This window comes from Pseudomonas migulae NBRC 103157, assembly GCF_002091715.1.
GTDB classification, from domain to species: Bacteria; Pseudomonadota; Gammaproteobacteria; order Pseudomonadales; family Pseudomonadaceae; genus Aquipseudomonas; species Aquipseudomonas migulae_A.
The window spans coordinates 1-54,148 of sequence record NZ_BDAG01000004.1; the positions used below are offsets into that span (position 1 = coordinate 1).

The 54,148-nt window shown below is 57.7% G+C and carries 63 protein-coding genes, 2 tRNA genes and 1 pseudogene; 50 read left to right on the forward strand and 16 right to left on the reverse strand.

Going from position 1 to position 54,148, the window contains the following annotated elements:
• Positions 1 to 425 precede the first annotated feature (425 nt).
• Positions 426 to 866, reverse strand: coding sequence for a hypothetical protein (locus PMI01S_RS04575; protein ID WP_084318190.1), 441 nt, complete (start codon positions 864 to 866; stop codon positions 426 to 428).
• Here PMI01S_RS04575 and PMI01S_RS04580 point away from each other — a divergent pair.
• A complete protein-coding gene (locus PMI01S_RS04580; RefSeq protein ID WP_008024914.1) occupies positions 865 to 1,320 on the forward strand; it encodes a tRNA (cytidine(34)-2'-O)-methyltransferase in 456 nt (151 codons plus the stop codon). The two genes, PMI01S_RS04575 and PMI01S_RS04580, sit on opposite strands and share 2 nt — an antisense overlap.
• Before the next feature lie 131 nt (positions 1,321 to 1,451).
• On the opposite strand, the gene secB is transcribed toward PMI01S_RS04580, so the two are convergent.
• From secB to PMI01S_RS04595, 3 genes are read right to left on the reverse strand one after another with little or no spacing between them, the layout of a single operon-like run.
• Positions 1,452 to 1,943 (reverse strand): protein-export chaperone SecB, encoded by a 492-nt coding sequence (gene secB / locus PMI01S_RS04585; protein WP_017336062.1) that lies wholly within the window; start codon positions 1,941 to 1,943, stop codon positions 1,452 to 1,454.
• A gap of 41 nt (positions 1,944 to 1,984) precedes the next feature.
• Positions 1,985 to 2,239 carry a glutaredoxin 3 gene (gene grxC / locus PMI01S_RS04590; protein WP_010464569.1) on the reverse strand — a complete coding sequence of 85 codons (255 nt, stop codon included), beginning with the start codon at positions 2,237 to 2,239 and terminating at the stop codon, positions 1,985 to 1,987.
• Between the two features lies 1 nt (position 2,240).
• Positions 2,241 to 2,654: a rhodanese-like domain-containing protein gene (locus tag PMI01S_RS04595; protein ID WP_084318191.1), complete on the reverse strand. Its 414-nt coding sequence runs from the start codon at positions 2,652 to 2,654 to the stop codon at positions 2,241 to 2,243.
• Between the two features lie 153 nt (positions 2,655 to 2,807).
• Here PMI01S_RS04595 and gpmI point away from each other — a divergent pair, with 153 nt between their 5' ends.
• From gpmI to PMI01S_RS04615, 4 genes are all read left to right on the forward strand, one after another.
• The gene (gene gpmI / locus PMI01S_RS04600) at positions 2,808 to 4,337 is read left to right on the forward strand and encodes a 2,3-bisphosphoglycerate-independent phosphoglycerate mutase (RefSeq protein WP_084318192.1); all 1,530 of its coding nucleotides are present in this window, start codon (positions 2,808 to 2,810) and stop codon (positions 4,335 to 4,337) included.
• Positions 4,338 to 4,576: 239 nt separating this feature from the next.
• Positions 4,577 to 5,875 carry a murein hydrolase activator EnvC family protein gene (locus PMI01S_RS04605; RefSeq protein ID WP_084318193.1) on the forward strand — a complete coding sequence of 433 codons (1,299 nt, stop codon included), beginning with the start codon at positions 4,577 to 4,579 and terminating at the stop codon, positions 5,873 to 5,875.
• Positions 5,876 to 5,909: 34 nt separating this feature from the next.
• On the forward strand, positions 5,910 to 7,229 hold the full coding sequence (locus PMI01S_RS04610; protein ID WP_084318194.1) for a S41 family peptidase: 1,320 nt from the start codon (positions 5,910 to 5,912) through the stop codon (positions 7,227 to 7,229).
• Between the two features lies 1 nt (position 7,230).
• Positions 7,231 to 7,998 carry a divergent polysaccharide deacetylase family protein gene (locus PMI01S_RS04615; protein ID WP_084318195.1) on the forward strand — a complete coding sequence of 256 codons (768 nt, stop codon included), beginning with the start codon at positions 7,231 to 7,233 and terminating at the stop codon, positions 7,996 to 7,998.
• 134 nt (positions 7,999 to 8,132) lie between these two features.
• Here the strand turns inward: PMI01S_RS04615 and PMI01S_RS04620 are convergent, their stop codons facing one another.
• The 7 genes from PMI01S_RS04620 to PMI01S_RS04650 all read right to left on the reverse strand — a co-directional run bounded on the left by PMI01S_RS04620 (position 8,133) and on the right by PMI01S_RS04650 (position 13,942).
• Positions 8,133 to 8,888 carry a substrate-binding periplasmic protein gene (locus PMI01S_RS04620; RefSeq protein ID WP_084318196.1) on the reverse strand — a complete coding sequence of 252 codons (756 nt, stop codon included), beginning with the start codon at positions 8,886 to 8,888 and terminating at the stop codon, positions 8,133 to 8,135.
• A 78-nt stretch (positions 8,889 to 8,966) separates the two neighbouring features.
• Positions 8,967 to 9,737: an imidazole glycerol phosphate synthase subunit HisF gene (gene hisF / locus PMI01S_RS04625; RefSeq protein ID WP_084318197.1), complete on the reverse strand. Its 771-nt coding sequence runs from the start codon at positions 9,735 to 9,737 to the stop codon at positions 8,967 to 8,969.
• A gap of 9 nt (positions 9,738 to 9,746) precedes the next feature.
• The gene (gene hisA, locus PMI01S_RS04630) at positions 9,747 to 10,484 is read right to left on the reverse strand and encodes a 1-(5-phosphoribosyl)-5-[(5-phosphoribosylamino)methylideneamino]imidazole-4-carboxamide isomerase (RefSeq protein ID WP_017336056.1); all 738 of its coding nucleotides are present in this window, start codon (positions 10,482 to 10,484) and stop codon (positions 9,747 to 9,749) included.
• Between the two features lie 42 nt (positions 10,485 to 10,526).
• Entirely contained in the window at positions 10,527 to 10,781 is a 255-nt protein-coding gene (locus PMI01S_RS04635; RefSeq protein ID WP_084318198.1) for a DUF2164 domain-containing protein, read from the reverse strand.
• Positions 10,782 to 11,420, reverse strand: coding sequence for an imidazole glycerol phosphate synthase subunit HisH (hisH, locus tag PMI01S_RS04640; RefSeq protein ID WP_084318199.1), 639 nt, complete (start codon positions 11,418 to 11,420; stop codon positions 10,782 to 10,784).
• Positions 11,420 to 12,013 carry an imidazoleglycerol-phosphate dehydratase HisB gene (gene hisB, locus PMI01S_RS04645; RefSeq protein ID WP_003218037.1) on the reverse strand — a complete coding sequence of 198 codons (594 nt, stop codon included), beginning with the start codon at positions 12,011 to 12,013 and terminating at the stop codon, positions 11,420 to 11,422. The genes hisH and hisB overlap by 1 nt, the downstream gene beginning before the upstream one ends.
• Before the next feature lie 264 nt (positions 12,014 to 12,277).
• Positions 12,278 to 13,942: an OFA family MFS transporter gene (locus PMI01S_RS04650; RefSeq protein WP_084318200.1), complete on the reverse strand. Its 1,665-nt coding sequence runs from the start codon at positions 13,940 to 13,942 to the stop codon at positions 12,278 to 12,280.
• A 222-nt stretch (positions 13,943 to 14,164) separates the two neighbouring features.
• Between PMI01S_RS04650 and PMI01S_RS04655 the strand changes: the two genes are divergently transcribed.
• The 23 genes from PMI01S_RS04655 to PMI01S_RS30890 all read left to right on the forward strand — a co-directional run bounded on the left by PMI01S_RS04655 (position 14,165) and on the right by PMI01S_RS30890 (position 29,730).
• A complete protein-coding gene (locus PMI01S_RS04655; RefSeq protein ID WP_084318201.1) occupies positions 14,165 to 14,569 on the forward strand; it encodes an acetyl-CoA sensor PanZ family protein in 405 nt (134 codons plus the stop codon).
• A gap of 77 nt (positions 14,570 to 14,646) precedes the next feature.
• Positions 14,647 to 16,872: an AsmA family protein gene (locus PMI01S_RS04660; RefSeq protein ID WP_084318202.1), complete on the forward strand. Its 2,226-nt coding sequence runs from the start codon at positions 14,647 to 14,649 to the stop codon at positions 16,870 to 16,872.
• On the forward strand, positions 16,869 to 17,936 hold the full coding sequence (gene mutY / locus PMI01S_RS04665) for an A/G-specific adenine glycosylase (RefSeq protein ID WP_084318203.1): 1,068 nt from the start codon (positions 16,869 to 16,871) through the stop codon (positions 17,934 to 17,936). Before PMI01S_RS04660 ends, mutY begins: the two co-directional genes overlap by 4 nt.
• A complete protein-coding gene (locus PMI01S_RS04670) occupies positions 17,933 to 18,205 on the forward strand; it encodes an oxidative damage protection protein (RefSeq protein WP_008024947.1) in 273 nt (90 codons plus the stop codon). The genes mutY and PMI01S_RS04670 overlap by 4 nt, the downstream gene beginning before the upstream one ends.
• A 103-nt stretch (positions 18,206 to 18,308) precedes the next feature.
• A tRNA-Phe gene (locus tag PMI01S_RS04675) sits at positions 18,309 to 18,384 on the forward strand.
• A 209-nt stretch (positions 18,385 to 18,593) separates the two neighbouring features.
• Entirely contained in the window at positions 18,594 to 19,799 is a 1,206-nt protein-coding gene (locus PMI01S_RS04680) for a tyrosine-type recombinase/integrase (RefSeq protein ID WP_084318204.1), read from the forward strand.
• Between the two features lie 105 nt (positions 19,800 to 19,904).
• Positions 19,905 to 20,912 carry a hypothetical protein gene (locus PMI01S_RS04685; RefSeq protein WP_084318205.1) on the forward strand — a complete coding sequence of 336 codons (1,008 nt, stop codon included), beginning with the start codon at positions 19,905 to 19,907 and terminating at the stop codon, positions 20,910 to 20,912.
• Positions 20,913 to 21,081: 169 nt separating this feature from the next.
• Entirely contained in the window at positions 21,082 to 21,348 is a 267-nt protein-coding gene (locus PMI01S_RS04690; RefSeq protein WP_084318206.1) for an AlpA family phage regulatory protein, read from the forward strand.
• The gene (locus PMI01S_RS04695) at positions 21,349 to 21,720 is read left to right on the forward strand and encodes a hypothetical protein (RefSeq protein WP_084318207.1); all 372 of its coding nucleotides are present in this window, start codon (positions 21,349 to 21,351) and stop codon (positions 21,718 to 21,720) included.
• Entirely contained in the window at positions 21,717 to 22,190 is a 474-nt protein-coding gene (locus PMI01S_RS04700) for a Rha family transcriptional regulator (protein ID WP_084318208.1), read from the forward strand. The genes PMI01S_RS04695 and PMI01S_RS04700 overlap by 4 nt, the downstream gene beginning before the upstream one ends.
• 320 nt (positions 22,191 to 22,510) lie before the next feature.
• A complete protein-coding gene (locus tag PMI01S_RS31955) occupies positions 22,511 to 22,669 on the forward strand; it encodes a hypothetical protein (protein WP_235864388.1) in 159 nt (52 codons plus the stop codon).
• Entirely contained in the window at positions 22,666 to 22,965 is a 300-nt protein-coding gene (locus PMI01S_RS04705; protein WP_084318209.1) for a DUF3077 domain-containing protein, read from the forward strand. Before PMI01S_RS31955 ends, PMI01S_RS04705 begins: the two co-directional genes overlap by 4 nt.
• Entirely contained in the window at positions 22,962 to 23,177 is a 216-nt protein-coding gene (locus PMI01S_RS04710; protein ID WP_084318210.1) for a hypothetical protein, read from the forward strand. Before PMI01S_RS04705 ends, PMI01S_RS04710 begins: the two co-directional genes overlap by 4 nt.
• Positions 23,174 to 23,698 (forward strand): hypothetical protein, encoded by a 525-nt coding sequence (locus tag PMI01S_RS04715; RefSeq protein ID WP_084318211.1) that lies wholly within the window; start codon positions 23,174 to 23,176, stop codon positions 23,696 to 23,698. The genes PMI01S_RS04710 and PMI01S_RS04715 overlap by 4 nt, the downstream gene beginning before the upstream one ends.
• A gap of 20 nt (positions 23,699 to 23,718) precedes the next feature.
• The gene (locus PMI01S_RS04720; RefSeq protein ID WP_084318212.1) at positions 23,719 to 24,006 is read left to right on the forward strand and encodes a hypothetical protein; all 288 of its coding nucleotides are present in this window, start codon (positions 23,719 to 23,721) and stop codon (positions 24,004 to 24,006) included.
• On the forward strand, positions 23,999 to 24,220 hold the full coding sequence (locus PMI01S_RS04725) for a hypothetical protein (RefSeq protein WP_084318213.1): 222 nt from the start codon (positions 23,999 to 24,001) through the stop codon (positions 24,218 to 24,220). Before PMI01S_RS04720 ends, PMI01S_RS04725 begins: the two co-directional genes overlap by 8 nt.
• Positions 24,217 to 25,095 (forward strand): toprim domain-containing protein, encoded by an 879-nt coding sequence (locus PMI01S_RS04730; protein ID WP_084318214.1) that lies wholly within the window; start codon positions 24,217 to 24,219, stop codon positions 25,093 to 25,095. Before PMI01S_RS04725 ends, PMI01S_RS04730 begins: the two co-directional genes overlap by 4 nt.
• Positions 25,082 to 26,884 carry a DUF927 domain-containing protein gene (locus tag PMI01S_RS04735; protein WP_084318215.1) on the forward strand — a complete coding sequence of 601 codons (1,803 nt, stop codon included), beginning with the start codon at positions 25,082 to 25,084 and terminating at the stop codon, positions 26,882 to 26,884. Before PMI01S_RS04730 ends, PMI01S_RS04735 begins: the two co-directional genes overlap by 14 nt.
• A 336-nt stretch (positions 26,885 to 27,220) precedes the next feature.
• Positions 27,221 to 27,529, forward strand: a complete 309-nt coding sequence (locus PMI01S_RS04740) for a hypothetical protein (protein WP_084318216.1) — start codon at positions 27,221 to 27,223, stop codon at positions 27,527 to 27,529.
• A gap of 71 nt (positions 27,530 to 27,600) precedes the next feature.
• Positions 27,601 to 28,029: a hypothetical protein gene (locus PMI01S_RS04745; protein WP_235864389.1), complete on the forward strand. Its 429-nt coding sequence runs from the start codon at positions 27,601 to 27,603 to the stop codon at positions 28,027 to 28,029.
• A gap of 41 nt (positions 28,030 to 28,070) precedes the next feature.
• Positions 28,071 to 28,676, forward strand: coding sequence for a tail assembly protein (locus PMI01S_RS04750; RefSeq protein WP_084318217.1), 606 nt, complete (start codon positions 28,071 to 28,073; stop codon positions 28,674 to 28,676).
• A 62-nt stretch (positions 28,677 to 28,738) separates the two neighbouring features.
• On the forward strand, positions 28,739 to 29,167 hold the full coding sequence (locus PMI01S_RS04755; protein WP_084318218.1) for a hypothetical protein: 429 nt from the start codon (positions 28,739 to 28,741) through the stop codon (positions 29,165 to 29,167).
• 314 nt (positions 29,168 to 29,481) lie between these two features.
• Positions 29,482 to 29,730 (forward strand): hypothetical protein, encoded by a 249-nt coding sequence (locus PMI01S_RS30890; protein WP_139272944.1) that lies wholly within the window; start codon positions 29,482 to 29,484, stop codon positions 29,728 to 29,730.
• 226 nt (positions 29,731 to 29,956) lie between these two features.
• Here PMI01S_RS30890 and PMI01S_RS04760 read toward each other — a convergent pair whose 3' ends face one another.
• The gene (locus PMI01S_RS04760; RefSeq protein WP_084318219.1) at positions 29,957 to 30,157 is read right to left on the reverse strand and encodes a hypothetical protein; all 201 of its coding nucleotides are present in this window, start codon (positions 30,155 to 30,157) and stop codon (positions 29,957 to 29,959) included.
• A gap of 194 nt (positions 30,158 to 30,351) precedes the next feature.
• On the opposite strand from PMI01S_RS04760, the gene PMI01S_RS04765 reads away from it, so the two are divergent.
• The 7 genes from PMI01S_RS04765 (at position 30,352) to PMI01S_RS04800 (ending at position 34,271) form a co-directional block, all read left to right on the forward strand.
• The gene (locus PMI01S_RS04765; RefSeq protein ID WP_084318220.1) at positions 30,352 to 30,807 is read left to right on the forward strand and encodes a DUF2280 domain-containing protein; all 456 of its coding nucleotides are present in this window, start codon (positions 30,352 to 30,354) and stop codon (positions 30,805 to 30,807) included.
• Positions 30,808 to 30,914: 107 nt separating this feature from the next.
• Positions 30,915 to 31,133 carry a hypothetical protein gene (locus PMI01S_RS04770; RefSeq protein WP_084318221.1) on the forward strand — a complete coding sequence of 73 codons (219 nt, stop codon included), beginning with the start codon at positions 30,915 to 30,917 and terminating at the stop codon, positions 31,131 to 31,133.
• A 274-nt stretch (positions 31,134 to 31,407) separates the two neighbouring features.
• Positions 31,408 to 31,599: a helix-turn-helix transcriptional regulator gene (locus PMI01S_RS04780; RefSeq protein WP_084318223.1), complete on the forward strand. Its 192-nt coding sequence runs from the start codon at positions 31,408 to 31,410 to the stop codon at positions 31,597 to 31,599.
• 58 nt (positions 31,600 to 31,657) lie between these two features.
• Positions 31,658 to 31,873, forward strand: a complete 216-nt coding sequence (locus tag PMI01S_RS04785) for a helix-turn-helix transcriptional regulator (protein ID WP_084318224.1) — start codon at positions 31,658 to 31,660, stop codon at positions 31,871 to 31,873.
• A gap of 68 nt (positions 31,874 to 31,941) precedes the next feature.
• Positions 31,942 to 32,202 carry a helix-turn-helix transcriptional regulator gene (locus PMI01S_RS04790; RefSeq protein WP_084318225.1) on the forward strand — a complete coding sequence of 87 codons (261 nt, stop codon included), beginning with the start codon at positions 31,942 to 31,944 and terminating at the stop codon, positions 32,200 to 32,202.
• Between the two features lie 157 nt (positions 32,203 to 32,359).
• Positions 32,360 to 33,295 (forward strand): hypothetical protein, encoded by a 936-nt coding sequence (locus PMI01S_RS04795; protein ID WP_084318226.1) that lies wholly within the window; start codon positions 32,360 to 32,362, stop codon positions 33,293 to 33,295.
• A gap of 514 nt (positions 33,296 to 33,809) precedes the next feature.
• On the forward strand, positions 33,810 to 34,271 hold the full coding sequence (locus PMI01S_RS04800; RefSeq protein WP_084318227.1) for a DUF4234 domain-containing protein: 462 nt from the start codon (positions 33,810 to 33,812) through the stop codon (positions 34,269 to 34,271).
• A gap of 82 nt (positions 34,272 to 34,353) precedes the next feature.
• Here PMI01S_RS04800 and PMI01S_RS04805 read toward each other — a convergent pair whose 3' ends face one another.
• Positions 34,354 to 34,803 carry a hypothetical protein gene (locus PMI01S_RS04805; protein WP_084318228.1) on the reverse strand — a complete coding sequence of 150 codons (450 nt, stop codon included), beginning with the start codon at positions 34,801 to 34,803 and terminating at the stop codon, positions 34,354 to 34,356.
• A gap of 445 nt (positions 34,804 to 35,248) precedes the next feature.
• Here PMI01S_RS04805 and PMI01S_RS04810 point away from each other — a divergent pair, with 445 nt between their 5' ends.
• Genes PMI01S_RS04810 through PMI01S_RS04820 form a run of 3 tightly spaced genes read left to right on the forward strand, consistent with a single transcriptional unit; the run spans position 35,249 to position 37,125 of the window.
• A complete protein-coding gene (locus PMI01S_RS04810; protein ID WP_084318229.1) occupies positions 35,249 to 36,229 on the forward strand; it encodes an alpha/beta hydrolase family protein in 981 nt (326 codons plus the stop codon).
• 20 nt (positions 36,230 to 36,249) lie between these two features.
• Positions 36,250 to 36,666 carry a hypothetical protein gene (locus tag PMI01S_RS04815; protein WP_084318230.1) on the forward strand — a complete coding sequence of 139 codons (417 nt, stop codon included), beginning with the start codon at positions 36,250 to 36,252 and terminating at the stop codon, positions 36,664 to 36,666.
• Positions 36,667 to 36,672: 6 nt separating this feature from the next.
• Entirely contained in the window at positions 36,673 to 37,125 is a 453-nt protein-coding gene (locus tag PMI01S_RS04820) for a hypothetical protein (RefSeq protein ID WP_084318231.1), read from the forward strand.
• Between the two features lie 75 nt (positions 37,126 to 37,200).
• Here the strand turns inward: PMI01S_RS04820 and PMI01S_RS04825 are convergent, their stop codons facing one another.
• Positions 37,201 to 37,527: a hypothetical protein gene (locus PMI01S_RS04825; RefSeq protein WP_084318232.1), complete on the reverse strand. Its 327-nt coding sequence runs from the start codon at positions 37,525 to 37,527 to the stop codon at positions 37,201 to 37,203.
• 370 nt (positions 37,528 to 37,897) lie between these two features.
• Complete coding sequence (gabP, locus tag PMI01S_RS04830) at positions 37,898 to 39,289, reverse strand: GABA permease (RefSeq protein WP_084318233.1); 1,392 nt, start codon at positions 39,287 to 39,289, stop codon at positions 37,898 to 37,900.
• 554 nt (positions 39,290 to 39,843) lie between these two features.
• On the opposite strand from gabP, the gene PMI01S_RS04835 reads away from it, so the two are divergent.
• The 12 genes and pseudogenes from PMI01S_RS04835 to PMI01S_RS32340 all read left to right on the forward strand — a co-directional run.
• Positions 39,844 to 40,617 (forward strand): ABC transporter ATP-binding protein, encoded by a 774-nt coding sequence (locus PMI01S_RS04835; RefSeq protein WP_007897462.1) that lies wholly within the window; start codon positions 39,844 to 39,846, stop codon positions 40,615 to 40,617.
• 13 nt (positions 40,618 to 40,630) lie between these two features.
• A complete protein-coding gene (locus PMI01S_RS04840) occupies positions 40,631 to 41,377 on the forward strand; it encodes an ABC transporter substrate-binding protein (protein WP_084318234.1) in 747 nt (248 codons plus the stop codon).
• Between the two features lie 78 nt (positions 41,378 to 41,455).
• Entirely contained in the window at positions 41,456 to 42,151 is a 696-nt protein-coding gene (locus PMI01S_RS04845) for an ABC transporter permease (RefSeq protein ID WP_008024973.1), read from the forward strand.
• Positions 42,148 to 42,837 carry an ABC transporter permease gene (locus PMI01S_RS04850; protein ID WP_008024975.1) on the forward strand — a complete coding sequence of 230 codons (690 nt, stop codon included), beginning with the start codon at positions 42,148 to 42,150 and terminating at the stop codon, positions 42,835 to 42,837. The genes PMI01S_RS04845 and PMI01S_RS04850 overlap by 4 nt, the downstream gene beginning before the upstream one ends.
• A complete protein-coding gene (locus PMI01S_RS04855) occupies positions 42,818 to 44,047 on the forward strand; it encodes a methyltransferase (RefSeq protein WP_084318235.1) in 1,230 nt (409 codons plus the stop codon). Before PMI01S_RS04850 ends, PMI01S_RS04855 begins: the two co-directional genes overlap by 20 nt.
• A 299-nt stretch (positions 44,048 to 44,346) precedes the next feature.
• Positions 44,347 to 45,597, forward strand: a complete 1,251-nt coding sequence (locus tag PMI01S_RS04860) for a nucleoside deaminase (RefSeq protein ID WP_084318236.1) — start codon at positions 44,347 to 44,349, stop codon at positions 45,595 to 45,597.
• 118 nt (positions 45,598 to 45,715) lie between these two features.
• Positions 45,716 to 45,791 (forward strand) — tRNA-Thr (locus tag PMI01S_RS04865).
• Positions 45,792 to 45,963: 172 nt separating this feature from the next.
• On the forward strand, positions 45,964 to 47,286 hold the full coding sequence (locus PMI01S_RS04870; protein ID WP_084318237.1) for a tyrosine-type recombinase/integrase: 1,323 nt from the start codon (positions 45,964 to 45,966) through the stop codon (positions 47,284 to 47,286).
• Between the two features lie 906 nt (positions 47,287 to 48,192).
• Positions 48,193 to 49,173: an integrase domain-containing protein gene (locus PMI01S_RS04880; protein WP_084318239.1), complete on the forward strand. Its 981-nt coding sequence runs from the start codon at positions 48,193 to 48,195 to the stop codon at positions 49,171 to 49,173.
• Entirely contained in the window at positions 49,170 to 49,445 is a 276-nt protein-coding gene (locus PMI01S_RS04885; protein ID WP_084318240.1) for a hypothetical protein, read from the forward strand. The genes PMI01S_RS04880 and PMI01S_RS04885 overlap by 4 nt, the downstream gene beginning before the upstream one ends.
• Positions 49,446 to 49,755: 310 nt before the next feature.
• Positions 49,756 to 50,628, forward strand: coding sequence for a hypothetical protein (locus tag PMI01S_RS04890; RefSeq protein WP_084318241.1), 873 nt, complete (start codon positions 49,756 to 49,758; stop codon positions 50,626 to 50,628).
• Positions 50,629 to 50,789: 161 nt separating this feature from the next.
• Positions 50,790 to 50,866: pseudogene (locus PMI01S_RS32340) on the forward strand (hypothetical protein); the annotation flags it as partial.
• A gap of 233 nt (positions 50,867 to 51,099) precedes the next feature.
• On the opposite strand, the gene PMI01S_RS04895 reads toward PMI01S_RS32340, so the two are convergent.
• Complete coding sequence (locus tag PMI01S_RS04895; RefSeq protein ID WP_084318242.1) at positions 51,100 to 54,111, reverse strand: DEAD/DEAH box helicase; 3,012 nt, start codon at positions 54,109 to 54,111, stop codon at positions 51,100 to 51,102.
• Positions 54,112 to 54,148 lie beyond the last annotated feature (37 nt).

Consider the following 54,148-nt stretch of genomic DNA (forward strand, 5'->3'; position numbering starts at 1 on the left):
ATTCAGAGCTCCATGCACCGCTGCAATGCACTCTGACCCGCAATCGCGCACGGCAACTGATCCGAAATCCTGCCTGCATTCGCAATCGAGCCCGTATCGAAAAAACACGAAAGCCCCGCAATCCGGGGCTTTCAGCGTTTCAGAGAGCGTTTCTGTTTCAACTTGTTAAAACCTGGCACGCCCCCTGCAATAGTCCATTCAGTGATTCAGTTCACTACCCGGTTTCGGGGACCTTGGTACAGGCAGGCCGGGGATTCCCCTCTTTACATCGGGCTCACACCGCACTTTTGCGACGAGCCCAAACAGTTTTGGGGCCCTTGATACAGGCAGGTCAAGGGTTCCTTCTTTACACCGGGCTTGCGACGCAATGCGCGAGCCCTCACGTTTTGGGGACCTTGGTACAGGCAGGCCGGGGATTCCCTCTTTTATTGCTCTCGGAGATGGATCTCCAGCCGCCAGCGGTCGTCGACCTCACTACCGGCCCACTCGCCCTGCAGTGGCCGGGCCGCCACGACCGACAGCAACAACCCCCCATCACTCAAACGCACCCGCCAGTTCACGCTCTTGTCGTTAAGCTTGAACTGACCTTTCTGCGCCTTGCCTTCAGCCTCGAACAGCAACGCCAGGCTGCCGTCCACAAACTCACCATGGCTCTTGGGTTCATTGTTGAACCACACCACCAGCCCGTCGCTCGTCACATCGACCTGCTGCAGTTCGCTGGGGTCGGGCGTGGTCAGGCGACCGATCATCAGCCCCACCATCACCCCGACAATCGCCAGCGACCCCATCACCCGCGGGAATAGTTTCGAACGCGGGTCCGCTTGCGGCGTAGAATGCCCGTCATCTTTACCTTCGGAGCCGTGCATGTTTCACGTCATCCTTTTCCAACCAGAAATTCCGCCGAATACCGGCAACGTTATCAGGCTGTGCGCCAACAGTGGCTGCCACCTGCATTTGATCGAACCGCTGGGCTTCGAGATGGACGACAAGCGCCTGCGCCGGGCCGGCCTCGATTACCACGAGTATGCCACCCTGCAACGCCACGCAGACCTCGCCAGCTGTCTGGAAAGCCTTGGCCATCCAAGGGTTTTTGCGTTTACCACCAAGGGGTCGCGGCCATTCCACGATGCCAGTTTCGCCGAGGGCGACGCGTTCCTGTTCGGGCCGGAAAGCCGTGGCTTGCCTGCAGAAGTGCTCGACGCCCTGCCTGGCGAACAGCGCCTGCGCTTGCCGATGCGCGAAGGCTGCCGCAGCCTGAACCTGTCCAACACCGTGGCCGTCGCCGTCTACGAAGGCTGGCGCCAGCTCGGTTTCAAGTAACACCGCATAACAAATGTGGGAGCGGGCTTGCTCGCGAAGGCGTCATGTCAGTCAACAACAATGTTGACTGATCAACCGCTTTCGCGAGCAAGCCCGCTCCCACATTGGACTTGCTTCGACGCTCAGACCGTTTACTGAACGGTCGGAGTCTCGCCCGCAGCCTGCATGCGTTGCAGCTCTTGTGCGTACAGCGCGTCGAAGTTCACCGGAGCCAGCATCAGGGCCGGGAACGAACCGCGGGTCACCAGGCTGTCCAGGGTTTCGCGAGCGTACGGGAACAGAATGTTCGGGCAGAACGCGCCGAGGGTGTGGCTCATCGACGCGTCGTCCAGGTTCTTGATCAGGAAGATCCCGGCCTGTTGCACTTCAGCGATGAACGCCACTTCGCCGTTCTCACCGTTTTTCACGGTCACGGACAGGGTCAGTACGACTTCGTGGAAGTCGCCTTCCAGGGCCTTTTGACGGGTGTTCAGATCCAGACCGACGCTCGGTTCCCACTGCTGGCGGAAGATCGCCGGGCTTTTCGGGGCTTCGAAGGACAGGTCACGTACGTAGATGCGCTGCAAGGAGAATTGCGGTGCGGTGTCTTCTTCGCTGGCTGCAGTGTTCTGTTGGTCAGTCATCTCAGATCCTTTCTGATCTTGGGGTCTTATAGGGAAGGCATTCAGGCCTTGAGCATGGCGTCGAGCTTGCCGGCGCGCTCAAGGGCAAACAAATCATCACAGCCGCCAATGTGGCGCTCGCCGATCCAGATCTGCGGCACGGACGTACGTCCGGCTTTCTGGGCCATGGCGGCGCGCACCTGCGGCTTGCCATCGACCTTGATCTCTTCGAAGGCCACGCCTTTGTTCTCGAGCAGGTACTTGGCTCGCGAGCAGTAAGGGCAGTAATCGCTGGAATAGACGACGACGTTGCTCATATCACTTCACCAGCGGCAGATTGTCGCCTTTCCAGCTGGAAATACCGCCGGACAGCTTGGCGGCGGTGAAGCCGGCCTTCATCAGCTCGCGGGCATGCGTGCCGGCGGTCTGGCCCATGGCATCGACCAGGATGATGGTCTTGGCCTTGTGCTTTTCCAGTTCGGCGACGCGAGCGGCCAGTTTGTCGTGAGGAATGTTCAACGCGCCAACAATGTGACCAGCGGCGAAATCCTTGACCGGACGGATGTCGATCACAACGCCCGCGTCCTTGTTGACCAGCCCGGTCAGTTCACCGGTGCTCAGGCTGCGGCCGCCGCCTTGCATCTGATAGGCGATCAGCAACGCCAGCAGTACGACGAAGATACCGACGAGCAGATAGTGGTTAGTGGCAAATTCAATCAGGTGAGCAACCATCGAAGGAGGTTCCAGGGCGTTAAAATGTCGGCCAGTATACACAGCCACTATGGTGGGCCAAACCCCGTCCGGCGGTGACGCCGTCGGAACTTCGCTTTAAACTGCCACTCCCTTTTCCATTGCCCTCTTTTAACTCAGCCACGAGTGGAATCCATGACTACCACGCCTAAACCTTTGGTCCTGATTATTCTCGACGGCTTCGGTCACAGTGAGAGCCCTGAATCCAACGCCATCTTCGCCGCGAAGAAGCCCGTGCTGGACCGTTTGTGGGCCACTGTGCCGAACGGCCTGATCTCAGGCAGCGGCATGGACGTCGGTCTGCCGGATGGCCAGATGGGCAACTCTGAAGTCGGCCACATGAACCTCGGGGCCGGCCGCGTTGTGTATCAGGACTTTACGCGCGTGACCAAATCGATCCGCGACGGCGAGTTCTTCGAGAACCCGGCCATCTGCGCCGCGGTGGATAAAGCCGTAGCTGCCGGCAAAGCCGTGCACTTCATGGGCCTGCTGTCCGATGGCGGGGTGCACAGCCACCAGGATCACCTGGTCGCCATGGCTGAACTGGCCTACAAGCGCGGCGCCGAAAAAATCTACCTGCACGCCTTCCTCGATGGCCGCGACACGCCACCGAAAAGCGCCCAGTCGTCGATCGAATTGCTCGACGCGACCTTCCAGGCCTTGGGCAAAGGCCGGATCGCCAGCATCATCGGCCGTTATTTCGCCATGGACCGCGACAACCGTTGGGACCGCGTGTCCCAGGCCTACAACCTGATTGTCGATGGCAACGGCGAATTCAACGCCGCCACCGCCCAGGAAGGTCTGCAAGCCGCGTACGAACGTGGCGAGAGCGACGAATTCGTCAAAGCCACGTCCATCGGTGAGCCGGTGAAAGTCGAAGACGGCGACGCCGTGGTGTTCATGAACTTCCGCGCCGACCGCGCCCGCGAGCTGACCCGCGTGTTCGTCGAGGACGATTTCAAGGAATTCGAACGTGCGCGCCAGCCAAAACTGGCCGGCTTCGTCATGCTGACCCAATACGCTGCCAGCATTCCTGCGCCATCGGCCTTCGCTGCCGGCAGCCTGGACAACGTGCTGGGCGACTACCTGGCGAAAAACGGCAAGACCCAGCTGCGCATCGCCGAAACCGAGAAATACGCCCACGTGACCTTCTTCTTCTCCGGCGGTCGTGAAGAACCGTTCCCGGGCGAAGAACGCATCCTGATCCCGTCGCCGAAAGTCGCCACCTATGATTTGCAGCCGGAGATGAGCGCGCCTGAAGTCACCGACCGCATCGTCGATGCCATCGAAAACCAGCGTTACGACGTGATCGTGGTCAACTACGCCAACGGCGACATGGTCGGCCACAGCGGCGTGTTTGATGCCGCGGTGAAAGCCGTGGAATGCCTTGACCAGTGCGTCGGCCGCATTGTCGATGCCCTGGAAAAGGTCGGCGGCGAAGCGCTGATCACCGCAGACCATGGCAACGTCGAGCAGATGTCCGACGAAACCACCGGCCAGGCCCACACCGCGCACACCACCGAGCCGGTGCCGTTCATTTATGTCGGCAAGCGTGACTTCAAGGTTCGCGATGGCGGCGTGCTGGCGGATGTGGCGCCAACCATGCTGATGCTGATGGGGCTTGAGAAACCGGCTGAAATGACCGGTACTTCGATTCTGGTGTAACCCGTCTTAAAAGCGCCGTAAACCCTGTGGGAGCGGGCTTGCTCGCGAATGCGGTGTGTCAGTCGACATCAACGTTGACTGACACACCGCATTCGCGAGCAAGCCCGCTCCCACATTGGTTTTGGGGTGTTTTTGGATGCAACACCGCTCCAGTTATCACACAGCCCCAATTGGGCGTTTTTTTTGCAGCGTGGGGCGGGCATACTAGGCCGTCCCTTTCCCTGGTGTCGCCCGCCTCTATGCTTCGCGTCCTGATAGCCCTTGCTCTGACTTGCCTGCTCCAACCGGCCTTTGCTGACGAGCGCGCGCAAACCCAACAACAGTTGGACGCCACGCGTCAGGACATTGCCGAGCTGAAAAAACTGCTGGGCAAGCTCCAGGAAGAAAAATCCGGTGTGCAGAAAGACCTCAAGGGCACCGAGACCGAGATGGGCAAGCTCGAGAAGCAGGTCGAAGCCCTGCAAAAAGAGCTGAAGAAAAGCGAATCCGAGCTGCAGCGACTCGATGGTGAGAAAAAAAAACTCCAGAGCGCGCGCATTGAACAGCAACGACTGATCGCCATTCAGGCCCGCGCGGCCTATCAGAACGGCCGCCAGGAGTACTTGAAGCTGCTGCTCAACCAGCAGAACCCGGAAAAATTCGCCCGCACCCTCACCTATTACGATTACCTGAGCCAGGCCCGCCTGGAGCAGTTGAAGAGTTTCAACGAAACCCTGCGCCAACTGGCCAACGTCGAAAAAGACATCGCCCTGCAACAGGCGCAATTGCTGGTGCAGAAGAGCAGCCTCGACAGCCAGCGCGATGAACTCGACAAAGTCCGTCAGGAGCGCCAGCAAGTCCTGGCCAAGCTGAACGACGACGTAAAGGCTCGCGACCAGAAGCTGGCCGCCCGCGAGCAGGATCAGGCGGACCTGTCTAAAGTCCTTAAAACCATCGAAGAAACCCTGGCCCGCCAGGCTCGTGAGGCAGAAGAAGCGCGGCAAAAAGCGCTGATCGCCCAGCAGGAAGCCGAAAAAAAGCGTTTACGTGAGGCCCAGGCTGCAGCAAATGCTGACGCCACTGACGCCCCACGCAAACCCGTTAAATCGACACCCGGCGCCCTGGTATCAAGCTCAGGCGAAACCTTCGGCGGCCCTTTTGCTTCAACTCGCGGCAAACTTCCATGGCCGGTTGATGGTCGACTGCTGGCGCGCTTTGGCGAAACCCGTGGCGACGACGCCCGGACCAAGTGGGACGGCGTGATGATCAGCGCCTCCGCCGGCAGTCAGGTGCATGCCGTGCATGGCGGTCGCGTGGTATTTGCCGACTGGTTGCGCGGTGCGGGGCTGCTGGTGATTCTCGACCACGGCAACGGTTTCTTGAGTCTTTACGGTCACAACCAGACGCTGCTCAAGTCTGCGGGTGACGTGGTAAAAGCCGGTGAGTCCATCTCCACTGTCGGTAACAGTGGCGGGCAGGACACACCAGCGCTGTATTTCGCTATTCGTCAGCAGGGTCACCCGAGTGATCCGGCGCAATGGTGCCGCGCGCAAGGATAGGCGTTGAGTCACCTACATTAGGAGTTCGTTCGACATGCTGCATTTGTCCCGTCTTACCTCGCTGGCCCTGACGATCGCCCTGGTGATTGGCGCGCCTCTGGCGTTCGCTGCTCAACCGGCTCCGGCGGTCGCGCCTGCGGGCACTGCTGCGACCACCAAGGCGCCGTTGCCGCTGGAAGAGTTGCGCACCTTTGCCGAGGTCATGGATCGGATCAAGGCAGCCTATGTCGAGCCGGTGGACGACAAGACCCTGCTGGAAAACGCCATCAAAGGCATGCTCAGCAACCTCGATCCGCACTCCGCCTATCTGGGCCCGGAAGACTTCGCTGAATTGCAGGAAAGCACCAGCGGCGAATTCGGCGGCCTGGGCATCGAAGTCGGCGCCGAAGACGGCTTCATCAAGGTGGTCTCACCCATCGATGACACTCCGGCCTCCAAGGCTGGCATTCAGGCCGGCGACTTCATCGTCAAGATCAACGGCCAGCCGACCCGCGGCCAAAGCATGACCGAAGCCGTGGACAAGATGCGCGGCAAGATCGGCCAGAAAATCACCCTGACCCTGGTTCGTGACGGCGGCACACCGTTCGACGTGACCCTGGCCCGCGCGATCATTCAGGTGAAGAGCGTGAAGTCGCAGCTGCTGGAGTCGGGTTACGGCTACATCCGTATCACCCAGTTCCAGGTCAAGACCGGTGACGAAGTCTCCAAAGCCTTGGCCAAGCTGCGCAAGGACAACGGCAAGAAGCTCAACGGCATCATCCTCGACCTGCGCAACAACCCGGGCGGCGTGCTGCAAGCGGCGGTGGAAGTGGTCGACCACTTCATCACCAAAGGCCTGATCGTTTACACCAAGGGCCGCATCGCCAACTCCGAGCTGCGCTTCTCCGCCACTGGCAAAGACGAAAGCGAAGCCGTGCCAATGGTTGCGCTGATCAACGGCGGCAGCGCCTCGGCCTCGGAAATTGTGGCCGGCGCCCTTCAGGATCAGAAACGCGCAGTGGTCATGGGCACCACCAGTTTCGGCAAGGGCTCGGTGCAAACCGTGCTGCCGCTGAACAACGACCGCGCACTGAAAATCACCACGGCGCTGTACTACACGCCGAACGGCCGCTCGATCCAGGCTCAGGGCATCGTCCCGGACATCGAAGTGCGCAAGGCCAAGATCACCAGCGAGCAGGACGGCGAGTACTTCAAGGAAGCCGATCTGCAAGGTCACCTGGGCAATGGCAACGGCGGCGCCGACAAACCGACCAGCTCCAGCGGCAAAGCCAAGGCGATGCCACAGGATGATGATTACCAGTTGGCCCAGGCCCTGAGCCTGCTCAAAGGGTTGAGCATCACCTCTGGCCGCTGAGATGCGCCTGCGGCTGCTCCTCGGCCTGCTGTGCTGTCTGGCGGGTGTCGCTCACGCAGCGCCCGCCCCTCAAAAGGCCTACATCACGCTGATCATCGATGACCTGGGGCAGAACCTGCCCCGGGATCGTCGCGTGCTGGCTCTGCCCGGCCCGGTGACCACCGCGATCATGCCCGACACGCCCCACGCCACCGAATTCGCCCGCGAAGCCCATCGCGCCGGCAAGATCGTCATCCTGCACATGCCCATGGACCCGGCCACGGGACCGTTCGCCTGGCATCCTGATTTGCCCATCGACGAACTCGAGAAGCGCCTGAATGCAGCGTTCAAGGTCGTGCCCTATACCGCTGGCATCAACAATCACATGGGCAGCCGCATGACCGCGCAACCCGCCGCCATGACCTGGCTGATGGCGGATTTGCAGCGCCGGCACAAGTTCTTCGTCGACAGCCGCACCAGCGCGCAAACCGTGGCGGCGGCCGAGGCACAGAAGATCGGGTTGGCGAGTGTTTCGCGGGATGTGTTTCTGGATGATGAGCGCACGGAAGCGGCGATCTTCACGCAGCTACAGACCGCGATCAATCTGGCGCGCAAGCAGGGTTCGGCGGTGATGATCGGCCATCCCTACCCGCAGACGCTGGCGGTGCTGGAGCGCGAGTTGCCGAAGCTGAAAGCTCAGGGCATCGACTGGATCGATATCAAACAGATGATCAGCGTGCGCAGCAACCGTGCAACGGCTGCTCACGGGAAGGATGGCGTGTACCGCTAATCCGCAACACCACAAAACAACTGTGGGAGCGGGCTTGCTCGCGAATGCGGTGTGTCAGTCAATGTTGATGTCGACTGACACTCCGCATTCGCGAGCAAGCCCACTCCCACATTAGATTGTGCAGGTCACCGAGATTAGAGATACCGCCCCATGATCTCGTCCACCACGCCTTCCTTGCGCAGCTGATCCAGCGCGGCTTGCAACTTGGCGACGGTCTCATCCGGCACGTCTTTGTTCAGCGCCAAATACAACTCCGCACTGTTGAAGCGCAGCACGGTCTTGAGCCCGGTGACACCGTCCTGCCGCGCCAGATAACGCCCGGCCGGGTCGCCCGTGGCCCACAAGTCGATTTGACCGCTGGTGAGTTTCTTCGCATTGTCCTGATCGCGCAGAACGACAATCGGGTTCAGCCCTTGCTTGGCCAACGTCTCGGCGATCGCATCGCCTTTGTACGCACCGATCTTGTATTTGCGCGCATCTTCCAGCGTTTCCAGGCTGATTTTGCTGTCCGCCTTGGCCAGCATGATCCAGTCATCCGGGCCAATCGGGCCGACCCACTTGAAGAGCTTTTCGCGATCCGGCAACCGCGCCATCACGAACACGCCATAACCCGGTTTCTCGAGGGCAAGCTTGTAGATTCGCTCCCAAGGGAAACGCAGCGTCAGGCTGTAGGTAATGTCGGCGCGCTTGAACATCTCGCGGACGATGTCCACGGCGATGCCATCGATGTTCTCGTCCTGAGCGAAGTTCTTGCCGTTTTTCGCCATGTTGTAAGGCGGGAAGTTTTCCGTCAGCAACACCAGGTTGGCGTCAGGATTTTCTGCAGCGTGCACTCCATTGATAAGCAATAGAGAGGCGCTGGCGAGGGCAAGAAGAAGGCGTTTGAGCATGTCTGGCTACCGAGATCCATGGCGTACCCAAGAGTGCCCTGAGCCCGCCATGATGTCCACTGGCCTGTATCGGTTTGTTTAGCGCATCACGATGCCGCGATGAGCCATGTAGGCCTTGGCTTCCTGCACGGTATATTCGCCGAAGTGGAAAATACTCGCCGCCAATACCGCACTGGCGTGGCCTTCGAGAATGCCGTCGGCCAAATGCTGCAGGTTGCCGACACCACCGGAGGCGATCACCGGAATACCCAACGCATCGCTGATGGCGCGGGTAACGCCCAGGTCGAAACCGTTTTTCATGCCGTCCTGATCCATGCTGGTCAGCAGGATTTCACCGGCACCCAGGCCTTCCATCTTCTTGGCCCATTCAACGGCATCGAGACCGGTCGGCTTGCGTCCGCCGTGAGTGAAGATTTCCCAGCGCGGAATTTCGCCCGGGCCGGAGACCTTCTTCGCGTCGATGGCGACAACGATGCACTGCGAACCGAAATGCTGCGCAGCCTCACCCACGAACTCCGGGTTGAACACCGCAGCGGTGTTGATCGAAACTTTGTCCGCGCCGGCATTCAGCAGGTTGCGAATGTCCTGCACAGTGCGCACGCCGCCGCCCACGGTCAGCGGAATAAACACCTGGCTGGCCATGCGTTCGACGGTGTGCAGCGTGGTGTCGCGACCATCGACACTGGCGGTGATGTCGAGAAAGGTAATCTCGTCGGCACCCTGCTCGTCGTAGCGACGGGCGATTTCCACCGGGTCACCGGCGTCACGAATGTTCTCGAACTTGACGCCCTTGACCACCCGGCCGTTGTCCACGTCCAGGCAAGGGATGATGCGTTTGGCCAGCGCCATGGTCAGTCCTCAGCCTTTGTACGAATCGCAGAAAGCTTGCGCTTCAGCGACGTCGAGGGTGCCTTCGTAGATCGCCCGGCCAGTGATCGCGCCGATGATGCCAGGCGCCTTGGCGTCGAGCAGCGACTTGATGTCACCGAGGTTGTGAATGCCGCCGGAGGCGATGACCGGAATGCGCGTTGCAGCGGCCAGCGCCGCGGTGAACGGCACGTTGCAGCCCTGCATCATGCCGTCTTTGGCGATGTCGGTATAAACGATCGCGGACACGCCATCGGCTTCGAACTGCTTGGCCAGGTCGATCACCTGGACGGTGCTGATTTCAGCCCAGCCGTCGGTGGCGACGAAACCGTCTTTGGCGTCGAGGCCGACAATCACCTTGCCCGGGAACGCGCGGCAGGCTTCGGCGACGAAGGCTGGGTCTTTCACGGCTTTGGTGCCGATGATCACGTAGCTCACGCCCGCTTTCACGTAGTGCTCGATGGTTTCCAGCGAACGGATACCGCCGCCGATCTGGATCGGCAGGTTCGGGTAGCGCTTGGCGATGGCGGTGACCACTTCGCCGTTGACCGGCTGGCCTTCGAAGGCGCCGTTCAGGTCGACCAGATGCAGACGACGGCAACCGCCCTCCACCCACTTGGCAGCCATGCTCACCGGGTCATCGGAGAACACCGTGGAATCTTCCATGCGGCCCTGGCGCAGACGAACACAGGCACCGTCTTTGAGATCGATAGCGGGAATAATCAGCATCTGGCAAACCTTCAAATTCGATTGTTCAGCTTCGCTCGAAAATCAGTTTTTCTCGAGCGCCCACAGGTCGCTTTCGATGCTTTCGAACCTCTCTTTGAGGTGCGTCTGCACATCGAAAATCGCCCTGTTGTAATAGTGCGGCGCAATTTCGCGGGTAAACAGCTCAAGGATTTCGGCCGCTTCGAACGAACCCAGGTCCAGTTCGAAGCGATCTTCCATGAAGCGTTTGATCTTCTGGTTCGCCTCGTTCTCCTGTTCGGGAGTGAGGGTCAGGATCGGCGGCTTCTTCTTGGCCATTTACCAGCGACCATCCCACGCGGCGAAGTTCTGCAGCAATTGCAGGCCATGGGTATGGCTCTTCTCCGGGTGAAACTGCACGGCGAAACGCGAGCCATCGGCCAGCGCCGCAGCGAAATCGACACCGTAGTGCCCGCCCCCCACCACCTGCCGCGCATTGCCGGCAGCGATGTAGTAGCTGTGCACGAAGTAGAAACGCGCCAGGTCCGGAATGTTGTGCCACAGCGGATGCGAGATCGTCTGCTTCACTTCGTTCCAGCCCATGTGCGGGACTTTCAGGTGTTCGCCGTCTTCATGCAGGTCTTTGCCGAAGAACTTCACCGCGCCCGGGAACAGGCCGATGCAGTCGACGCCGTCGTTCTCTTCGCTGCTGTCGAGCAAGGCTTGCATGCCGACGCAGATGCCGAGGAACGGACGGTCCTGGCTGACTTCACGCACCAGCGAATCGAAGCCCAGGCGACGGATTTCCGCCATGCAATCGCGAATCGCGCCGACGCCAGGGAAAACCACCCGGTCGGCTTCGCGAATCACGTCGGCATCGCTGGTGATCAGGACCTTGCCGGCACCGACGTGCTCGAGGGCCTTGGCCACCGAGTGCAGGTTGCCCATGCCGTAATCGATAACCGCGACCGTTTGCATTACAGAACGCCTTTGGTCGATGGCATCTGACCGGCCATGCGGTCATCGAGCTCTACGGCCATGCGCAGGGCGCGGCCGAATGCCTTGAACACGGTTTCGATCTGGTGGTGGGTGTTGGTGCCACGCAGGTTGTCGATGTGCAGGCTGACGAGGGCATGGTTGACGAAGCCCTGGAAGAATTCCTGGAACAGGTCAACATCGAAACCGCCGACGGTGGCACGGGTATAGGGAACATGCATCTGCAGGCCAGGACGGCCGGAGAAGTCGATCACCACGCGCGACAGCGCTTCATCGAGCGGGACATAGGCGTGGCCGTAGCGACGGATGCCTTTTTTGTCGCCGATGGCTTTGGCGAAGGCCTGACCGAGGGTGATACCGACGTCTTCCACGGTGTGGTGGTCGTCGATATGCAGGTCGCCCTTGCTGACAATATCCAGGTCGATCAGCCCGTGACGGGCGATCTGGTCCAGCATGTGCTCAAGAAAAGGAACACCGATATCAAATCGGGCCTTTCCGGTGCCATCCAGGTTGATCGAGGCTTTGATCTGGGTTTCCAGAGTGTCGCGCTCGACTGACGCCTTACGTTCGGCCATCACCAGCTCCGCAAAATCATTGGGCGAAAAAGGCAGCCATTATAGGGGCGCGGGCGGGAAACAGAAACACGAGAGGTGATATGACTGACGGATAGAACCCCGTTCCGTCGGGGATAGACATGTCCATACAAGCCAGGATTCATTGCGAATGCATGGCTTTTGCCTCTGTAGGAGCCGGCTTGCTGGCGATCCAGACACCGCGGTTATGCAGACAGACCGCGTCATCGTTGATCGCCAGCAAGCCGGCTCCTACAAGGATTGGTGTTAGTGGAACAGGACTGCCGTTTTCTGCAGGGTCACCCAGACACCCCACGCCAACGGAATCCCCACCACCAGCCACGCAGCAACCGCCAACGGCTTGGTGCCCGGCGCCGCTTTCCACTCCAGCACGGTGCTGGCGTCAGCGCCCTTGTCGTGGCCCAGCGCCTGTTCGGCGGCCAGTTCGGTGTCGGTCATGAAGTACTTGTCGGCCACCGGACGCACCAGCAGGTTGCAGATGAAACCCAGCACCAGCAGGCCCGCGAGGATGTACAAGGTGATGTCATACGCTGCGGCGCGTTCAACGCCGATGCTCAGCTGATACTCACGCAGGTAGTTGACCAACACCGGCCCCAATACGCCTGCGGCAGCCCATGCGGTCAGCAGACGACCGTGGATCGCGCCGACCATTTGCGTACCGAACAGGTCGGCAAGGTAAGCCGGCACCGTCGCAAAACCGCCGCCATACATCGACAGGATCACGCAGAACGCCGCCACGAACAGCGCAACGTTGCCCAGATGACCGAGGTTCGGGATCAGCGCGTACAGGGCAAAACCCAGGGCGAAGAACACGAAATAGGTGTTTTTACGGCCCAGGTAATCCGAGAACGATGCCCAGAAGAACCGCCCGCCGATGTTGAACAGGCTCAGCAAACCGGTGAAACCGGCAGCAATCGCGGCAATCGAGGCCAGTTGGCCCGCGTCCAGCTGACCAAACGCCAGGTCAGTGCCGAGCAATTTGCCGGCGAACACTTCCTGCAACAGCGGCGAAGCCATGCCGAGGATGCCGATACCGGCGGAAACGTTAAGGCACAGCACCAGCCACACCAGACGGAATTGCGGAGTTTTCCACGCCACATTCACGTGCACGTGACGGTGGGTGATCATCGCATTCGAAGCTTTTTTCGCCGGAGCGGTCCAGCCTTCAGGCTTCCAGCCGGTTGGCGGAACGCGGTAGGACAATGCGCCACCGATCATGAACACGAAGTAGATCGCGGCCATCACCAGGAAGCTCTGCCACACGCCCACGCTCTCTGCCGAAGCGAAATGACCCATCAAGGCCGCCGCCAGCGGAGCACCCACCATCGCACCGCCGCCGAACCCCATGATCGCCATGCCGGTCGCCATGCCGCGCTTGTCCGGGAACCACTTGATCAGGGTCGAAACCGGCGAGATGTAACCCAGGCCCAGGCCGATACCGCCAATGACCCCGGAGCCGATCCACATCAGCCAGATCTGGTGCGTATACACACCGAGCGCCGAAATCAGCAGACCACCACACCAGCACAGTGCCGACACAACACCAGCCTTGCGCGGCCCGGCGTGTTCCAGCCAGCCGCCCCAGATCGCTGCCGAGCAGCCGAGGAAGATGAAGAACAAGGTGTAGATCCAGCCGAGCATCGAGATCGGCCAGTCGCATTGCGACGAGAAAACTTGCGAGATGAAGCTCATGTCCGGCGCGCAGGCCACTGCCTTGGTCACGCCCAAGGCTTTGGACAGCGGCAGCCAGAACACCGAGAAGCCGTAAGCCATGCCGATGCAGAGGTGGATGGCCAACGCGGCCGGTGGCACCAGCCAACGGTTGAAACCGGGCTTGGCGATGATGCGTTCCTTGGACAGGAACGAGGGCTGGTCGGCCCTGAGGCCGTCCGCCGTGATACTCGTGGTCATTGTGTATCCCCCAATTATTAGTATTGTTCGCCAGCCATTCCCCACCCCCAGCCTTTATGCGCACGCATGACTGTTTTTAAGGTGGAGCTCCATTTTGATGCGACATCACGTCGCAGAAGGACGGACGAACTGGCAGAGGTTACCATTTGCACGTGACAGAAAAACCAAACTGATATCACCTTTTCGCAAGTCGTCTGTTCTCGTACCACTGAAGGAACCGTCATGCCTATCATCGTCGAGCTGCTGAACGAAGCCAGCTATCAGGATCAGCAGGATCTGCAAAAAATCTACCGCGACGCGCCGGACTGGCTGTTCGCCCCGTTTGCCGGTGAAGTGCAGTTGATCGAAGGCTGTCTGCGGGAAGGTTCGCTGATCGGCGGGCGTTTCAACGATCGCCTGTTGGGCGCCGCACGCCTGCAACGGCACCAGGACGTCTGGCATCTGTCCCAGCTATGCGTACGAAAAATCACCCGCCGTCGCGGGGTTGCCGAGCGGCTGGTGAACCAAGCCCAGGCATTGGCGTCCCAATCGGGCGCGACATTACGCCTGCTGGCACCTGCCGGGCACCTTGAGGCACAAGCACTGGCGGCCAAACTGAAAGTGCCGCTGGATATATTGCCGGGCTGATCGCTGACCGGTCGTCCGCTTCGGAGCGCTATACTCCCCGGCTATATTTGAATTCGACTAACTACAAGGACTCGCCCATGAAAGCGTTCGGCAAAATCCTGGGTCTGGTACTTCTCGGGCTGTTGCTGATCATTGTGGCGCTGGGCTTTGCCCTGACCCACCTCTTCGATCCCAACGACTATAAAGACGAGATCCGCCAGATTGCCCGCGACAAGGCCCACATCGAGCTGACGCTCAATGGCGATATCGGCTGGAGCCTGTTCCCGTGGCTCGGCCTGGAATTGCACGAAGCCAGCGTCGCGACCCTGGCCAAGCCCACCGAGCCGTTCGCTGACTTGCAGATGCTCGGCCTGTCGGTGCGCGTAATGCCGCTGCTGCGCCGTGAAGTGCAGATGAGCGATGTACGCGTCGAAGGCCTGAACCTGCGCCTCAACCGCGACAAGGATGGCCACGGCAATTGGGAAGACATCGGCAAGGTGCCGGCGACGGCCAATCCGACGGCGCCTCCCGTCACGCCTGGCGAACCTGCACCGCAAACCACCGTCCAGGTGGAAAAACCGGCGCAGCCGATTCGCCTGGACATCGACAGCCTGACCGTCAATAACGCCCGCGTTGAATACAGCGACGAGAAGACCGGCAAACAATTCAGCGCCGAAAGCATCCAGCTGAGCACCGGGCCGATCCACGATTCAACCAACATCCCGGTCAAACTCACCGCATTCCTCGGCACCAATCAGCCGGTTCTGCGGGTGCGCACCGAGCTCAATGGCGAGCTGCGTTTCGAGCGCGCCCTGCAACGCTACAAATTCGAAGACATGAAACTGTCCGGTGAAATCGCCGGCGACCCGCTGCAAGGCAAAACCGTAACTTTCGCCGCCCAGGGTCAGTTGTTACTGGATAAAGCAGCGAACGTCGCCGAATGGACCGGCATCAAGGTCTCCGCCAACCAGCTGCGCGCACTGGGTGAACTCAAGGTCAACGACCTCGACAAGACACCGCAAATCAACGGCGGCATTTCGATTGCCCAGTTCGACCTGGCAAAATTCGTCGACAGCATCGGTCAGACACTCCCGGCAATGGCTGAGGGCAGCCTGAGCAAAGTCGAACTGGTCAGCCGCGTTGCCGGCACGCCGACCAGCGTGGTGTTCGACAGCATCAACCTGAAAGTCGACGACAGCACCTTCACCGGCCGCATCGCCGTTGAGGACTTCGCCAAGCAATCGCTGCGCGCAGTCCTCAAGGCTGACACCTTCAACGTCGACCGTTACCTGCCGCCAAAATCCGCCGAAGCCAACAGCGCGACACAAGTGCGCAAGGCCGAAGTGGCCAGCACCGAAGCCGATGCCATGGCGGGTGCGGGCAGCACGCCGCTACCGGACAAGCCGACCAAAGACGCCTGGAGCAGCGAGCGCCTGTTGCCGGTAGAACGCCTGAGCAAACTTGATGTGGACGCTGACCTGACGTTTGGCCAGTTGACCCTCGACAAACTGCCGATCCAGAACGCGGCGCTCAAGGCCAATGGCAAGGAAGGCCTGCTGACCCTCGAGAACCTGCGCGGCGATCTGTACGACGGCACCTTCGAATCCAAGGGCACCCTCGACGTGCGTCAACAGGCCCCGGCGCTGAACATGCAGACGCGCATCAGCAAAGTGCCTGTGGAAAAAATCCTCGAAAGCCAGGGTAAAAATCCGCCGGTCAAAGGCCTGGTCACACTCGACAGCAACCTGACCGGCAATGGCAACAGCCAGAAAGCGCTGATCGAAACCCTCAACGGCACCGCCAGCTTCGTCATCAACAACGGCGTGCTGCTCAATGCCAACCTCGAACAGCAACTGTGCAAAGGCATCGCCACACTCAACCGCAAAACCCTGAGCGGCGAACCGAGAGGCAAGGACACGCCGTTCCAGGAACTCAAGGGCAATCTGACTTTGCGCAACGGCGTAGCCAGCAACCCGGACCTGAGAGTTCGTATTCCGGGCATGACCGTAAAGGGTGACGGCGACGTCGACCTGCGGGTGCTGGGCATGGACTACCGCGTTGGCATCATCGTCGAAGGCGACACCAGCGCCATGCCGGACCCGGCCTGTCAGGTCGGTGACAAATTCGTCGGCATCGAATGGCCGCTGCGCTGCCGCGGCCCGCTGGAACTCGGCGCCAAGGCGTGCCGCCTCGACAATGAACGCATGGGCCAGGTCGCTACCAAGATGGCCGGCGACAAGATCAGCGAAAAGATCGACGAGAAGCTTGGCGACAAGGTGAGCCCTGAACTGAAAAACGCATTGAAGGGGCTGTTCAAGCGATGAGAGCCGAGCAGTTTTCATCGGCGGTGCTGGACTGGTACGACCGCCACGGCCGCCACGACTTGCCTTGGCAACAAGGCATCACACCGTATCGGGTGTGGGTCTCGGAAATCATGTTGCAGCAGACTCAGGTCAGCACCGTGCTGAACTACTTCGACCGTTTCATGGCTTCGCTGCCGACGGTCGAAGCGCTGGCCGCTGCGCCGGAAGATGAGGTGCTGCACCTGTGGACCGGCCTCGGCTACTACACCCGCGCGCGCAATTTGCAGAAGACCGCGAAGATCGTCGTTGCCGAGTACGGCGGCGAATTTCCGCGGGATGTGGAAAAGCTGGTCGAGCTGCCGGGGATCGGCCTGTCCACGGCCGGCGCCATCGCCAGCCTGAGCATGGGCCTGCGGGCGCCGATCCTTGATGGCAACGTCAAACGGGTGCTGGCGCGGTTTACGGCGCAGGAGGGTTATCCGGGCGAACCGAAGGTCGCCAAACAGCTGTGGGCGAACGCTGAGCGCTTCACGCCCCATGATCGGGTCAACGCCTACACCCAGGCGATGATGGATCTGGGCGCCACACTTTGCACTCGCAGCAAACCGAGCTGCCTGCTCTGCCCACTGGAAAAGGGCTGCGAAGCGCACATGCTCGGCCTGGAAACCCGCTACCCGATTCCCAAACCACGCAAAGCCGTGCCACAGAAGCGCACGCTGATGCCGATGCTCGCCAACGGCGAGGGCGCGATTCTGCTTTACCGCCGCCCTTCCACGGGCTTGTGGGGCGGCCTTTGGAGCCTGCCGGAACTCGACGACCTCGATGACCTGCAACATCTGGCGTCGCAGCACTCGCTGGAACTGGGCAGCCAACAAGCGCTGCCGAGCCTGGTGCATACCTTCAGCCATTTTCAGTTATCCATCGAACCCTGGCTGGTTCAGGTCCAGGAGGCCGGCCATCACGTGGCCGAGGCCGACTGGCTCTGGTATAACCTCGCCACCCCGCCGCGCCTGGGCCTTGCCGCCCCGGTCAAAACCTTGCTCGAACGCGCGGCCGCCGTATTGAACGCAGGAGAGTCGTCATGACCCGCACCATCATGTGCCGCAAGTACAAAGAAGAACTGCCCGCCCTTGAGCGCGCTCCATTCCCGGGCGCAAAAGGCCAGGACATTTTTGACCACGTCTCGGCCAAGGCCTGGGCCGACTGGCAGAAACACCAGACCCTGCTGATCAACGAAAAACGCCTGAACATGATGAACGCCGAAGACCGCAAATACCTCCAGGGCGAGATGGACAAGTACTTCTCCGGCGAGGAATACGCCAAGGCTGAGGGCTACGTTCCGCCAGCTGAATAATTGCGTTTTTTCGAGGGTCGGAACGTAAGCGACGGTAATAATTAAAATTTTTTTGAAAACTTTCTTGACGACCCCCTGAAAAACCAGTTTAATGCGCCCCGTTGCCCAGATAGCTCAGTCGGTAGAGCAGGGGATTGAAAATCCCCGTGTCGGCGGTTCGATTCCGTCTCTGGGCACCACCTTTCGTTTTCAGGTGATGCCAAGCACACCTGAAAGCACACAAGAAACCCGCCTAGTGCGGGTTTTTTGCTTTCTACAGTTCCCAACCGTTCCCTTGTAAGCCCAAACATATGTGAGTAGATTCGTGAGTAGATCCAGTTCGGTCTAGGAATCTACTCACACCACGGCGACTAAATCCCCGCCTGGTGCGGCCTACAAGGAGGCTGCTTTGCCACTCTCAGATACCACCATCCGCACCGCCAAGCCGAAGGACAAGCTTTACCGGCTGACGGACGCCAACGGGTTATGTTTGGAAGTGGCACCAACAGGCACCAAGCTATGGCGGTACCGCTACCGCTTTAACGGCAACGCTAAAATGCTGGCGCTGGGCAAATACCCTGCCGTCACTTTGCTGAAGGCCCGCCAGCTACGCGATGAGGCCCGTCAACTGCTGACCGAAGGCACAGACCCCAGCGAGCACAAGAAAGCCGCCAAACAGGCTCAGAAGGTCGACGGGCTGACTTTCGAGACGCTGGCGCGGGAGTGGTACGACTACAACTCGCCACGATGGGCAGAAGCCACCACCTACAAAGCCAAGCTGTATCTGGATAACGACATGATCCCCAGCATTGGCGCGCGCCCAATTAAAGCCATCACCCGACCCGAGTTGGTCGAGTTGGTGCGCAGAGTCGAGGCAAGGGGCACTCTCAATGCCGCAGGCAAGATCCGTCAATGGCTACACCAGATATTCCGGTATGGGTTGGCCAAGGGCGTCATAGAGGTAAATCCGGCCACCGATCTGAACGTGGTGGCTGCGCCAGCAAAAGCCGCACGCCACCACCCGCACGTCACCTTCGCCGAATTGCCCGAGTTGCTGGGGAAGGTCGACGCCGCGAATATTCATGCCCTGACCCGTCACGCCATTAGGCTGCTGACGCTGACAGCGGTTCGCCCTGGTGAGTTACGCCAAGCGCCATGGTCGGAGTTCGACCTAGACGCCGCCACATGGACGATACCCGCCGCCCGCATGAAAGCCCGCCGCCCGCATATCGTCCCCCTACCCCGCCAATCCATCGCCATCCTGCGCCAGCTCCACGAAATCACCGGGCGTTACTCACTGGTCTTTGCTGGCGCCAATCCCGAACGCCCAATGAGCGAGAACACCATCAACAAGGCTTTGCGGTTGGCCGGGTATGGAGCCAGACAGACCGGCCACGGGTTCCGCCATCTGCTCAGCACCGAGTTGAACGGACGCGGGTACAACAAGGATTGGATTGAGCGCCAGCTTGCTCACGGGGACAGCGACGAGATCCGCGGCACCTACAACCATGCAGCCTATGTCGAGCAGCGCCGGGAAATGATGCAAGCGTGGGCTGACTCCATCGACGCCCTGTGCGCCGGCGCCAGCGTGGTGAGCATCAAGCGTAAGGCATAGTTTGCCGTGGATGCGCGGGGTTGGTTTGGGTCTGGTTGGGCTTTGCTGATAACATAATGGCCATTGCTGTACATTCGTACAGCCGGTCATATATGAGCTTGGCAGATGTCGGGATCTGGTGGGGACGAGCAGTTAGAACCTTTCGGGCGTATAAAGCTCGACGGGATCTATTTTGACTGGGCGTCAGGCCACTATCTGAACCCCCGTCTCTTGGCCTACGAACTTGCCGCAACAATCGAGACGTTGGCACCATTAGATCAGCCTATTCAGGCTTTGCATGCGAGCGTCTTTTCGGAAGGTCGTTCCGACAGGACTATTCAAATCACTCATGGCGCGCTCGCCGACTACTTCATAACGGCCAGCACCGGCAGAGCTACCACAACTATCTCAACAAGCTCGGGCCCGATACCTGCTGCTGACGTCCTGATATGGCGGAAATGGATTGAGCGCCTTGTTGGTGAGGCGACCGCTCGTACCGAGCTGGCGGCCGGGTTCGCTCAGCCGGCAAATGACAGTGCGTCGTTTTTGATGGCAGTCAATGGCTCTGCCGCAACAAGCCGCGTGCCCCAAACCCTCATACCAAGCAACTCCTCGATAGTTCTTAAAACGCAACAAGCGCTGTTGCGCCGCGAAGGTGAAAAAAGCGCCAGCGAACAACTCGACGAGCACCAGGTCGCCCTGAAAAGGGCCGAACAAAAGGTGGTAGAGCTTTCGGCACAACTCGAAACCAAGACAGCTCAAAACCAGCAACTTATGGACGAGTTGGAATTGCAGCGTCGCGAACTTAACGAAGAACGCAGGGCCAGGCGCGAAGCTGAAGACGAAAGCATCCACATGGAGGAGCGGCTTGAGCAGGTTATGGGGCTCGCCGAGCTCATGAGACAAGACAATCCACTTTCACCACCCGAACTTATACGCGCCTTGCAGTGCTGGCGAGAGCTGACCCAGGACGGCACCCACAACCCCGCTGGTGCTGGCGGGCGCGGAGTTCATCCATTGGTTGAGGTTTGGATAGAACGCAACTGCTACCAACTCAACAAAACAGAAGCTGAACGACTATGCGCCGTAGTGAGCTGGCGTAAACGAGGATCTGGCGCCATCCGCTCACAATAAAATACCCGGCCTATTTCAAAGACCCGCCGTATCTGGCTTCACGCTAGTTTTCTACACCTGAGAGAGTCAAATACCCGGCCTATTTCATGGAATAGCCGGCCTATTCTGTGGATAAGTCAGCGACCAGCATAAGCCCATGTTCTCAACGCCACCCAAGGAGGCGCACAACATGGCAGGCCCTACCCTTTCCCAGCTTCACCAAAACTCGAAAGCCGAACTTGAGCGGCGCACTGAAACCGCCAACCTCCGCCGCTTCATCAAGCTGGCCGATGTCCGCACTCTGACCACCCTTTCCACATCCGAGATTTACCGCCGTATTGCAGACGGGCGCTTCCCTAAACAGGTAATGCTCGGGCCAAAGTCTGCCGTCTGGATCGAGGCTGAGGTGATTTCCTGGTGCGACTCGCTTGTCGCCCTGCGTGGCGAGGCCGCCTAAATGATCGACCAAAAAAAAGACCAGCCTAAAAAGGCCAGCCCGGAAAAATCTCACACCGATATTACCACCACCAGCACCGGGAAAGCGCCGACAAAGATCAGCCGTGTCCTGGCCTATTTACTTCAGGATCACAGCCTCAACCGCTTCGAGGCCGAGCGCCTCGGCGACCACTGTCTCCACTCGACTATCAGCAGGCTTTCCAACGCCTACGGGCTGAACTTCAACCGGCAGCCCGAGCGTGTGCCAAACCACTGGGGCCAGCCTTGCATGGTGACTCGCTACAGCCTACCGGCCAGTGAGCGTAAGCGCGCCCGCAACGTCCTGAAGATGCTTTGCAGCGCCGCTGGCGTTAATCGTGAGGTGGCGGCATGAACGCTATCGTCCTAATCCAATCCAAAGGCGAGGCCCGCGCCGATAGCCGCGTACTGGCCGAACAGCTGGGCGTTAAACCCAAGAACACGCTTGGCCTGATCGAGCGATACCTGAGCAAGTTCGAGCGGTTTGGGGTTGTTCCGTTTGAAACGGAGAAACCCGGGGCCGGTACTGCTGGTGGTAGACCTGAGCGGTTCGCGCTGCTCAACGAGGATCAGTGCTATTTCCTGCTATCCCTGTCTCGCAACACCGATCGCGTCATAGAGCTTAAAGCCGATCTAATCATGGCATTCCGTGAAGCCCGGTATGGGCACGCCTGCCAGGCGTTGGAGGCCCGCAAAAAGGAAGCTAGCAGCAGTGGTCGCCGCCTTGCTCACTGGCGTTATGACAAGCCTAGCGTTTACCAGCACGTCGCCCACCTGAGGGAGCAACTCAAGCTTCCACTTGATCTAGAGGACGTGCGCCCATGATGAATGCCTTGCTCATGCCCCACGATGAGTGGTCTATACCTTCTCTTGCCAGCAGTCGTAGTCCTCGGTATGGTTTGCCTGTCGCTGCAAATTCAGCGACCGGGCGTAGGAACCCGATGAGCAAAAGGCGCAACAGCGCCCAGATAACCACTGCCGGCGTTTTTTTTCGTCTGCAGTTCTGTGTTATGGCGGCTGTGTGCGGGCAGGCTTCGGCCTGGCCGGGTTCCTTTTGCCCCGGTATTCCTACCCCGTGCACAGCTGCCACCCAATCCCGTAGGAAGGATCGTGGCAGCTCCTCCAAAGCAAAAGGAGCTCCGCATATGCACGCCCTCATTCCGTCCGCAATTCGCGCCTTTGCTCACCGCCATTTGGCCTTGAGCGCTCTCCGCGCAAACTCGACCCTGTTCAATCGACTCGCCCGCTACAACGCAAATATGGCCATCGCCCGCGCCCTTGAAACCAGTGGGGGTGTGCAATGAATAGCCAAAACACAGAGCTGGGAGTTACTCCACTGCTCACAAACTCCTCGGAATTTCACTTCGTAGGGGAGCGACCGTTCTTCACCGTCTTAGCCGGCATTCCTGTCGCCGATGCGCTGCGTGAGGCGAGCTGCTTTCTCGCAGCCGGAGAAGCAATTCTTACTAAGGCTCTGGATGGCGGCCTTAGCGTTGACGAGGTATTCGGGATCAAGTTGTTGATGGCCACAGCCAAGGCTTTGGTTGATTCCTCCACCGCGCCTATCCAGTTCGGCAATCGCCAAGGCGGTGCCAAGTGAACACTCCAGCCCTCTCAGCCGAAATCAGCGTTGAAGACATGCGGGACGTTCAGGAAATTCTGAAACTGCTCGCGCTTTCCTTCGCTCTGATCGCCTCACCTTCGATCAACATACTCGTGGCACGAGTCACCGCCGTTTTCGCTCAGCACACCGCAATGGCTTGGGCGGAACTTCTCGACGACTTGATCGCTGCGCAAGGGGGTGCCCAATGAGCCGCCTACTTTCAACGTCGATAACCGCCGAACGAGAACACGCATCTCTGTGGTGGGGTGTCCTCAATCAGTTGCGCATTTCAAACGAGTTGCCGGAGTGGGTTCGCGCCAAAGAGGTTGGTAGCGATGCCGACTATCGGGGGGCGATGATCGAAAGAAGCACCGTCAATCAAGCCCTGTTTGGCACCGACGAGATTCAATCGGGAGGCGACCTCCATCCATGCGCCTTTGAGTATCAGAGCCTCATTGACCTGATGGAGCTGGAGCGCACCCGCTATCTGACCTGGTGGACTTTGCTCAACGAAATGCGGGCGCGTAAACAACTGCCGGAATGGGTTGTGACTAACCGCATAGGTCACGGCCCGGACCATGAGCGGTGGTCTGACAAAGCGGTCAAGGTCAACCTGATGCTGTTTGGCCAACCACACGTTCGCCACTTGGCGACGCAGCTTCGGATGCCTGAGGGACCACGACCAGATTCTCGCCAGCGCACAGCGTCGCTGACTCCCGTGAATTGCTGATTCGATAAAGGCTTAAACAAATGAAAATTCAAAATGGCGCGCCTGCGTCCAGGGGATCGGCTTGCCCGGAAAAAGCCGCAGAGCTCTGGTTCGTGACCCATCCAAAGGTGCCCAAGGCACTTCTCGGCCCCTTCCTAACCGAGGCTGATGCCGAAGCTGGACGCGTCGTGATGCGTAGCACTGATGCCTTGGTGACGGCCTGCCTGGTCGATTCAATCGACGAAATTACCCACTGGCATGCCGTGAACAACGGTCGGGTTTGCCGGGCATTCGCTGGCGCTGATCGCCTGGGGGTGAACCATGGGTGACGTTATCCAGTTCGACCCATTCACCAGCATCGTGCGCGACGACGTGCCGCCACACATGGACGACTTCGGGCGCGGGCTGCTGATCGGCGCATTCAGTGATCTGGTGAAACTACGAGACGGCGCGGCGGATGAGGACAGCCGCCACAAGACCGACGCAATTGTTAAGCAAATCGGTCGTGTGTTGTCGCGTTACGAGCCGGAGGGCGCGGCATGACAGACGCAACGATTCTTTTCCGTGAAGCGCTCCAGTCGGTCTATGGGCCGCTCGACTTCCTGCCCGTGCCTGATGGGCAGATTCACCGCTTCCATGTTCCCGGCGATAAATCCGGCACCCTCAACGGATGGCATGTTCTGTATCTGGACGGAATCGCCTCGGGCGCATTTGGTAGCTGGAAGACTGGTGGCTCCAATACGTGGAGCAGTCGTGAACCCGCCGACCACCGCGAAGCCGAGCAGGTGCGCCAGCGCATCGAGCAGGCCAGGCGCCAGCGTGAAGCCGAGCAGCAACGGCGCCAGCTCAATGCCGCGAACATTGCTCAACGCTGGTGGCGTGATGCGCGCCGCGCCGATCCCGATCACCCGTACCTGATTGCCAAGGGCATTCGCGCCCACAGCCTGCGCCAGCGCAATGACGAATTGCTGGTGCCGCTGTACTCCAGTGGCGTGCTGGTCAACCTGCAACGGATCGCCCCGGACGGCAGCAAGCGCTTCCTGTTTGGGGGCCGGATCAAGGGCGCCTATTCGCCGCTCGGGCGCATCACACCGGACAATCCGCTCTGCATTTGTGAGGGGTGGGCGACGGGGGCAACGCTTCACGAAAGCGGCTACACCGTCGCCTGCTCGATGAACGCCGTGAATCTCAAACCGGCGGCGCTGGCGCTTCGGGCCGAATACCACACCACCGAAATCATCATCGCGGGCGATGACGACCGCCTTACCGACGGCAACCCAGGACGCACAGCGGCAAACGCAGCCGCGGCAGCAGTCGGCGGCCAAGTGGCTTTCCCCGAGTGGCCAGAAGGTGCGCCCGATGACCTCACCGACTTCAATGACCTCGCAAGCTGGAAGCTCTCTAATGGCCAAGCCTGATACCAACGTTATCAACCTTCGGCCAGAGGCCGCCACCATCGCACCTGCTCGACCTTGCTGGGCGGTGTACGAACACTGGGTGACCAACGAAAACGGCCGCAAGCTGCGTCCAGGCGTGTATTGGCACAGCTTCAAGCGCACTGCTGCCGATCAGGATGACGCCGAGAACGACGCCGCCGACCGGCCGATCGCTGATGAGTGGATTTCAAGCCCCGTCACGGTTGTGGCCCGCACCACCAACAGCGACGACGGCAGCGAGGGGCGACTCCTGCGCCTGGTCACAGAGGGCGGTATCAAGGAATGGATCATCGCCATGGAGGTGTTCGGCGGCAGCGGCGAGGACGCCCGGCGAGCGTTGTTCGGCATGGGCGTCATCATCGCGCTGAAGAAACGCGGCACGTTCATGGAGTACCTGCTCGACCAGCACCCTGCAGATGTATTCGCCACCACTTGCCGACCGGGCTGGCATGAGTCAGGAGCATTCGTGTTGCCCGGGCGAACGATCGGCAGCGCCAATGTGCGGTATCAGGCCAGCAACAAGGCTCAAGTACTTTTCAGCCGGCGCGGCGAGCTGGCGCAATGGCAGTCAGAGGTGGCCGCCAAGTGCGCCGGCAATCCGGTGCTCACGTTGGCGATCGGCTGCTCGCTGGCCGGCCCGCTGCTGAGCCTGGTCGGCGTGCTGGGCGGCGGCGTTCACCTGGTGGGCGACAGCTCGAGCGGCAAGTCGCTCGCGCAACTGATCGGCTCCTCAGTGTGGGGCGACCCGGGAGTGTTCGCCGCCAGTTGGGACATGACCAAGGGCGGTCTGGAGATCGAGGCGTCGAGCCGCAACGACACCATCCTACCGCTGGACGAGATCAAGCGCGCCGACCCCAAGCGGGTACAGGAAATGGCGTACTCCCTCGCCAACGGCCAGGGTAAGGGCACCATGACTCGCGAGCGTGAAGCCCGGGGTAAACTGAGCTGGCGCCTGCTGACGCTCTCCAGCGGTGAGCGCTCCCTCTCTGAGCATGCCGCCATTTCCGGTAATGCCGCCCACGCTGGCGCCGAACTGCGCATGGTCGACGTGAACGCCGGCACCCGCACGCATCGGGCCTTTGATGAGCTACATGGCCTTGAGGGAGCGGACTTCCACCGGCAGCTCACCGTGGCTGTCGGTGCCCACCATGGACACCTTGGGCCAGCCTTTGTGGAGCGCCTAGTCGCCGCCGACGACAAGCCCGGGCTTCTCAGTGACTTTGACGGTATCCGCGCCCAATTCGTTGAGGACAACGCTCAAGCCGGCCGAGTGGCTGACCGGTTCGCAGTGATCGCGCTGGCGGGCGAGATGGCTATCGCTTACGGCCTACTCCCGTGGGAGCCAGGTACCGCCCTCGCCGACTGCCGCCTGCTCTATGGCGAATGGCTCGCCCGTGTGGGCGGCGGAAACGCAGAAGATCGGCAGATCCTGGCCGGCATCATCGACTTCATCGACAAGCACGGCAGCAGCCGATTCTCCGATGTCGATGCGCCAGAGGTGGACGCCAAAGTGTTCAACCGGGCCGGGTACTGGGAGCTGGTGGCCGGCAAGCGGCTCTTCCTGTTCAACAAATCTGCACTCATCGAAGCCGCTCACGGGTTCGGCCTTACCCGAGTCATCAAAGCTCTTGAGGTTGGCGGGGCATTGGCCAAGCGCGACACCGACCGAGATAGCCGAAAAACCAAAAAGTACCGTATTCCCGCCGGCGGTTCGGCACGCCTTTACGTGATCGATCCAGAAGCCCTGGACAGCGAAGGAGGTGCGGTTTGACCCCGATCTACACCAAGCGCGATGGCCCGAGTTCACAGGAACCTACATTTGTGGGGAACAGGGGGAACGGGGGAACAGCTAGTAAAACCGTGGCCTGTAGCCGTTCCCCCCTATTGAATGTATGGGGAACAGGGGGAACACAAACATGTTTTTGAATATAGCCGTGCTCGCCTCTCCTGACGTTCGGTTATCACTGTTCCCCACAAAAAAACGTGGGGTACAGAATCCCCCTCTGAAAGCCCCGGAAACATTGGCTGTTCCCACTGTTCCCCCGTTCCCCCGTTTTTTTTCTACAGACACATATGGGCAATGGAGCAATCGTGGCGAGGTGGCGCAATGAGCCTCCTCTCCGGCCTGCTCGATCACATGCCGCCAGCCATTCCCGATACCGACTCGCCAAAAGTGGATAGTCGGCCTGGCCCGCGCCTGGTGCTGGCCTCTCACGTCGAGCGCCCGGGTAAGTTCATCACCGGACCGCACGCAAATGCCGCCACAGCCACGCCAGAGTGGCGCCAGGCCCGCGACCAATATCTGAGCCACATCATGGTTTGCCGCTCCTGCTACGCGCCCACCGGCCGCCATTGCAGTGTTGGCGCCGACCTGCGCGCCAGCTACGACAACACAGCTATGGCGGCGCACCAATGACACCTACGCGACACGTCTCCCAAGTAACGAAAACGTGGCGCGGCCTGAGCAACAGCACCGGGCATCAGCCCATGACCAGCGCCAGCGGCGCAACAGAGGCATACATGACAGAACAGGACAGAAACGCGGCGGGCACGCCGCCAACCCATGAGAAACGCTTCGCCGAGGCGTGCAAGACAACTCACTTTCAATCACATCACATGGCCAAAGGCCCAGAGTCAGGATACTTGGCGTGGGATGTCAGGCACGTCCGCGACGGCGTGAAAGTTACCATCGACGGCCCCTTCATTACCGAGGAGGAAGCGCGCGTCTCGGCCGATCTGCTCCGCGGTACGTTCCGAGGCGCCCGTGCTTATCAAGGAGTCTACGACCGGATATGGAACTACGATCCCAAGCGCGAGCAACTGCAACTCGATCAGGCACGTATGTCGCGATCCCTTCTCGCCATCCGCCTGGGCGTGACCGCCACGACAAATAGCGCCCAAGGCACCACGGAGTAAATTATGAACGCGACTACCAATGCCGATTTAGAGGTCCTCCAATGAGCGATATCGTCCGTCCCACCATGACTACTGTAAAACTCTCCGGCTCGCTGGCTATGCAGTTCTTTCGCAAGCGGGACTATCTCCTTGAAAGCGGAACAACCCGCGAACTGATGAGTGCGCTGAAAAATACTGTGGAAGGTTTCGAGGAATTTATCCGCGATCAGGCCCGCCGCGGTATGCGATACGCTATTTTTCGCAACCGTGAGAACGTCGGCGAAGACAGATTCACCATGAGCGGGACGACAGAGATTCGCATCGTCCCGGTCATCGCTGGCAGCAAGAACGGCGGCCTGTTTCAGACAGTTTTAGGTGTCGCACTGATCGTTGTCGGCGCATTCCTGTCGGCAACACCATTCGGCCCACCATTAATTGGCATGGGCATTTCATTGGCTCTCGGCGGCGTCATGCAAATGCTGTCTCCGGTACCCAAGTCGCCCAGCCAGCAAGAACAGGGCGTCACCGAAAACAAGCCGAGCTATCTCTTCAATGGTGCGTTCAACTCCACACAGCAAGGTCTGCCTGTCCCGGTTGTTTACGGAACGATGTTGGTCGGCTCCAGCGTTGTGGCAATCGGCACCTGGGCAGAGGCTATTCCGACATGAGGTAAGGCCTGCAATAGGTCGAGGCGAGTGATACATTCGCTCTTTTCCAGGAGAGAAAAGCCATGCAAAGGATTATCGCGGCTGGACTAGTCGTACTGGCTTTGGGCGGATGCGCAACGTCACCAATGCCGGTTTCCGAGGCGAAGCCGGTTCCCTCCGATGAGATTTATGGTTTCAAAGGCCCAGCCTCGAAAGACTCGGGAGGCCTCACGGTTTTCAGGGATGATGGTTTTGTTGGATCAGGTTGCGACATCATTCTGTACATCGATGGACAGCGCGCAGCTAAGATCGGACCAGGCCAAAAGGCGTCTTTCAATCTGCCCACTGGAGATGTGAATCTCGGCACCGGGCTCGCCGAATCAGGGCTATGTGCTGGCGCTGCAATCAAAACCGTCGCAGCCAACATCAAATCTGGAAGGGAAGCCATCTATCGAATCAATGGGGATATGCAAGGTTTCTACCTCGGCCCATATGTTGATTACGGTCGGTAGGTAAAGCGAACTAAAGCCGCCTACGGGCGGTTTTTTCATGCCTTGAGATAGATCATATGATCCCACTGAGACGATATCGTCTGTCTCGCTGCCGGTACCGCAAGATGGTATCCACTCTGGTATCCACGGTTTGAGGGCATTCCGGGGCGGATACCCATGACAGTTGCCAGGTGCGGTTGCCACCATTGGTTGCCACTTTTCGCTGGTCACAAAACCATCAAACCCATTTGGGGAAACACGACCCCATGAATGACCCGCGTCAAGTGCCTATCGGGGTGTTTTAACGCAGTCGTCACGCGGGACCGTCACGCACCATGAACAAGGCACGAAGAGTGCTCAGCCCGTTATCAAATGTCATGGTTCGCACCGCTAGTTCGCACTTCTGGTTCGCACCCGCCAATGCGAACCTGGGGGCATTATTCGGAGCCGACAAAGCATCGAATGCAGTTTGGGAAATCAACCCCATGGAAGCCTCCCGTCAAGTACCGGGCGGCGTATTTTTAGGTGGTTTCCAAAGTGGTTTCCACGGTTTCATTCGCTGCGAAAACAAACCCCATGAATGAGCGCCTAAATGCCCGAACGGCTCCGAATGACCCCCATCTGCGAAACACCCCATGAATGAAACCCGATATGCGAAAACCGAACCCCATGAATGACCTGAGATGTACTCAAAACTGAGTACATCTGTCAGGCCGATTTACTTGTGGAAACTTGTGTTTCGCTCGCAGCAGAACCTGACAAAACCTGAGATTCAAACAGGCGCCGGACTTAACAAAACTTAACCTTTTTTCAGAAGATCAACTGGCGATAGATCACTCGGGCGTCAGTGCCACGTCGCAGCTCGCGGAGTGCGTCACTGGTCAACTGGTCCAGGGCTTGCTCTTCGAAGTCAGCGGCGAGCTTTGCAGCCTTGCGCACGATCAGCAGCGCCAGTTCTGGTGGCACGACCACCTTGATTTCATCAAGGTACGGGCAATCGATAATGGACATGGGCTCTCCGGGAGATGTGCTCAGGTTTGAGTGTATCTCCGATGTGCTGACAGGTAAAAACCCTGCGATAGTAAGTTTAAACAGTGAAATATCATGGTTTCGTGCGCATTCGCGTCACTTATTCAATTGCCCTGGCCCGATTTCCGCGCAACCATACGACACATTCTTGACAGACCCTAGACAGATCCAAGCCCATGGCCGCGCTCAACAACGAAATCAAAGCTTTCATCGTACAGGCGCTCGCCTGCTTCGATTCCCCCACCCAAGTCGCAACCGCGGTGAAACAGAGCTTTGACGTTGTGGTATCGCGCCAGCAGGTCGAAGCGCACGACCCGACCAAGCGTTGCAGCAAAGGCCTGGCCAAGCGTTGGGTGACGATGTTCGAGGACACTCGGGCAGGATTCCGCGAGGCGATGATTGAGATCCCCGTTGCCAACCGATCCTATCGCCTGCGCGCACTCGGTCGAATGGTTGAGGAAGCCGAGGAGCGCGGCAATTTGGTCCTTGCCGCTCAGTTGATCGAGCAGGCAGCCAAAGAATCAGGTGATCTGTATATCAGGCGCCCGACGCGCTACCGCGGCGACTCCGACACCCCGGCGGCCAAGGTTGAGGTTGAGCTCGCTTGCACAAGCGATTACAACATCTCGTAGCATGCGCTGTTACTCGCCAGGGGGATCTCATTCAGCCGCTGAGCGAATGACTGCGCCGTCTTTTGAGGCAGTGCTACGCTTTCGTTTTCTCGAATGGAGTCGAAGCGATGCCCTCCTCTGAATACTCTCTCCCTGATGTCCTTGAGCGCATGTATCACAACCAACTTGCCTTGGAGGCAGCGCTGATGGAGCCGACCCTGTTAGTCGAAAGCCAGGGGCAAGACGAAGCCGGCGACAATATTCGGACTGCGTTGAACGCGATCGGCGAAAACGCCGGACATATCAATCAGGGGTTGGCCAGACTCAAGTCACAAGGCACTGCTTGAACCAACGTCAGCAGGGGGCGCGTATGGACGATGACTGCGAAGTGTTGTTTGTTTCCGACCTGGCAACGATGCTTGGCCGAACTGAGGCGTCGGTCAGAGAGGGAATGCGCCGAGGCGTGGACTGGTTACCAAAGAGTTTCAGAATGGGCACCAGACACTGCTGGCTCAAGGCGGATGTTCGGGAGTTCCTGCGCGCCTGCCGGGACGGCGAGAACAAGGCGCCGAAGGTCGGTAGACCGCGGCAGACACCGCCAACACTGAGAGATATCAGGAGATGACAGAGAGCATTGATCGTTTCCTGCGCCTCGACGAGGTGCTTCACACCACCGGACTTGGCCGCAACACGGTTTATCGTCGCATCCGGGAAGGCACCTTCCCAAAACAGGTCAGGATAGGTCCCAACTCGGTAGCCTGGCGTCAGTCAGCAATCGCTAAATGGATGTCTGATCCGAACCCGGGCAACTGAAGGCTTTGACGACGGGAGATGATCTTTTGTGAAGCGCCAGTGGTACGAGGAGAAACCGATGAGTAACCCCCAAGATAAACAACCGATCGAGTTCATTCGTCTACCTGAGGTAAAAAAGCTCACAGGCCTCAGCACCGCCACCATCTACCGCATGGCGGTCAGCGGGAAATTCCCCAAGCAAGTGAAGATTGGGGATTCTGCCGTGGCGTGGGTAAAGGCCGAGGTTTTGCAGTGGGGGCAGGAGCGGGTAGCTCAATCTCGTGCTCCGAATTGATGACTTGATTACTTTGCACTGATCTCAAAAGTCGGTGATCACCCAACGGTTAATCCATGGAGCATGTCATGGACATTACGCCACACCGAGAGCCTATCGAGTTTATTCGTCTGCCAGAAGTCAGAGCACTGACTGGCCTCGGCACCACAAAAATTTACGACATGGTGAAGAATGGTTTATTCCCGCGTCAGGTTCCGCTAGGCGGCCGGGCCGTAGCTTGGGTTAAGTCAGAGGTGCTGACCTGGAACCAGCAGAAAGTCGACGAGGCCCGTGCTGCAGAATCCCCCACGGCTCCGTCAGAACGACAACTGAAAAAACCAACCCCATGAAAGAGGCGGGTCAATACCACGCCGCCACACGGTCATGGCGTACGCCACCTCATGCCGACACGCACCACATTTTGAAAACCATCAAAACGTAGGGCGGATACCCCAGACCAACCATGTGATGGGTTTCGGCAGATAACCGCGGAGCCCAGGAGAGGCTATGTCTCTATTGGATAGCGTCAAAGCTCTATTCCGCAGGCCAGACCCTGCGCTACCACTAGAGCCATCAGCTCCAAGTGCCGAGCAGACACCGAGTAATCACCCATTCAGCAAAGTCCGCTGCTGCTTCGTCCCGGTCCCAGTGATCACCAACACCTACGACAACTTGATGCTGGTTGGCACTCAGTGCTATCACGATGACGATACCTATCACCGACTAAACAGCCTGAAACGTGAAAACCACTTACCCGCCGGCTCTATCATCTCCCTTAACGATGACGGCACCATATCCAGTCAATTCACATGGTCTGACATCGGACAGCTCGACCATGCGTTCAATGACTACCTGAATTTCCTAATTGAGTTCAGAAACATCTACGAATCTGACGCCCCCATAGATCATCAGTTGGTCATGCTGGGTGAGGTGGCCGCCAAGACAGGATCAGGGGGCCACGCCAACTCGATATTCATTGAAAAGCATGGCGGAATCGGAGCCATGCTTGCCCTTTGCTCCCGCAGCGACTACGCCTGGAACAAGCCTCAGTGGATAGAAAGCCTGAGCATTTCATCAGAGAAGATAGCGCTCGGGAAAAGCGCTCTGGCCGTTGTAGATGGGAAGCCCACGTTTGCCTTCGCTATAACTCATAAACAAGACCTTGCCATGATGTTGCGCTGCTGCGATGGCGAAGAATCGAACTATTTGGACCAGCCAAGCGGTAGGCGTCTTTGTGCCGCTCCCTACTACTTCGAGCGCGCCGCAATCTTGAGCCGCAAAGCCAATGACTACGCCGGAGAGGTTGCCATTTGCGAGCGATGGGAACGCATCATCAACGACTACACGGCACAGCAGATGGTAGCTCAAGGGGGCGCGGCAAAGGTCCACAAGGGGCCGCGCTCAATCGCTATCTTGGCACGACTGCAAAAAGCAAAGGAGTAACAAGATAATCAGTCCGTTCATCCGATGGCAAAGATCTGAGTGACCGCCTGTAAGCGTCACCCAAATAGCGCGGAAAAAGGGGGCACCATTGAGAAAAGTGAGTAGATTTGTGAGTAGATCCAGTTTACAAACCAAAAAATATTAACTAAATACAATAAGTTAAGCCGAAAGTTCGATTCCGTCTCTGGCACCAAATACCGAAAACCCTGAATCGCAAGATTCAGGGTTTTTTTATGCCTGCGATTTAGCGAAGTCCGGCACGCGGCAGTGGAAGCACCGGATCGACGATCCAAAAACAACACTCGCCTTCAGCAAGGCTCTATAGTAGCGTTGTGCCACAAACTCGACCGACACAACGGAAACCCGTCCGGTCGATTTCAATGCAATCCACTGCCCCACGGCGCAGTTGGAATACGCACCCAAAAGGACAGGTAACAACGCAAGGAATGCCTCCCCCCCCCGCAGTAAACACCAGCGCTACACATCCCCTTAAGCCAAAGGACATGGAAAAGTTATGTCAACAATCAACGAACTAAAAGACAAGATCAACACGAAGACCTGGAACCTGGTGCTGCTCTCCTTCGCCACTGCCGGGATCTATCTTATTTTGTGGCTATACAAAAACAACAAAATCATCAGCGACACCACCAAAGTCCGATTGGTAGATGACGTTTACATCATCTGGATCGCTGTATGTGCCGGCTTAAGTGGCGCACTCGCCAACCTGGGGAACGTGGCTCTGGATTTTACGTCCATCGTTCTCAGCCTCGCCGGTGGCGTGCTGTACATCGTATGGGCATTCAAGGCCAAAAAGGCACTCACGGAATATGCCCTCAACGAGCACAAGATCGACCTGCGAATGAACGCCTTCTACACGTTCGTGTTCAGCCTGTACTACATCAATTACTGCATCAACGATCTGCCGGAAGAACAGCGTAAGCAGCAGATCCTGAGAGGCCAGACCGCTCAAGCCTAAAACCACGCAATGGGCGGACAGATGATTTTCTGCCGCCCATTCGCTGGAACAAAGGCATCGGCCGGTCAACTCCGGCCAACTGCTAGCTTTCACCGGCCCAGTGAAAGACCAGATTACGCGCAGGGCCACTTCCTATCTCGGCACTATCACGCCGCACTTCTCCATGTCGCGTAGCAACCACGGTGTACTTGCCGGGCGGTAGCTGAACATAAACCAGCGGGCCAGCCTCGTTCAGCGTCAACACGGTTTGCCCTTGGGCTTTCTGAATGACCACGTCGACGTCGGGAATGTATTTATTCTCCGCCCCGACCGAAAACGTCATGTGCAAGTTATAGCCAGCCGTTTGCTGGATGGCCTTCGACTCATCCACGCCGATACCGCCGGACAGATAAGTAATTCCGTTTTGCTCCTGTGGTTGAACTTGCACGCCAGCGCTGTCGATTGGTTCAAGACTGGCGGCAGACGACATCACCGGGAACATCAACATGCCCACCGCGGCGATGGGCAACGCAAGGGAATGCACGCACTTCATGATCACGCCTCCCGGGCTCCGTGGAACCCATTCGTCATGCCTTTTAGATTTCCTCTCGAACGCCCGGGTTTTAGATTGATTGGTACTTGGGCTCACTACGAAAAGGACTACACGTTATATTCCTCAAGCACGACTTGCCGTCGGAGCGATCCCGCAAACCCGATCGGGCTTTCCTTCCGGCAATTCGTGACGCACTGCGTCACGAATCAAGTTGGACCCACTACCGCAGACTACTGCGCGTCGATGGTGACACCGAAACGTACTCAATTGCTTCGTCATCTTCGATCTGAAGCGCGGCAAAGACGAACTCTGCGCCGAACTGGACAGAGAGCAGGCGGCAATCGAGGAGCGACTGCTCGATCAGATCCCCCTGTGAACACAGATGGATTGTCCACCCGCCGCACGAAGACTATCGTTGGCAGCTACCCGCAAAGGTCTGAAGCCGATGAATTTGCAGGACATGTCACTGGCCCCCACTCAAATCGAGTTGCCGCTGCCAGCCTCCGTTTCTGGCGAACCGTTCAGGGAGCCCGCCGCAGACGGTTTCATCCTCGGCGGTTTCACTTGGCGGCACGCCGCTCCGGACATCGCACGCCCGATTGTCATCATCAACGCCGCCACCTCGGTTCGCTGCCGTCACTATTCGCGCTTCGCCGATTACCTGTTCGCCAACGGCTTCGACGTCATCACCTACGATTACCGCGGCATCGGCGAATCACGCCCTGCGTCACTAAAAAATCTCGCCGCCTCATGGTCCGACTGGGGGGCGCTGGATTTCGAGGCAATGCTCAAGCGCGCTCAGCGTGAATTCCCCGGCCAGCCAATCGATGTCGTCGGCCACAGCTTTGGAGGCTGTGCAGCGGGCCTGGGAGCCTCAGGACATCTGATCCGGCGTCTGGTGACCGTCGGTGCGCAATTCGCTTACTGGCGTGACTATGCGCCGGCTCATCGCTGGCGGATGTTTGGCAAATGGCATGTGGTGATGCCGCTGATCACGATGATCTGCGGATACTTTCCCGGAAAGCGCCTTGGCTGGCTGGAAGACACGCCTGCCGGCGTGGTTCGCGACTGGGCCACGCCCACCGGCCGATACGAAACGCGCCCCAGCGGTCGAGTCATCGCCGCCAAGGCCGGTGAACTGCCCTTCGCGACGATGACCGCCAAAACCCTCGCCATCAGCATTACCGACGACCCTTACGGCACTATCGCAGCCATCGAACGCCTGCTCGGCTACTTCAGCGGCGGTACGAACACCCACCTGCGAATCGCCCCCGAAGACATCGGCGAAGCAGAAGTCGGACATTTCGCCTTTTTTCGTAGCGCATACCAAGCCACACTATGGCCCATTGCATTGTCCTGGCTGCAAAACGGCGAATTGGCCCCCGATACCCCCGGGCGGACAGTACCGCGCAGCGAGTCCTTTTAACGCACGACGGATCAAAACCCATGGCCTCCGCCAACAAGCAGCAAAAACGCGCCACCCGCGCCAAAGCCAAGGCCAAGCAGAACCGCACGCAACGGGCTGCCGCGCCGGTCGAGCTGGATCCGAACGACGATCGCATCGACTTTGAATCGGTGGACCTCACCGAACTGTTCAAGAAAATGATCGACGCTGAAAAAACCAGTCAGCAAGCCATGTGCGTCGCGTTCCTCGAAGACCCATTGCTGGAACTGGTGTACGAGCAGGAAGGTGAAGAAGGCGCGATGGATTTCATCCTCGCCGCCCTGATCGAGTATCGCCAATGGTCCACCGAAGTCGACGAAGCGGGCGCCCTGGCGTGGATCGAATCCCCGGCCTTCCAGGCCGACTATGTAGCGGCTTCCGACATCATCGCAGCCCAAACCCAACAGAAACCGAACTGAGTTCCCATGGCATCCCTGAACAAGCAACAGAAACGCGCCAAACGCGCCAAGATCAAAGCCAAACAGATCAACATCCACGGCAGGAAACCCGTCGCGCTGGATGACGATCTGGGTGAAATCGGCGAGCCGATCCCGGAATACACCCTGGCGATGTTCAGCAAGATGCGCGACGCCGAAGCTGTCGGCCGCAGTGAAATGCTCTCCGTGCTGCTGACGAACCTCGCCTTTATCATCATTGACCATCCAGAACTGCTGGACATGGAAAACGCCGACGACGAAGGTATGGCCGCCACTCACCTGGCCGCCGACATGCTGATCGACTACCGCATGTGGGCCGACGGCATGGATCGCGAAACCGCCCAGGCATGGCTGACCGACCCGCAATTCATCACCGACTTTGGTGATGCGCTGGACAGCTATCGCCAGTCGCCGGATGCGCAGGAAGAAAAGGGCGAATAAAGGCCCTCAGAAACAGAAACGGCCGCCTGTCATCACTGACAGCGGCCGTTTTTTTTGCAAACCTGAAAACAACAATCAGGCAGCGACAGCATCCAGACGCGGGATTTCCATCCCGACCTTGGCGCTGGCGTAGCTCAGATCGCCGCTGGCGATGGACTGAGCCTTGAAGCCGGCGCCGATCAGGTCGCGCACGTACAGTTTGTTGTAGATGAACATGAACACGAAGTTGCTGAGGCCGAACGTGAAGCAGGCGATGATGAACATGATCGCTGCCCACTTGATGTCACCACGGAACAGCGGCGGCAGGAAGCCAAAGAAAAACACGGTCCACGAGAAGCCGATCGGGGCTTCCTTCATGGCTCCGGTGTTAGGGTTTTTGAACACAACCGATGTAAACGCCATGCCTGTCTCTCCTTGATGCCCCAATGGGTTGGCTGAATGGCCGGGCTAGCTCCATGCAGCGTTGGCTCGTGACTGCCGCGCAAACGGCACGCGCACGTAAATGCATCTGTGACACGCATCAGATGAGGGAGCAGGCGAGAAAGGGTCGAGTTGCTTTAGCCAGGAAAGGCTGGGGGCGTCGAACAATCCATGTCCTGAAACTCCATCGCATCCCGCAACAGCGAGATACACATTCGGCGAGAAGGCTACTATCTCGACATCATCGTGTCCATCAAAGAGCCGACCGATAAAAACCCTGAATGAAAGTAAAAACGACCGCGATCATTTCTGATGGCGGTCGTTTTCGGTACATCGACAGTGGACGTAGAACCTAGCGGGCCACTGCGCCAATCAGCTGCTCATTGCGACGACGGCGCGCCACGAACAACCCGGCAGCCACCACACACAGGCTCAGGAAACCGGTCGCGAGGATTTCCACGCGGTGGGCGTCCTGGAACAACATGATGGTCAGGGCCGCGACGATGAAGACGATCACCGCGTAGGTCAGGCCCGGGAACAGCCACATGCTGAAGGCAATTTTTTCACCGCGGGCCACACGCTGTTTGCGCATGCGCAGTTGCGAGATCGCGATCACCAGGTACACCAGCAACGCGATGGCGCCGGAGCTGGCCAGCAAGAATTCGAACACCGCAGTCGGCGCCACGTAGTTGGCGAATGTTGCCAGGAACGCTGCGCCCGTGGACAACATCACCGCCCAGTAAGGCGTGCCGCTCTGGTTGGTGCGCGTGGACACGGCTGGCGCATCACCGCGTTTGCCCAGGGAAAACATCATGCGCGACGAGGTGTACAGCGCCGAGTTCAGGCAACTGGTCACGGCGACCAGCACCACGATGTCGACGATCATCTTGGCGTTCGGAATGCCCATGCGCTCAAGCACGGTCTGGTAGGAACCGAGGCTGGCCAGTACCGGGTCGTTCCACGGCACCAGGGCCACGACGATGAAGATCGAAACGAGGTAGAACAAACCGATCCGCCAGATCACCGAGTTGGTGGCCTTGGAGATTTGCTTGCCAGGGTTTTTCGATTCCGCGGCCGCGATGGTCACGATCTCGGTGCCCATGAAAGAAAACATCGTGGTCAGGATGGCACCCAACACGGCGCCCATGCCGTTTGGCAGGAAGCCCTGAGTGTCGAACAGGTGCGAAACACCGCTGACCTGACTGTTCGGCAGGAAACCGAAGATCGCCAGAACGCCGAGAATAATGAAGCCGATAATCGCCACGACTTTAAGCAGGGCGAACCAGAACTCGAACTCGCCGTAGTTCTTCACGCTGAACAGGTTGGTGACGGTCAGCAGCATCGTGATGACCAGCGCGAAAGCCCAGATGTCCACGCCAGGGAACCAGGCATGCAGGATGGTTGCGGCGGCGTTGGCCTCCAGCGGGATCACCAGCACCCAGAACCACCAGTACAACCAGCCGATGGTAAAACCGGCCCAGTGACCGATCGCGCGATCGGCGTATGTCGAGAAGGAGCCGGTGTCTGGCGAGGCAACCGCCATTTCACCCAGCATGCGCATCACCAGCACCACCAGCATACCGGCGGCGGCGTAGGCCAACAGCACGGCGGGGCCTGCGGCGGCGATTGCGTGGCCCGAGCCAACGAACAGGCCGGCGCCGATAACCCCGGCGATCGACAGCATGGTCACATGACGCGGTTTGAGCCCCTGTTCGAGGCCGTTAGAGCTTTGGGTATTGCTCATTGAAACTACCTTTATAAGGAAAAGCGAATGCGTGCATCCCGTCGCGAACTCTCTTCTGTAAAAAGAAACAAACGGGGCGTTCCGGAATCTGCACGCAATAATTGCGCCAAAATGTTTCAACACCCCCTAACCCGGCGATCTCACTCAGACCGGACAGTCATCGCAAGTCATTGAAAATAATGGCACTTCGCCAGAGCGTTACCCTGCGACTCACTTGAAGAACGAATCTGCGCACCGGAAACACACCCAACAAATGCTCAATGCACAATAAAAGTGCGGATCAGGAACGTTTGGCTGGTTAGCGCTTCCAACACCCCGCCAAAGCTGGCAACATCGCGCCCTTTTTTACGGGACAGCCGCACCCCCATCGGGTTCAAACGGCTGTTCGGTTGATAGCAGCGCGACAGTCTGCTGTACCGATGCGACAACCTGCCACATGCCACCCGTTTACCGCCCGTAGCGCTGTTGGCTGCCATTCAGACGCTATGTTAGGTTGGCCGCCTCGCCAGGAAGGCCCGCCAACAGCAGGAGCGCAACATATATGAGGAACGCACATGGCTGAGGCCACGCCCGCGCTTGAAATCCGCAACTTGCACAAACGCTACGGACAGCTTGAGGTGCTCAAAGGCATCTCGCTGACCGCCCGCGACGGCGATGTGATCTCGATCCTGGGCTCCTCCGGTTCCGGCAAGTCCACATTCCTGCGTTGCATCAACCTGCTGGAAAACCCACATCAGGGCCAGATCCTGGTGGCCGGCGAAGAACTCAAGCTCAAAGCCGCCAAGAACGGCGAACTGGTTGCGGCCGACGGCAAGCAGATCAATCGTCTGCGCAGCGAAATTGGTTTTGTGTTTCAAAACTTTAATCTGTGGCCGCACATGAGTGTGCTCGACAACATCATCGAAGCGCCGCGTCGCGTGCTCGGCCAGAGCAAGGCCGAAGCCATCGAAGTCGCCGAAGCCTTGCTGGCCAAGGTCGGCATCGCCGACAAGCGTCATGCGTACCCGGCGCAACTGTCTGGCGGCCAGCAACAACGCGCGGCGATTGCCCGCACGCTGGCGATGCAACCCAAGGTGATCCTGTTCGACGAACCCACCTCCGCCCTTGACCCGGAAATGGTCCAGGAAGTACTTAATGTCATCCGCGCACTGGCCGAAGAAGGCCGCACCATGCTGCTGGTCACCCACGAAATGGGGTTCGCCCGTCAGGTGTCCAGCGAAGTGGTGTTCCTCCACCAGGGCCTGGTAGAAGAGCAAGGATCGCCACAGCAGGTGTTCGAAAACCCGCTTTCGGCGCGCTGCAAACAATTCATGTCCAGCAACCGCTAACGGAGCTACCCGCATGCAGAACTACAAAAAGGTCTTCCTGGCAGCCGCCGTCACCCTGGCCTTCAGCGCCGGGGCCATGGCCGAAACCCTGAAGATGGGCATCGAAGCGGCCTACCCGCCGTTCAACAACAAAGATGCCAGTGGCAATGTCGTCGGCTTCGACAAGGAAATCGGCGACGCCCTGTGCGCCAAGATGAAAGTCGAATGCACCGTGGTCACCTCCGACTGGGACGGCATCATCCCGGCCCTGAACGCCAAGAAGTTCGACTTCCTGATCTCCTCGATGTCGATCACCGACGAGCGCAAGCAAGCCGTCGACTTCACCGACCCGTACTACTCGAACAAGCTGCAATTCATCGCCAAGAAAGACGTCGACTTCAAAACCGACAAGGACGCGTTGAAAGGCAAAGTGATCGGCGCCCAACGCGCGACACTGGCCGGCACCTGGCTTGAAGACAACATGCCTGACGTTGAAACCAAGCTTTATGACACACAGGAAAACGCTTACCTCGACCTGACCTCCGGTCGTCTGGACGGCATCCTGGCGGACAAATACGTCAACTACGAGTGGCTGAAAAGCGACGCCGGCAAGCCTTACGAATTCAAAGGCGACCCGGTGGAAGAAAGCGACAAGATCGGTATCGCCGTTCGCAAGAACGACCCGATCCGCGAGAAGCTGAACGTCGCACTGAAAGAAATCGTTGCTGACGGCACCTACAAGAAGATCAACGACAAGTACTTCCCGTTCAGCATCTATTGATACTGACCTGCCGGACCGGCGCCGTTTTCTGACGGCGCCGGTCCCCGGCCCTGCCTGCCGCGATTTGAAAAGAAATCCATGATTATCGACCTCTACGGATTCGGCCCGGCGCTCGCCGCTGGCGCGCTGATGACTGTGAAACTGGCACTCTCGGCCCTGTGTCTGGGGCTGGTGCTCGGTTTGCTCGGCGCCTTGGCCAAGACTTCCCCGTACAAGCCGCTGCAATGGCTTGGCGGCACTTATTCGACACTGGTTCGCGGCATCCCGGAATTGCTCTGGGTGCTGTTGATCTACTTCGGCACGGTCAACCTGATGCGTGCCTTGGGCGAGTTTTTCGGCAACCCCGACCTCGAACTCAATGCCTTCGCCGCCGGCGTGATTGCGCTGGGCCTGTGCTTTGGCGCCTACGCTACGGAAGTGTTTCGTGGTGCGATTCTGGCGATTCCGAAAGGTCACCGTGAAGCCGGGGTGGCACTGGGTCTTTCGAAGTTTCGCATTTTCACCAAGCTGATCATGCCGCAGATGTGGCGCATCGCCCTGCCCGGCCTGGGCAACCTGTTCATGATCCTGATGAAAGACACCGCGCTGGTGTCGGTGATCGGCCTGGAAGAAATCATGCGTCACGCGCAAATCGGCGTGACCGTGTCCAAGCAACCGTTCACCTTCTATATGGTGGCTGCGTTCATGTACCTGGGCCTGACGATTCTGGCCATGACGGGCATGCACTTCATGGAAAAACGCGCCGCTCGCGGCTTCGCGAGGAGCACCCAATGAACTGGGAAGTCATCATCAAGTGGCTGCCGAAACTGGCCCAAGGCGCAACGCTGACCCTGGAACTGGTGGCCATCGCCGTCATTGCCGGTCTGTTGCTGGCGATTCCGCTGGGCATCGCTCGCTCGTCGCGCCTGTGGTGGGTGCGCGCATTCCCCTACGGCTACATCTTCTTTTTCCGTGGCACGCCGTTGCTGGTTCAGCTGTTCCTGGTCTACTACGGCCTCGCGCAGTTCGATGCGGTCCGTAACAGCTCGATGTGGCCGTACCTGCGCGATCCGTTCTGGTGTGCCACCGCGACCATGACCTTGCACACCGCGGCCTACATCGCCGAGATCCTGCGCGGTGCGATCCAGGCGATTCCACCGGGCGAGATCGAAGCGGCGCGGGCGCTGGGCATGTCCCGGGCGAAAGCGCTGTTCTACATCATCCTGCCGCGAGCGGCACGCATCGGCCTGCCGGCGTACAGCAACGAAGTAATCCTGATGCTCAAGGCCAGCGCGCTGGCCAGTACGGTGACCCTGCTGGAACTGACCGGCATGGCCCGCACCATCATTGCCCGGACGTATCTGCCGGTGGAGATCTTCTTCGCCGCGGGCATGTTCTACCTGCTGATGGCTTACGTGCTGGTTCGCGGCTTCAAGCTGCTGGAGCGCTGGTTGCGCGTCGATGCCTGCCAAGGGCGTTGATTCCCGCGTGTTGACGGGCGAGGACCTGCTCGCCCGCTTCATGGCGCTGGATGCTTTTCTGATCGAGCATCAGGCACTTTGGAAGCCTCGACCGTTTACTCATCTGCAGCTTCCTTGGGAAGCGTCCTACCCGGAGCTGGCTTTATGGCTACGCGGGCGGTCGCTGGAAGAGGCGGAAAACAGTCATAACCAACCTAGCTTGCTGGATGCGCCGGAGCCGTTTGCTTCATTGGCGGCGTTATCCCTTGAGCTGGGTTCGGTTGGTGAGTTGCCGGCCCATGCACTCGAATCGGCCGGGCATCGCTTGAACGTCGATGTGCCGGGGCGCAAGTGGCAGCAGATCGAGGCGTTTGCCAGTCGGTTGTCGTTTGCTGTGCCCTCCAGGCATTGGCTGGATTGGTGCTCTGGCAAAGGCCACTTGGGACGACGGTTGCTGCAACCCGGTCAATTGCTCACTTGTCTTGAGCACGACCCCGCATTGGTACTCAGTGGCCAGGTGCTCAGCCAGCGTCATCAATTGCATGCGCTGCATGTCGAGCAGGATGTACTCGCGCCTGGCGCCGCCTCTTTGTTGAACGCCGATCACACGCCTGTCGCGCTGCACGCCTGTGGCGATCTGCATGTGCGACTGATCCAGCTCGCCAGCGCCGCCGGGTGCAAACAGATGGCTGTTGCGCCGTGTTGCTATAACAGGATCAGCCTGCCTGCGTACCAGCCAGTTTCCGCTGTCGGTTTGCGCTCCGACCTACAGCTGTCACTCGATGATCTCTCACTCCCGATGAGCGAAACCGTCACCGCCGGTGCCCGCGTCCGACGTCAGCGCGACACGTCCATGGCCCGACGCCTGGCGTTCGATCTGCTGCAACGGCAACTGCGCGGCGTTGATGAATACCTGCCCACACCTTCACTGCCCAGCGCTTGGCTGGACAGATCCTTCGCCGATTACTGCCATCATTTGGCCGCACTTAAAGAGTTATCCACAATCGGCTCGCAGGATTGGCCAGCGCTCGAAGCCGCCGGCTGGCAAAGACTGGCAGAGGTTCGCAATCTGGAGCTGCTGCGCGGACTTTTCCGACGCCCGTTGGAGCTTTGGCTGAACCTTGATCGAGCACTTTTCCTCACCGAGCAGGGTTACACCGTTCGACTCGGTACCTTCTGTGAAACCCCACTCACGCCGCGTAACTTCCTGTTGCTGGCGGAACGCACCTAAAACAGCCACAGCCTGTGGATAACTCTGTTGATGAAATATCGTGGATCCAATATCTACGCCTGTTTCAGGGCTGAAACCAATCTGTTCAATTTTCGTACACCCGAATAAAAAACCGGAAAAACAGGCATTTGCGAGAAAATGAGAATGGATCCACATTTTCGATCTTAACCGCGTGCATCGAACCCCCCGTTGTGCATAAGCATTAAATCAAAAGAACATAAACAACCTGGAAATCCTCGACTATCTTTGCCAAGCGTCAGAATTCTCTGACGTCAGGGACAGCAAGGAGCTGGGAAAAAATGAGCACATTGAACAGTGCGCAGGAAGCCGTCGATACCGTCGCCAACGAAGCCATTGTCGCTGCACTGCAGCAAACCTTCGCGGTGGGCGGCGCCATCATCAACAACGCAACGGGCGAGGTCATCGCCGCAATGCACAACAACGTGCTGATGCCTTTCCCCGGCAGTGGCACCCCCTACTTTCTACCCCACGACCCGACCGCCCACGGCGAGCGACAGTTGGTGGATTGGTACTACGAAAACGTTGCACCACTGAACCTGCCACCGCCCAGCCAACTGACTGTCGTCACCACGCTGGACCCGTGCGCCATGTGCGCCGGTTCGCTGCTGACCGCAGGGTTCAACGTCGCCGTCAGTGCGATCGATGATTACGCGGGCATCAACTACAACAGCCAGTTCACCTTTCCGTCGCTGCCACCGCAGATCCGCCAAAAGGCGCAGGACACCTGGGGCTATTACGCCATTGCAGCGCCGGTCAGCCGCGCCTATCAGGGCTCGAACAGCCCGGTGTTTGCCAACCAGACAATCGACTCGGCAGCGTACTTCCTCTGCAGTTCGATCTTCTCCGCCAGCGTGAATACGGTGCGCGAGGCCAGCAACAACAGCGGTCTGTCGCCGGATCAATTAAAAAACCCGGCTACCCTGCCGGCCAACAGCAAAGTGCGCCAGGCACTCACGGCACTCAGCCCGTTTGCGCTGACCGTGCAATCGGCCAACCCGCGCGACCCTGGCGCAGAACTGGCCCCGCCGCTGCTGAAAACTGCGCAACCCAATCCGAAAACCCCAGTGTTCAACTCGGTAGCGCTGATCGATCCGTTCGGTAATTTGCTGGTGTGTCTGGGCGGCGCCGAGAACCAGTCGCCGATTCGTACCGCGTTCATGGAAACCACACGCGGCTATGCGGTCATGCGCTGGACCCTGATGAACGACCCCGACCCGGCCGTACGCGCCGAAGCCGCGCAATACCTGACGCATCCGAAATACGGCACCTTCGTCTTCCTCTACGCCCCCGACCCAACAACGCCACAGGCCGTGATGACCTTCGGCGCCTACGGCTCGACCATGGAAGGCCCCGTGCCGCAGAGCTATCCGTCCAACCTGCAATACGTGTTGCTGCCGGGCAACACCACCCCGCAAGCGTTGTCGACACTGGCCCAGAGCCTGCCGCCGTTCTACACCCAAAGCGTGCAAGTGGCGCCAGAACAGGTGCTGAGCCAGGACCTGATCAACGCAGTTAAAAACGGCGTGTGATCCTTAGCTGGCCGCCTCGCGGAAGCGTTCGCGGGGCTGGCCTGAAGGTCGCGCAAAAATAGTCTGAATTCAGGGGTTTACAGAAGCTATCCAATCGCTATAATCGTCGCCCTAACACGCCGGTATAGCTCAGTTGGTAGAGCAACTGACTTGTAATCAGTAGGTCCCGGGTTCGACTCCTGGTGCCGGCACCATACAAGGTTCCATAGAAGGCTTTCAAAATCTCTGGAACCCCCGAAAAACCCGCCTCTTGGCGGGTTTTTTCGTTTTAGCGTTCCATCGGTTTCCGTCAGAAACTGGTGGATTCCAACCGTTTTAAGGGTAGAGTTTGGGATACAGGTCACTTCGATAAAAGGGAGTACCCTTATGTCGCGCACCACAGCTCCGCTCTCCGACGCAGCTTGCCGCTTGGCAAAACCTACAGACCGCGCCTACAAGCTTTTCGACGGCGATGGCCTCTACCTCCTAGTCCAACCCAATGGCCGCAAAGGCTGGCGGCTCCGTTACGTCAAACCTGACGGACGCGAAGGACTGACCTCGTTCGGCAACTACCCCGTCATTGGCCTTGCCGATGCGCGCCGCAAGCGCTTGGAAGTTAAACGAATGCTTGCGGATGGCGTTGATCCTATAGAGACCAAGCACCAAGCCAAGGCGGAAGCCGTAATCAAAGGCAGAACCTTTGAAAGCGTTGCGCTCGACTGGCATACGGAAATGTCGGCCAAGTGGGCACCAGGCCATTCCAAGACAGTGATGAGCCGCCTCAAAACCCACGTATTCCCGCTGATCGGCGCACGCGCCATTGTTGATCTCGACACCCATGACCTTGTGCAGCCCTTGGAAGCGATCAAGAAACGCGGAACGATAGACGTTGCTTTAAGGGTACAAAACTACCTTCAGAGCATCATGCGCGAGGCAAAGCGCCTCCGGCTTATCACCATAAACCCTGCTTACGACCTCGAAGGCTCGATCAAGGCCCCGCGGGTGGTCCATCGCCCGGCTCTACCCTTATCGCGACTGCCGGAACTTCAGGAGCGGATCGACACCTATAAAGGCCGGGCACTTACCCGTCTGACGGTGATGCTGTCGCTGCATGTGTTTGTACGATCCAGCGAGCTGCGTTTCGCCCGCTGGAGCGAGTTCGACCTCAAGCGCGGCACCTGGGAGATACCGGACACTCGACCCGCGTTGGAGGGAGTACCCTTTTCCACAAGGGGTACGAAGATGGCAGGGGATATCCATTTAGTACCCTTATCGCCGCAAGCAGTGGCGCTACTCGAAAAAATCCATGCGCTCACAGGTAACTTCGCATTGGTCTTCGCAGGCGATGCCAAACCCTGGAAGCCCATGTCCGAAAATACCGTGAACAACGCGCTACGGACGATGGGATACGACACCAAAACCGATATCTGCGGGCATGGGTTTCGTTCGATGGCCTGCAGCGCACTGATCGAGTCAGGATTGTGGTCGGAGACCGCCATTGAAAGGCAGATGAGCCACAAGGAACGCAACAACGTCCGTGCCGCCTACATCCACAAGGCCGAGTTCATCGAGGAGCGCAGGCTGATCATGAACTGGTGGAGCCGGTATCTGGAGGCCAACCGGCAGGAGCATGTCACTCCACACGAATTCGCGAACCAGACCGGACCGAACGTCACTCGCCTAAAAGCAAAACGTGGCGCAACTGAGTAAGCGCTCGGTCTTCATATCTCAGCGATCCGCTTGTCCACGCGGGTCCATCCAAACGGGGCTGCAAAGCCGCCCTGCTTGGATGGGCCTCACTTAAAAAATCTAAAGCCCACACAACTGTCTGTGGAAAGACACTGATTTCCACCGGTGGATAATTTCATCCACAGCCGCAGAACTTACGAAAATTGGAGTCTTGACCCGAATTATCCACAGGCGTAGAAAAGATCGGGCAAATCGCTGTCGTCGACAGCAACCCAGGTAGCCAGAACCTTTAAGGCTACGCCACACCGTGGCGGTTCTCCCAAAGTGCGATTAGCGTCCGGCGGCTCACACGGTCACAGCAATGTGATGGATGCCTACTTTTACCAGTGTGCCCACTGCGGCAACTTATCCCCTTTCGCAGCTGCCCTGCAGCAACCGATCCGCTTGGCCCTTCCTGTGCGCCAACCTGCGCCCGTCTCTTTCTTCTGGAAAGAGACGGGAGCTCCAACCGCTGCTGCAGCCCAACTCGTACACGGCTTTGCGGCATTTCCCCTCGTGACAATCGGCGTGACAAACACCGAAGTCACCAGCAACAGCGATGCAGATGATGGTGCCGCAGCCTCAGGAATGGACTGCACCTGACTGACAGTCAGGCATGCCCCGGTCATCGCACCACTGCCTTCTCTCACTCAGGATCTCGCCGCGCCGGTCTCGTCAGCCAGTGCAGCCTCCACCCGCCCACTCCTTCGGAAGTGTTCAGGAGGCCAGATCATGAGACGCCCAAGCTCCCGGTCGTAAGGAGCCGTAAGTCCCGCGTTAGTGGACAACCCTCACAGGTCGCAGGGGCCTTGATCCCTGATAACACTCAACATTCTTGGCGGGATGACGTGGGGCGAGGACTGGAGAGCAGAAGATGAGGAGAGCGAGATGCCATTGGTGGGCAGGCGCGATGGTCGTAATTTCGGCTACGGCAGGCAATTGAGTTACGCAGGGCCGCAAGCGCTGAAAGACATGTTCGGCGGCGGTCACTACGGCACGGTCAAGGCGCACTGTGACCGGTGGTTGGCATTCGTGAAGTGGTGCCGCTCCGAACAGGGGCCCGGTATCAATGATGCGCGGCAGATCGATCGGAAGGTGTTGGGCGACTATGCGGCGTATCTGCGCGACGTGGTTGGGCGCGGTGACCTCGCCGTCAGCACCGCACAAAATCGGCTATCCACCGTTAACAGGACCATGGCGGCGCTTCGCGGTGATCAGTACGTGAAGTTGCCAAGTCCGAGCAAGGCATTGGGTATGCAGCGCACTGGAGTTCGACACTCGGTGCCACAGGGCCAAGACCGCGAACAGGTTAAGCAGATCGTCAATGCACTTTGCCGCCATCATCAGCTTCGAGCCGCCGCAATCGCTCTGTTGGCGCGAGCCACCGGCATGCGCTTGCGTGAAGCCATCTTGGCTGACTTGCCACGGCTAAGTCGTGAGGCTGAAGCCTTCGACAAGATCAATATCCAAGACGGCACCAAAGGCGGCCGCGCCGGCGCCTCAGCGCCACGTTGGATTGCGGTGAGCGACAGTGTTCGAGGTGCCCTTGAGTTTTCACGGCAAGTGTCGCCTGTGGGCAGCCGCAACCTGATCGCACCCCACCAAACCTACCTGAGTGTCCTTCGGGAAATCATCCGCCCTGCGCGGCGCATCTTGCATGCACACAACTTGAAAGGCTTCCATGAGCTACGAGCGGCCTACGCATGTGAGCGTTATGAGCAAAACACCCAACACCGCGCACCTATCAACGGCTGTGAATGTTGCCAGGTAGATCGCAACCTTGATCGCGAGACCCGGAGACAAATCAGCTATGAGCTGGGACACAGTCGGATCGACGTGGCTGCGGCCTATATTGGAGGACAGGCATGAGCAAGCCATTCGATATGGATTTGTTCTTGGCTGGCGTTCTGACCGGCTCGCACGCAACCCGGCAACGCCATGTGCGACAGGCAAAAATCATCCAGGCCGAAATTGCGAAGCGCTGGCAACTAGAAACGCCTTGGGCTTGGCAGAAAAAGCATGTGACCTGGTTTCTCAAGCACCACCTGAGCCACCGCAGTGAGGCGACAAGTTACTACTACCTGCTAACGGTCCGTCTGCTCGCTCGACGTCTAGGTACGTCATGGCTTTTCTATCTTTAATTGCGACCTGGTGCTATTGGATACCGCCATCAGCAATTAGCAATAAGCGGAGCTAGATATCTAGAGTTCCTGTATCGCTACAGTGTAACCGCTCCATGAACCTCACATTAAAGTTCCTAACACGGATCTGTGTGGAGCAGTAGACAGCCATTCCTACCCTGATCTATTGATCAGTCATTAAGGGATGCAGAGCTCCAATTTCTTCTCGCTTTTTCTGAGAGACAGCATTTTAACTAAAAGTGGTAAGCCCTAATTCCATTCCAGTTCCACCAATGATAGCTTCTTCTCAACATTGATAGAGGTTTTTGGTATGAGCAAAAAAGAAGATAAGCCAGCTCAAATTTTTTTTGATTACAAGAACGTGATTGAAACGCTCTCGCGGGTGGAGGAGGCATTCGCTGTGCGCCGATTAAAGTGCCACTCCGGTAGCGCGCTTGGCTCGTTGTTTTCCTCAATACGCCGGATAGCTAAAAAATCAGAGAAGCTGAATGAAAGACAGTGGAAGATATCATTTATTAAGTCCACTGAGGCTATACGTATACTCAACGCTGTCGAGGCCGTGCTTGATGACATCGGAGCGCAGGAGGCGATTCATCGTATTACGACGAGTGACATGAATCTTGGCACCCGACAAGAGTCTAATGGAAAGGATGCGTTATGGGAGCTTGATTTGTATAGACGTTTCAAACTAGGAGGCGTACCCGTTTCTTTCGAAGAGCCGGATTTAGTAGTGTCTCTTGGCGAGAGCTACGGGGAGTACGCTATAGCATGTAAGAAAATATATTCCAGAGCCAGTGTTCAAGAATCCTTCAAGGGGGGGTGTAATCAACTTGAAACTCATGGAAAGCCAGGAGTGATTGCCTTCAATCTAGATGATGTTCTCCCTAGGGGTCCTTTGTTTGAATTTTCTACAGCGACTGAACTCAAGCAGCGTATTGATAAGTTTAATACAAAATTTATACGGGAAAATGAACGTCACTTTGTACGTATGGCAAGTCGAGGGGCATGTGATGGCGTGCTGGTCTCCACGTCGTTCATTGCTCACGTGCCAGATATGAATCCGCCAGTTAATGTGATTCGGACATCTGCAGCATGGACTAGTCGAAAGGAACCGAATGTACAGGATCGCTTCAAGGCCTTCATTGAGTGTCACGACAGAATCTATGAGAATGCTCGCGTGTGATCCTGTTGAAAAATTGGCGATGGTTTCCGCACAGAAAAATTCTCGCCCGGCCTTGTAACAAGGCTTTGAAGTCTTCCACGATCGCGCATGCGGCAGACGCTCCAGCACGCGGCGCAGCCAAGCAAGGTTCGCCTCCACCTTCCTAGCTGTCGGAAAAACATTCCGATGTCGGCTGGGTGGTGGGGCATTCGCTGATCGTCTATGGCCCCTTGATAATGGCTGCGCTACGGTGCTGTACGGCTACAATGCGCCAGGAGCCTAGTACGGCTGAAGGGTAAAAAGCACCTGCCCCAACGCCCGCATGAACAGCTCGATTCTCATGCTGATAACTGATAAATCAACCGACGATGCGTTGCCTGATTAGGAGTATTAAAATAAGCCACCACGAATACACGGCTCAATCCAACAAAGGTAAAAAGGCCTCAGAACTTAGAGGCCTATGCACTTTAACTCTTACCAGTGGAAACGAGCTTACGGGGATGTAAAAATCTTGAGATCCACATCAAGCTCATCTGCAGTGCTCAGCCAATCTTCAATTAGTTGATACGCCTGAATACTTGTGGGCGAACACGCTAGCGGGCTCTGCATACTTCTTGTGAAATGACTAGCTGAGAAAGAGTTACCGGCAACAATCCAAATCTCCTTCTTACATTTCATCGATACTCTCCGCTCACAGATAACATCCCAGACCCTCTCAGAGAGTGAATCATCAAGTGGTGCAGGATGATTAATAGAACCTTCCACCAACCTGTAACGTGTATCTAGCGGAAACTCAGCACCAGCAGCTGGCCAAGCTTGCTTCCATGTAGAGAAGTTTCCAGGCTTCACCCTTTTAAGCCCTGAAATCAACATGTGAATGTTTTTTATTGCCTGACTGCCAACTTCCGCAATAGCACCGGCTGGAGATTGAGGGTTTAATGAATCACCACACTTGACATGAACAAAGCACAATTTTTCCGGCGAAGATAAAATGAAATCAGCAGGCTCAACGCCCATATCACAACAAAGAACAATATCACAAGCAGGGATATATGTTGCGAAAGGACCCAGTGCTCCAATTGGAGTTGTTTGGTCCCCATACCCTTTCAGCAAGTCGATCAAATAAAATATCGAATCCGTATCAAAATCAGCTCTAGTAGTCCGATGATACTTATGGTCGAGAGTGTGCCCCTTCTCTCTGAGAGCTGGAGCTCTAAGTGCGTCAAGCGGAAAAATGGCATTGCCTGCAAAGCTTTCTTCAGCGGGAATCCCGCGTTCGTAGGGTAAGGCTAGCTTGTAAAAGGCTCCTGCCAGATACGTTACGCCGTCTTCGTACAGCACTTTCAATCTATGCCCGGAATTCAAGTACTCCACTACCCACTCGATATCGGCTCTTCCCTCCGACGCTCCACTTAGAGCAGCCTCAAAAAACCCATCATCATCCGAGTAACTTAATGAAAGCTCTATAAGATCACCTTGAGCGTCGAAAGTAATCCCCTGCTGATAGTCAACATAAACAAAATCAGGATAAACCACACCGTTGTCCGTCGCTTTAGGGCCTTCAAGATCTGTAAAATCTAGCAGAACTGACAAAATTTCTGACGTGGGCTTTTCGCTGACAGGCTGAGCATAGGACTTGATCAGTCGCCCAGCATTCCCTCCAGCATTGATACATTGGCTTATCGCATCGACCCATTCAGAAATGTCTTGAAGAGTGAAGTTGGATTCTTTTTGATCGACGACCCGCCCGGACCTAGCGCCAATGTAAAAACTACTGTCTCTTTTGCCGTCCAGGCCAATATTATCGACCTTCACCATAGTTAATGCGTACCGGGAGTTACTTTGACTGCCGCGCCCGCCATCAAGATTCTGCCCTTTCAATGCTACGGACTCTGGACGGCGCAAAGCCCGACCAATAGCACGAGCGTGAGTTTCCTTAATCTGATTAATTGCTGTTTTAGCAGCCAAAGCAGTCAGCTTGTCAATATGAATTGCATTACCAAGCCTATACTGCTCCTGATTGTAATAACGACCACCGCCGCTATCGAAGATAGCGACACCAGAATCAATTTCTTTTACCACAACTACATGCAGCCTAGGCTCAAAGAAAAGCTTATTTGTAAAAAACTTTGAACTTTTAAACTCAACATAAATCATGACCTGCAAATCAAGAACTTCTTCATAAGATTTGACTAGCGATCCAGAACCATGCAACTCCCAATACAATCGATCCATCAGAAGCGGCAGAGAGAAATCAACCTCTTTTTGTACAAAGCAGACTGACGCATGAGGGATCTTGAGATCGTCTTCTGGATCAACACTATTGAGGTCAACTCTTTCTTTGAACTTACCATCAAAATAACTATATTTTGGAAAGCTCTCTAAGAAAGATTCAATCAAATAACTTGTGCTTAATGAGCTGACAAATTCGCCTGCACCACCATTGGCGAGATAGCTATCAAATTTTTGATATCCATCCCACATGCCCTCATTTGCCCCGCGGCTCAGGTCGATCACCAGCGGTTGGGTTTCTCCATACCGGCGTACAATCCGACCTACTGCCTGAACTAGCTCACGACCACTACCCAGTTCATAGGTAAGTATCAGTAACTTAGCCTCAGGGATGTCAACTCCTTCATCAAGCTTGTGCTGGTGAATTATCACCCGCACCCCCTCAACTTTAAGAGCTGGGCCAACTCGCTTAAATTTATTTTGCGCCTCGTCGATTTCTAGTCGCTCGTGCACGCTTGCCGTGATGAATGATTGAGAAAGGAGTTCATGGTATTTTAATATCTCTTCCAGACTCTTGCATTTCACGATACATTTCACATTTTCATTTGCACCTAGGTAGCCTAGAATGCCTGCAAGCAAATCGTCCTCCCTATCAACTTGCTCGTACTGGGGTTCCATAATAACCCCATCCTCGATCGCCTCTTTAAATGTAAAAACATAAAAATGATCGGTGCTTACGTTCAGTTCAAACAAGTCATTACGATAAGGAGTTGCCGTAACCACTACTTTCATCGCTGCGGACTGACGTATTATCTCACGCCAAACTGGAGAGGGCTCAGAGTGCCCTTCATCTACAATAATTAGATCAAAATCGCCTTGGACATTCTTTAATTCTTCGTCACTCAGCATCGTCAGCTTTTGAAAGCTTGTTATATAAACTCCGTCACCCTGATCAAAATTAGAGTCCCTATAGGTTTTCTTTAACTCAAACTCTTGATCACCAATTGTATTACGGAAGAATTTTTTCGAAATCTCTTTAAACAACTGATCTTTCACGGCCTTTCTGTGACATATCACAAGAACCTTCAAGGCATCTGACAGGTGTGATATAAGAGAGATAACTCCTGTTTTCCCCGCACCTGTTGGCAGGTTGATCAGAAACCCTCTCTCAGTATCATTTTCTTCGGCATACCTAACGAAGCTACGCACTGCTTCTAACTGACACTTTCTTAGCTTTTCTTCAGTAGAATCCAGATATTCCAAGATAGTCACAGTGGTCTTCCATGTAATTAAATAGGGTCTTTTAGGA

Excerpts from the sequence above, each read along its gene's own strand:
- PMI01S_RS04580 (WP_008024914.1), top strand. The coding sequence starts at position 865 with ATGTTTCACGTCATCCTTTTCCAACCAGAAATTCCGCCGAATACCGGC.
- PMI01S_RS04575 (WP_084318190.1), bottom strand. The coding sequence starts at position 866 with ATGCACGGCTCCGAAGGTAAAGATGACGGGCATTCTACGCCGCAAGCG.
- secB (WP_017336062.1), bottom strand. The coding sequence starts at position 1,943 with ATGACTGACCAACAGAACACTGCAGCCAGCGAAGAAGACACCGCACCG.
- grxC (WP_010464569.1), bottom strand. The coding sequence starts at position 2,239 with ATGAGCAACGTCGTCGTCTATTCCAGCGATTACTGCCCTTACTGCTCG.
- PMI01S_RS04595 (WP_084318191.1), bottom strand. The coding sequence starts at position 2,654 with ATGGTTGCTCACCTGATTGAATTTGCCACTAACCACTATCTGCTCGTC.
- gpmI (WP_084318192.1), top strand. The coding sequence starts at position 2,808 with ATGACTACCACGCCTAAACCTTTGGTCCTGATTATTCTCGACGGCTTC.
- PMI01S_RS04605 (WP_084318193.1), top strand. The coding sequence starts at position 4,577 with ATGCTTCGCGTCCTGATAGCCCTTGCTCTGACTTGCCTGCTCCAACCG.
- PMI01S_RS04610 (WP_084318194.1), top strand. The coding sequence starts at position 5,910 with ATGCTGCATTTGTCCCGTCTTACCTCGCTGGCCCTGACGATCGCCCTG.
- PMI01S_RS04615 (WP_084318195.1), top strand. The coding sequence starts at position 7,231 with ATGCGCCTGCGGCTGCTCCTCGGCCTGCTGTGCTGTCTGGCGGGTGTC.
- PMI01S_RS04620 (WP_084318196.1), bottom strand. The coding sequence starts at position 8,888 with ATGCTCAAACGCCTTCTTCTTGCCCTCGCCAGCGCCTCTCTATTGCTT.
- hisF (WP_084318197.1), bottom strand. The coding sequence starts at position 9,737 with ATGGCGCTGGCCAAACGCATCATCCCTTGCCTGGACGTGGACAACGGC.
- hisA (WP_017336056.1), bottom strand. The coding sequence starts at position 10,484 with ATGCTGATTATTCCCGCTATCGATCTCAAAGACGGTGCCTGTGTTCGT.
- PMI01S_RS04635 (WP_084318198.1), bottom strand. The coding sequence starts at position 10,781 with ATGGCCAAGAAGAAGCCGCCGATCCTGACCCTCACTCCCGAACAGGAG.
- hisH (WP_084318199.1), bottom strand. The coding sequence starts at position 11,420 with ATGCAAACGGTCGCGGTTATCGATTACGGCATGGGCAACCTGCACTCG.
- hisB (WP_003218037.1), bottom strand. The coding sequence starts at position 12,013 with ATGGCCGAACGTAAGGCGTCAGTCGAGCGCGACACTCTGGAAACCCAG.
- PMI01S_RS04650 (WP_084318200.1), bottom strand. The coding sequence starts at position 13,942 with ATGACCACGAGTATCACGGCGGACGGCCTCAGGGCCGACCAGCCCTCG.
- PMI01S_RS04655 (WP_084318201.1), top strand. The coding sequence starts at position 14,165 with ATGCCTATCATCGTCGAGCTGCTGAACGAAGCCAGCTATCAGGATCAG.
- PMI01S_RS04660 (WP_084318202.1), top strand. The coding sequence starts at position 14,647 with ATGAAAGCGTTCGGCAAAATCCTGGGTCTGGTACTTCTCGGGCTGTTG.
- mutY (WP_084318203.1), top strand. The coding sequence starts at position 16,869 with ATGAGAGCCGAGCAGTTTTCATCGGCGGTGCTGGACTGGTACGACCGC.
- PMI01S_RS04670 (WP_008024947.1), top strand. The coding sequence starts at position 17,933 with ATGACCCGCACCATCATGTGCCGCAAGTACAAAGAAGAACTGCCCGCC.
- PMI01S_RS04685 (WP_084318205.1), top strand. The coding sequence starts at position 19,905 with ATGTCGGGATCTGGTGGGGACGAGCAGTTAGAACCTTTCGGGCGTATA.
- PMI01S_RS04690 (WP_084318206.1), top strand. The coding sequence starts at position 21,082 with ATGGCAGGCCCTACCCTTTCCCAGCTTCACCAAAACTCGAAAGCCGAA.
- PMI01S_RS04695 (WP_084318207.1), top strand. The coding sequence starts at position 21,349 with ATGATCGACCAAAAAAAAGACCAGCCTAAAAAGGCCAGCCCGGAAAAA.
- PMI01S_RS04700 (WP_084318208.1), top strand. The coding sequence starts at position 21,717 with ATGAACGCTATCGTCCTAATCCAATCCAAAGGCGAGGCCCGCGCCGAT.
- PMI01S_RS31955 (WP_235864388.1), top strand. The coding sequence starts at position 22,511 with ATGCACGCCCTCATTCCGTCCGCAATTCGCGCCTTTGCTCACCGCCAT.
- PMI01S_RS04705 (WP_084318209.1), top strand. The coding sequence starts at position 22,666 with ATGAATAGCCAAAACACAGAGCTGGGAGTTACTCCACTGCTCACAAAC.
- PMI01S_RS04715 (WP_084318211.1), top strand. The coding sequence starts at position 23,174 with ATGAGCCGCCTACTTTCAACGTCGATAACCGCCGAACGAGAACACGCA.
- PMI01S_RS04720 (WP_084318212.1), top strand. The coding sequence starts at position 23,719 with ATGAAAATTCAAAATGGCGCGCCTGCGTCCAGGGGATCGGCTTGCCCG.
- PMI01S_RS04725 (WP_084318213.1), top strand. The coding sequence starts at position 23,999 with ATGGGTGACGTTATCCAGTTCGACCCATTCACCAGCATCGTGCGCGAC.
- PMI01S_RS04730 (WP_084318214.1), top strand. The coding sequence starts at position 24,217 with ATGACAGACGCAACGATTCTTTTCCGTGAAGCGCTCCAGTCGGTCTAT.
- PMI01S_RS04735 (WP_084318215.1), top strand. The coding sequence starts at position 25,082 with ATGGCCAAGCCTGATACCAACGTTATCAACCTTCGGCCAGAGGCCGCC.
- PMI01S_RS04740 (WP_084318216.1), top strand. The coding sequence starts at position 27,221 with ATGAGCCTCCTCTCCGGCCTGCTCGATCACATGCCGCCAGCCATTCCC.
- PMI01S_RS04745 (WP_235864389.1), top strand. The coding sequence starts at position 27,601 with ATGACCAGCGCCAGCGGCGCAACAGAGGCATACATGACAGAACAGGAC.
- PMI01S_RS04750 (WP_084318217.1), top strand. The coding sequence starts at position 28,071 with ATGAGCGATATCGTCCGTCCCACCATGACTACTGTAAAACTCTCCGGC.
- PMI01S_RS04755 (WP_084318218.1), top strand. The coding sequence starts at position 28,739 with ATGCAAAGGATTATCGCGGCTGGACTAGTCGTACTGGCTTTGGGCGGA.
- PMI01S_RS30890 (WP_139272944.1), top strand. The coding sequence starts at position 29,482 with ATGAACAAGGCACGAAGAGTGCTCAGCCCGTTATCAAATGTCATGGTT.
- PMI01S_RS04760 (WP_084318219.1), bottom strand. The coding sequence starts at position 30,157 with ATGTCCATTATCGATTGCCCGTACCTTGATGAAATCAAGGTGGTCGTG.
- PMI01S_RS04765 (WP_084318220.1), top strand. The coding sequence starts at position 30,352 with ATGGCCGCGCTCAACAACGAAATCAAAGCTTTCATCGTACAGGCGCTC.
- PMI01S_RS04770 (WP_084318221.1), top strand. The coding sequence starts at position 30,915 with ATGCCCTCCTCTGAATACTCTCTCCCTGATGTCCTTGAGCGCATGTAT.
- PMI01S_RS04780 (WP_084318223.1), top strand. The coding sequence starts at position 31,408 with ATGACAGAGAGCATTGATCGTTTCCTGCGCCTCGACGAGGTGCTTCAC.
- PMI01S_RS04785 (WP_084318224.1), top strand. The coding sequence starts at position 31,658 with ATGAGTAACCCCCAAGATAAACAACCGATCGAGTTCATTCGTCTACCT.
- PMI01S_RS04790 (WP_084318225.1), top strand. The coding sequence starts at position 31,942 with ATGGACATTACGCCACACCGAGAGCCTATCGAGTTTATTCGTCTGCCA.
- PMI01S_RS04795 (WP_084318226.1), top strand. The coding sequence starts at position 32,360 with ATGTCTCTATTGGATAGCGTCAAAGCTCTATTCCGCAGGCCAGACCCT.
- PMI01S_RS04800 (WP_084318227.1), top strand. The coding sequence starts at position 33,810 with ATGTCAACAATCAACGAACTAAAAGACAAGATCAACACGAAGACCTGG.
- PMI01S_RS04805 (WP_084318228.1), bottom strand. The coding sequence starts at position 34,803 with ATGAAGTGCGTGCATTCCCTTGCGTTGCCCATCGCCGCGGTGGGCATG.
- PMI01S_RS04810 (WP_084318229.1), top strand. The coding sequence starts at position 35,249 with ATGAATTTGCAGGACATGTCACTGGCCCCCACTCAAATCGAGTTGCCG.
- PMI01S_RS04815 (WP_084318230.1), top strand. The coding sequence starts at position 36,250 with ATGGCCTCCGCCAACAAGCAGCAAAAACGCGCCACCCGCGCCAAAGCC.
- PMI01S_RS04820 (WP_084318231.1), top strand. The coding sequence starts at position 36,673 with ATGGCATCCCTGAACAAGCAACAGAAACGCGCCAAACGCGCCAAGATC.
- PMI01S_RS04825 (WP_084318232.1), bottom strand. The coding sequence starts at position 37,527 with ATGGCGTTTACATCGGTTGTGTTCAAAAACCCTAACACCGGAGCCATG.
- gabP (WP_084318233.1), bottom strand. The coding sequence starts at position 39,289 with ATGAGCAATACCCAAAGCTCTAACGGCCTCGAACAGGGGCTCAAACCG.
- PMI01S_RS04835 (WP_007897462.1), top strand. The coding sequence starts at position 39,844 with ATGGCTGAGGCCACGCCCGCGCTTGAAATCCGCAACTTGCACAAACGC.
- PMI01S_RS04840 (WP_084318234.1), top strand. The coding sequence starts at position 40,631 with ATGCAGAACTACAAAAAGGTCTTCCTGGCAGCCGCCGTCACCCTGGCC.
- PMI01S_RS04845 (WP_008024973.1), top strand. The coding sequence starts at position 41,456 with ATGATTATCGACCTCTACGGATTCGGCCCGGCGCTCGCCGCTGGCGCG.
- PMI01S_RS04850 (WP_008024975.1), top strand. The coding sequence starts at position 42,148 with ATGAACTGGGAAGTCATCATCAAGTGGCTGCCGAAACTGGCCCAAGGC.
- PMI01S_RS04855 (WP_084318235.1), top strand. The coding sequence starts at position 42,818 with ATGCCTGCCAAGGGCGTTGATTCCCGCGTGTTGACGGGCGAGGACCTG.
- PMI01S_RS04860 (WP_084318236.1), top strand. The coding sequence starts at position 44,347 with ATGAGCACATTGAACAGTGCGCAGGAAGCCGTCGATACCGTCGCCAAC.
- PMI01S_RS04870 (WP_084318237.1), top strand. The coding sequence starts at position 45,964 with ATGTCGCGCACCACAGCTCCGCTCTCCGACGCAGCTTGCCGCTTGGCA.
- PMI01S_RS04880 (WP_084318239.1), top strand. The coding sequence starts at position 48,193 with ATGCCATTGGTGGGCAGGCGCGATGGTCGTAATTTCGGCTACGGCAGG.
- PMI01S_RS04885 (WP_084318240.1), top strand. The coding sequence starts at position 49,170 with ATGAGCAAGCCATTCGATATGGATTTGTTCTTGGCTGGCGTTCTGACC.
- PMI01S_RS04890 (WP_084318241.1), top strand. The coding sequence starts at position 49,756 with ATGAGCAAAAAAGAAGATAAGCCAGCTCAAATTTTTTTTGATTACAAG.